Raw genomic sequence first — 56,030 nt, forward strand, 5'->3', positions numbered from 1 at the left:
GACGATACGGCCCTCGATGTCGCTCAGGATACGCTGATGCAAGGTGGGATCCCTGCTTTGGTTCATCGCCACGTTCCGATTGGTCTCCCGCTATCTCTTTGTTTTTACGCAATCCCGGACGCAAAACCGCTACACACTTTTGCTGGAATTGCTCTAATTCGAATGCCTGGACAGGAAAAGCTCTTTTTCAGGCGGCCAGCAACTCGCCCATCGCCGCGAGGAAACGCCGGTCGATGGCGTCGCGCCTGAGATGGCGTCCGCCCTCCACCTGCTTGCGGCCGCGCGCCCAGGCACAATCGACGGAAACGCCGCCTGCAAACAGCCAGTGATCGAGGATCTGGTCACCCGTGAGATAAGGAACGGCCGTCGTATCGAGCGAAACGATATCGGCATGATGCCCCTCAGCGAGACCTGTTGGTGCTTTCAGTGCGGCACCGCCGCCGGCAAGCGCTTGGCTGAATAGCGAAAGCGCCGTCGAACCGCCGGGTGCTGCGACGACGTTGCGGGCGCGAAGCGCCAGGCGCTGCGAATATTCGAGCTGACGCAGTTCCTCCGGCACGGAGATCAGCACGTTGGAATCCGAACCGATGCCATAACGCCCGCCCTCTTCGAGGAAAAGCGGCGCGGCAAAGGCGCCGTCGCCGAGATTGGCTTCGGTGATCGGGCAGAGGCCGGCCACCGCGCCGCTTTTCGCCATCCGCCGCGTTTCGTCCTCGGTCATGTGCGTCGCATGGATCAGGCACCAGCGCTCATCCACAGGCGCGTGATCGAGCAGCCATTGCACAGGCCGCGCCCCGGACCAGGCGATGCAGTCCTCGACCTCCTTCACCTGCTCGGCGACATGGATATGGATGGGACCGTCGCCCGCCATCGACACGAGCCTTGTGAGCTCGTCCGGTGTCGCGGCCCGCAGACTGTGCGGCGCCAGCCCGAGCTCGGCGCCATCGAGCCGGCCGGTCACCGCCCGACATCCCTCCATCAGCCTTTCGAAGCTTTCGAGCGAATTGATGAAGCGCCGCTGGCCGTCGATGGGCGCGCCACCGCCGAAGCCGGAATGAGCGTAGAAGACCGGCAGCAGCGTCAGGCCGATGCCGGTCTCTTCGCTTGCCGCGCCGATGCGTTCGGCAAGCTCGGCGATATTGGCGTAAGCGCTGCCATCCCTGTCGTGGTGGAGATAGTGAAACTCGCCGACGCGGGAAAAACCGGCCTCCAGCATCTCCGTATAAAGCTTGGCGGCGACCGCTTCGACGTGATCCGGCGTCATCGCCAGGGCAAACTTGTACATGACAGTGCGCCAGCTCCAGAAGCTGTCATTTGCCGGGCCGCGTACTTCGGCAAGGCCGGCCATCGCCCGCTGGAAGGCATGGCTGTGCACGTTCGCCATGGCGGGAACGAGGAGAGCGTGGCGTTCGTCGCCGGGCTCGGGAGCAGCGCCGATGTCGATCCGCGCAATACGTCCGGCCTCAAGTGTCAGCCGCACATCTTTCTGCCAGCCCTGCGGCGTCAGCGCCGTGCCTGCATGAAGTGTGGTCATGGCCTTCCTCTCCTCTTGCCGTGCCGCCGATCTTTCTTTTCCAGAAAAGCGCACAAAATTTCTCTTGTCACCTGTCGATTATGTATATACATGTTTTAGCATAAGGAAAGGCGCAAAGCTGATGACCGGGAACATTTTCTCAGAGGAAGTCTCGTCCGCAGAAGCCCGTCCAGTGCTTTGGCGCAATGCGCGGCTGGCCACGCTGGCGCCTGGTAAAGAAGGGCTCGGCATCGTCGAAAAGGGCGCCGTGCTCACCGAAAACGGCCGCATCGCCTTTGCCGGTGCCGAAAGCGACCTGCCGGCATCGGCCATCGAACATTCCGACATCGTCGATCTCGAAAGCCGGTGGGTAACGCCCGGTCTCGTCGATTGCCACACCCATATCGTTCACGGCGGCAACCGCGCCCGCGAGTTCGAAATGCGCCTGGCAGGCGCGACTTATGAGGAGGTCGCCCGCGCCGGCGGCGGCATCGTTTCCTCGGTGAAGGCGACCAATGCGCTGTCGGTCGAGGAGCTTGTCGCCCAGGCTCTGCCGCGGCTCGACACGCTGCTTGCCGAAGGTGTCACGACGATCGAGGTCAAGTCCGGTTACGGGCTGAACCGGACCGGCGAAGTGAAGATGCTGCAGAGCGCCCGCCTGCTCGGCCATATCCGTCCGGTCCGCGTCGCCACCAGCTATCTCGGCGCCCATGCGACGCCCGTGGAATATAAGGGTCGCAACGGCGACTATCTCGATAATGTCGTGCTGCCCGGTCTCGACGACATGCATGGCCTCGGTCTTGCCGATGCCGTCGACGGTTTCTGCGAGGGCATCGCTTTTTCGACCACCGAGATCGCCCGCGTTTTCGACAAGGCCAAAGCGCTCGGCCTGCCAGTCAAGCTGCATGCCGAGCAGCTCTCCAATCTTGGCGGCGCCAGGCTCGCCGCATCCTATGGCGCACTGTCGGCTGATCACCTCGAATATCTCGACGAAGATGGCGTTGCGGCGATGGCCGCAGCCGGCACCGTCGCCGTGCTGCTGCCCGGCGCCTTCTACGCCATCCATGAGAAGCAGAAGCCGCCGGTGGAGGCGTTGCGGCGGGCAGGCGTGCCGATCGCGATCGCCACCGATTGCAATCCCGGTACCTCGCCGCTCACCTCGATGTTGCTCACCATGAACATGTCGGCCACACTTTTTGGCCTCACCGTCGAGGAATGCATCGCCGGCGCCACCCGCGAAGGCGCCCGCGCGCTCGGCCTGCTCGACAAGACGGGAACGCTCGAACCTGGCAAATCTGCGGATCTCGCTATCTGGAATATCGAAAGCCTTGCCGAGCTCGTCTACCGCATCGGCTTCAATCCGCTTCACGCGCGCGTCTTCAAAGGCGAAAGGAACGGCCGATGACTATCACGCTCCACCCGGGCTCCGTCTCGCTCAAGGATCTCGAAACCATCTACTGGACCGGCGTGCCGGCAAGGCTCGATCCCGCCTTCGATGCCGGGATCGCCAAGGCCGCTGCCCGCATCGCCGAGATCGCCGCCGGCAATGCGCCGGTCTACGGCATCAATACCGGCTTCGGCAAACTCGCCTCGATCAAGATCGACAGCGCCGATGTGACCACCTTGCAGCGCAATCTTATCCTGTCGCATTGCTGCGGCGTCGGCGCGCCACTGCCCGACAACATCGTGCGGCTGATCATGGCGCTGAAGCTGGTCTCGCTCGGGCGCGGCGCCTCCGGCGTGCGGCTGGAGCTGGTGCGGCTGATCGAAGGCATGCTGGAAAAGGGCGTCATTCCGCTGATCCCGGAAAAGGGCTCGGTCGGCGCCTCCGGCGATCTGGCGCCGCTTGCCCATATGGCGGCGGTAATGATGGGCGAGGCAGAAGCCTTCTTCGCCGGCGAACGCCTCCCGGGCGCGCAAGCCCTCGAAAGGGCCGGCCTCAAACCAGTGGTGCTCGCCGCCAAGGAGGGCCTGGCGCTGATCAACGGCACCCAGACCTCGACGGCGCTGGCGCTTGCCGGCCTCTTTCGCGCCCATCGTGCCGCACAAGCGGCGCTGATCACCGGCGCCATGTCCACCGATGCCGCCATGGGGTCTTCGGCGCCCTTTCATCCGGATATTCACACATTGCGTGGCCATAAGGGCCAGATCGACACGGCAGCCGCGCTTCGCGCCCTGCTTGAAAACTCCATCATTCGCCAGAGCCACATCGAGGGGGACGAGCGTGTGCAGGATCCCTATTGCATTCGCTGCCAGCCGCAGGTCGACGGCGCCTGCCTCGATCTGCTGCGCTCGGTCGCCCGCACGCTTGAGATCGAAGCCAACGCGGTCACCGACAATCCGCTGGTGCTCTCGGACAATTCCGTCGTTTCCGGCGGCAATTTCCACGCCGAACCCGTCGCCTTCGCCGCCGACCAGATCGCGCTCGCCGTCTGCGAGATCGGCGCGATTTCGCAGCGCCGCATCGCGCTGTTGGTCGATCCGACCCTCTCTTACGGCCTGCCGGCCTTCCTCGCCAAGAAGCCGGGCCTGAACTCCGGCCTGATGATCGCCGAGGTCACTTCGGCGGCGCTGATGTCGGAGAACAAGCAGATGTCGCACCCCGCCTCGGTCGATTCGACGCCGACATCGGCCAACCAGGAAGACCATGTCTCCATGGCCTGCCACGGCGCCCGTCGCCTGCTCGGCATGACCGAAAACCTGTTCGGCATCATCGGCATCGAGGCGCTGACCGCCGCCCAAGGCGTCGAACTGCGCGCGCCGCTATCGACGAGCCCGGAACTCGCCAAGGCGATCGCCACGATCCGCACCAAAGTGCCGAGCCTCGACGTCGACCGCTATATGGCAAACGACCTCACCGCCGCCGCCGAACTGGTGGCGACCGGCACGCTGAACGCCTCGGTTTCGAATGGCATTCTGCCGATTTTGGAGGGTTGATTGTGATGGTTCTGCACGTGGTACCCCCCTCTGCCCTGCCGGGCATCTCCCCCACAGGTGGGGAGATCGACTCGCAGATGGAATCTCCCCAAACAATTGATGTTGGAACGAGTGGGTCCGCCCAGCTGATCTCCCCCCTTGTGGGGGAGATGTCCGGCAGGACAGAGGGGGGTAACCCCCGCAACGCCGGAGTATTCTGCCAATGAGCGCACCCGCCTTCGAAATTCGCCAAGGCACCTCCCCCGTCATCCTCGGTTTCCCCCATACCGGCACCGACGTGCCGGCTGAGATCGCCGATCGTCTCAACGACAATGGCCGCATCCTCGCCGACACCGACTGGCACATCCACCACCTCTATGACGGCCTACTCGACAACGTCACGACAGTGCGCGCCACCTTCCACCGCTACGTCATCGACGCCAACCGCGATCCCCAGGGCGTCAGCCTCTATCCCGGCCAGAACACCACCGGCCTCATTCCCCAGACGGACTTCGACGGCAAGGCGATCTGGAAGGATGGGCAAGGACCTGATGAAGCCGATATCGCGGCGCGGCTGCGCGACTTTCATGCCCCCTATCATGCTGCCCTTGCCGCCGAGATCGAGCGCGTGAGAGCAATCCATGGCGTCGCAATCCTCTACGACTGCCACTCGATCCGCTCCCACATTCCCTTCCTCTTCGAAGGCAAGCTGCCGGATTTCAATATCGGCACAGACATGGGCAAGACGTGCGACAGCGCGATCGAGCAGGCGACGCTCACCGTCGTCGAAGCCGCCGAAGGCTACGACGGCGTGCTCAACGGTCGCTTCAAGGGCGGCTGGACGACCCGCCACTATGGTCGGCCCGACACTGGTGTGCACGCGATCCAGATGGAGCTCGCGCAATCGACGCATCTCCAAACCGAGGCGGCCCCCTTCGCCTACGACGCCGCCAAGGCGGACAGACTTCGCGTTCATCTCAAAAACATTCTTGTGCGCATCGAACAGATCGCGCCAGGCCTGAAACGATAACGATCTCTCGACAGGGGAACCGCCATGAGCAATCCACGCCACAATATCCGCGAAATCCGCGCGCCCCGCGGCAACGATCTCAATGCCAAGAGCTGGATGACCGAAGCGCCGCTGCGCATGCTGATGAACAATCTCGACCCCGATGTCGCCGAAAACCCGAACGAGCTCGTGGTCTACGGCGGCATCGGCCGCGCCGCCCGCACCTGGGAGGATTTCGACCGCATCGTCGCGACGCTGAAGACGCTGACGGAAGAAGAAACCCTGGTCGTCCAATCCGGCAAGCCGGTCGGCGTGTTCCGCACCCACAAGGATGCGCCGCGGGTGCTGATCGCCAATTCCAATCTCGTGCCGCATTGGGCGACCTGGGACCATTTCAACGAGCTGGATAAGAAGGGCCTTGCCATGTACGGCCAGATGACGGCCGGTTCGTGGATCTATATCGGCACGCAGGGCATCGTGCAGGGCACCTACGAGACCTTCGTCGAGGCCGGCCGCCAGCATTACGGCGGCAATCTCAAGGGCAAATGGATCCTGACCGGCGGCCTCGGTGGCATGGGCGGCGCCCAGCCGCTCGCCGCCGTCATGGCCGGCGCCTGCTGCCTCGCCGTCGAATGCAATCCCGATTCGATCGATTTCCGCCTGCGCACCCGCTATGTCGACGCCAAGGCCGAGACACTGGACGAGGCACTCGAGATGATCGACCGCTGGACCAAGGCCGGCGAGGCAAAGTCCGTCGGCTTGCTCGGCAATGCTGCCGAAATCCTGCCGGAGATGGTCCGCCGCGGCATCCGCCCCGATATCGTCACCGACCAGACTTCGGCCCACGACCCGATCAACGGCTACCTGCCGAAGGGCTGGACGATGGGTGAGTGGAAGGCAAAGCGCGAAAGCGATCCGAAGGCTGTGGAAAAAGCAGCGCGCGCCTCGATGCGCGAACATGTTGAAGCGATGATCGCCTTCTGGAATGCCGGCGTGCCGACCCTCGATTACGGCAACAACATCCGCCAGGTCGCCAAGGATGAAGGCCTCGAAAACGCCTTCGCCTTTCCGGGCTTCGTGCCGGCCTATATCCGCCCGCTGTTTTGCCGCGGCATCGGCCCCTTCCGCTGGGCCGCCCTTTCCGGCGATCCGGAGGATATTTACAAGACCGATGCCAAGGTGAAGGAATTGCTGCCTGACAACAAGCATCTACATCATTGGCTCGATATGGCCAGGGAGCGCATCGCCTTTCAGGGCCTGCCGGCGCGCATCTGCTGGGTTGGCCTCGGCGACCGCCACAAGCTTGGCCTCGCCTTCAACGAGATGGTGAGAACAGGCGAACTCTCCGCCCCGATCGTCATCGGCCGCGACCATCTGGACTCAGGCTCCGTCGCTTCGCCGAACCGCGAGACAGAGGCAATGAAGGACGGCTCCGACGCCGTCTCCGACTGGCCGCTGCTCAATGCCCTGCTCAACACGGCATCGGGCGCCACCTGGGTGTCGCTGCATCACGGTGGCGGCGTCGGCATGGGCTTCTCGCAGCATTCCGGCATGGTCATCTGTGCCGATGGCACGGACGATGCCGCAAGACGCCTCGAGCGCGTGCTCTGGAACGACCCGGCGACCGGCGTCATGCGCCACGCCGATGCCGGCTACGAGATCGCCATCGACTGCGCCAAGGAAAAGGGCTTGCGCCTGCCCGGCATTCTCGGGAACTGAGCCCGGTGAGGATCCTGCGCGCCGGCGATCACAAACGCATGCCCTGGAAAAACGGCAAGGGAGAGACGGTGGAGATCGCCGTCTTTCCACCCGGCGCTTCGATCAACGACTTCGACTGGCGCATCAGCATGGCGACGGTCGCCGAGGATGGCCCGTTTTCGATCTTTCCCGGCATCGACCGGACGCTGGCGATCCTTGATGGCAACGGCATGGTGCTCGATGTCGCAGGCAGCATGCCCGTGCCGCTGACAACGGCAAGCGATCCCCTGCCCTTCCCGGCGGATATCCCCGTCGCAGCCAGGCTCTTGGACGGAGCGATCACCGATCTCAATGTGATGACGCGCCGTGACGGGCTCGCCCATACGCTGATCCGCATCGACGTCGATCACAGCAAGACCGTGCCGCTTTCGCCCTCGACATGCCTGTTGCTTTGCCATCGCGGCGCATTGTCATTCCGGCGGGACGGCGAGACCGGCGCGCTTGCGGCCGGCGATGCGCTGCTGATCGAGGACGCGACTGCTACCGCGCTGAAAATCGATGGCGAAGCCAGATGTTATCTCGCTTCGATCACCGCAGGCTGATCTTCGAACAACGAGTTGAAAACATTAAACAATCGTGGATTTGGCGAAGCATCTGCATAAACCATCGCCATCTCGGGCCATGGACGTCATTCCTCGTTTCGGTCTAAACTTCGCCCTTCTGATGAAGAAGAAGACCTAGACTGCCCGCAACGTGGCGGGGAGCAAGGGAGCAGGCGTGACGGATCCATACGATATTCTCGGCGTTGAACGCGATGCGGACGAGGCGCAGCTGAAGGCCGCCTATCGGCGCCTGGCGAAGGTTGCCCACCCCGATTCAGGTGGTGATTCGGACGCCTTCGCCAATCTGCAGAAAGCCTACGGGCTGCTTCTCGATCCGGTCCGGCGCAAGGTCTACGACGATACCGGCTATGACGTCGAATTCGCCGATGCGGCCGAATTGCAGGCGCTCGTGATGATCGAGAAGCTCGTCACCGACGCGGTGCTCGACGAGCGTGCACCCGGAAGTTTCGATCCCGTCGCCGTCATGCAGGACAGCCTTTCCGAAGAACTGCGAAAGGCGCGTTTCAGCAAGAGCGAGCTGGAGCGCCACGCCTCACGAATCGGCCTGCATCTGGAGCGGCTCGAAAAGCAGTCCGGCCGCGATGTGCTCGCCCACATGTTCCGCGCCCGCATCGAGGCGATCTCCAAGGCGGTCTCGGAAACCGAGGCGAAGATCAAGGCGACGGAACGCGCCGCCGACATGCTCTCCGGCTATGTCTACGACATCGATCCGCCGCCGCTGCCGGATGCCGCGGTCACCAGCATCGAATGGGTCGAGGCCTCCAGAAACCGCTCCACCGGCTGATGGCAGACGACGCCGGCTAGGAGCGGTTCAACTTTTTATGGAAGTCGCGGAACCGCTCGACTTTTTGCTTTAACGCAACTCCGGACGGAAAACCGCTTCGCACTTTTCCTGGAATTGCTTTTAATAGGACAGCTTTGGATACCAGTCCGCCGGCCGGCCTTCTGGCGTCGAATCGATAACGGTCCAGAGCGGCATCAGGTCTGGTGCGCCGCGCGGATCCTCGCCAGGGTCGGCCGTCACCTCGCCCATCTCCTGGCTCCAGAAATGGCGGATGGTGCCGTCGCGGCGCGTGAAGACGTTGAAGGCAGCGTCATCACCACCACCCCTGCCGATTGCATGATAGTCGCGGCTATAATCGCCCGTCATGTCGGAATAGAGCGGCAGGTGGTGCCAACCGCGTTCCTTCTTGAAGGCGAGCAGCCTGCCGATCGGCGAAAGTGCGACGACGGCAAGGGCTGCGCGCTGCTGGATGTCGGGCACCTCGCCGTCCCAGGCCGACAGCAGCGAGGTGCACATCGGGCATGGGCGCTCGCGTTCCGGGCCGAACATGTAGCTATAGACGATCAGCGTCTCCTTGTCGGCGAAGAGCTCGCTGAAGGATATCGGCCCATCGCTGCCTTCGAAGCGGTAGTCTTTCGTGACCTCGCCGCCCGGCGGCAGCGCCCGGCGCTGTACTGCCACGCGCTCGATGTGCCGGCGCAATTCGATCTCTTCGGCCAGCAGCGCGTCGCGGGCGCTGCGATATTCCTCACTCTCATTGGGGAACCGGACGCCATTCTTAGCCGCAAGCACGGCGGCGGGTACCAGATGCTGATTATCCATGACGATATCCTCCTTCTATTGCCGCGCGTCTCAGACGCGCAAAGGACGTGCTGAAGCCACGACCGGGTGGCAGCACATCATAGCAAGGACGATCGGCTGATGCGAAAGTCGACAGAGCCGACGGAAAATATTTGCCCCGCGCTTTGGCCGGCTCGGCGCCGGATCGCCAAAGCCAAGCAGATCAAGATCGCGCGTTCCGAAATGCGGATCATCGAACCAGCTGATGATCAGCATCGCGCCCTTCCTAAAGGACGCCGCCGACCATGCAGCCGCTTGTTGACCTTGCGCATGCAGCGGAACGAGAGTGGTGTATCATGTAGGAGCCCGTGAACTCAATTCACCGTCGGCTACGAACTCAGTGAACGGTGATCACCGGAATGCCAGCTTCGTCAGCGGCACGGATAAGCGCTGCCCGCGCGTCCTGAGCCGGAATTTCCCCATGAATTGCATGTCGGCACGCCCTAATCGCTAGAAGATATTCTTCTCCGTCGTCGATCGGCCAGCTAACCGTCAGCATCTCGGCGGCCTGGAAAAGAGTTGCGACAAGCTTGTATTTTTCCGGCCCACTCACAACCAGCATCAGAGGGGCAAACTCTTCGGATGTGCACCACTTCATGACATTAGGCCTTCCCACAGTAAACATATTAGTAACCGTGCAAGAACCGTTCCGTGATCTTCGCTGGCATGCTGAAGCTCGCTTCGGAGGCCGCAGAATGGAAAGGAGAACATTTCTTAAAGGGCGCTTTAGTCGCCTCAGCATCGCCAGCGTCAGCATGGGCACCTGTTGGCAGGGAAACGGTCGCCGGCCTCATGACACGCCATGCTGAAGCCACCAAAGCCGCCGACATGCTTCGCCTTGGCATCGCATCCAACGAGATGCAGCATTTTGTCGGCCTGCTATGTCAACGACGATCAGCGCGGGCCTAATCTGCGTATGGCCGTGGGGCCGAGTCGGAGCAGGACCGGTTAGTCCGAGTTGCCCCGCTGTCCAAAGCGCTGGAAAGCAAAAAGGGCGCTCGACCCTTGCGGGGAGCGCCCTTATCCTGTCGGACAACGAACCGTTCGACGACGTCGATACCGCGCGCATCCATTTTTCAGGCAGGACGGGTATATGGACCCTTTCCGCCGGGGTTTCAAGAGGCGGTTCTGCGGTTCTACACGATAATTGACCCTAGAACAGGAATCAGATTTTAGGCCGGGTCGGCCTAAAATCTGATCCTGATCTAAATCAAAGAATTAGAGCATGATGTCGTCCGAAAACCGCTCACACTTTTCGGCATCATGCTCTAGTCGATCAGGAGGCGACACCAGTGATCGGATTGACCACGGGTCGTTCGCTTTTGTCCCTGACCCCAGCCGGCTGGACCACCGGCGGCGCCATCGATTCTGCGTCGGCGGGCTCCGGCTTTTCAGGAACGGCGCCGACATCCTTCGGTCGCCTCTGCTCGGGCTTTACGTTTTGATCATTCGTCGACATTGTCGGTCTCCTTTCCAGGAAGAAGTCACGGCCGTCGACATGGTTCCGGCGATGGGATGGAGGACTACCGATGCTTGACAGGTTTCTGCTGCAGGGCCCTCAGGATGCGCGCTTCACGATCCTTCTTGCGCATGGCGCCGGCGCGCCGATGGATTCGGCATCGATGACATCAGCGGCAAATGCGCTCGCCGGCGTCGGCTTCCGCGTCGCTCGTTTCGAATTCGCCTACATGGCCGCCCGCCGCACCTCCGACGGTCGTAAACCGCCGCCGCGCGCCGAAACGCTCAATCCCGAATACGAGGCGGCCATTGAAGATCTCGGCGCCAGCGGCCCTCTGATTATCGGCGGCAAGTCGATGGGCGGCCGGGTCGCCAGCATGGTCGCCGACGATCTCCATCGCCGCGGGAAAATCGCCGGCCTGCTCTGCCTCGGCTATCCCTTCCATCCGCCCGGCCAGCCTGGGAAGCTGCGCACCGGCCACCTCACAGGGCTGACGACGCCTACCCTGATCTGCCAGGGAACACGCGACGAATTCGGCACGCGGGACGAGGTGCCGGGCTATGATCTGTCCGACAGGATCGAGATCCTCTGGCTCGAGGATGGTGACCACGACCTCAAGCCGCGCAAGACGATCTCCGGCTTCTCCAGTGCCGACCACCTTTCCACGATGGCGAAGGCGGCAAAGGCATGGGCCGAACGATTGCCGGTTTGAGCGTCACCAATTCCTCGGCGCCGGCCCGCGGCTGCAGCCGTCAGGCTGCAAGCTTCCTGACATCGATGCGTCGGTCGGTGGCCGAAACGGTGATTTCGAAGTGGTCGGCCTGCACCACGCCCTGAATGTTGCGCGGCCGGAGGGCGACGATGGCCACTCCACTTCTCAGCCGGACACTGTCATAGAGGATACCGGCGCCGCCGCTCGAGCGCACCTCTTCCCCCAGCACTTGCGACGCCGCATAGCTGGTGCCGTCATAGACATCGGGCCGCAGCATCTGCTCTCCGCGAATGTCGAGGTAATCACCCATCAGATTGGCCGAATAGCTTCGATAGGTGCGCGCCATCGTCACCACCCCACGTGCGACAGCCTCGCGCCGGAGATGATGGCCAACTTCGGCGGCGGCTGTGCGGAGATCGTCGGCTGCATACCAGGCGCCGAGATCGGGGCCGTTGAAGCGCATTCCTCCCGGCGCAACATGCAGGAATGCTGCCATGACAATGCTGGCATTGGCAACGCCGTAAACCCATTGATCCTTGGGAAGCCGTTGGATGCGGTCGACGACGAGACGATCATTGGTCCAGCCGACGAGTTCCATCACGGCTTCGAGATCGGCCGCCCTCGTCACCGTCTCGAAAAGTCCGATTGGCGGAAATTGCGACGGGATCAGCCGGTATGACGGACGCGGCGCCTCAGCAAAACGGTCGCTCACCGGAAGACGATGTCCGCATCTTCGTAAGGCGTGAAGGCTTCGTCCAGCATATTTGGCTGCATGTAGAGGCCGCCGCGGGCGCCGTCGAGAAACCGGCGGACGGTCATCAACCCGTCCTGGGTCCCGTTCGTCACGATATCAAGCGGCGGATGGCCGCCGAAAACCGGCGCCTGATGCGGTGTGCGCAGCCAGGCGACGCCAGCGCGTTCATCGGAAAACAGCACGCCGAGCGCCTGATGGATGCCGAGCACGGCCGAGATGCGGGTCAGCGTATCGACATCGAGCGTGAAAGCGCCGTGCTCGCGCGCTTGTTTGGCCCAATTGTGGTAGGTCGACCGAGAGGGATAGCCGAGCACGAGCAGACGCTGCTCCTCGCTCAGCCCCCAGAGATCGGAGATCGCCAGAAAGGTTCGCAGGGCCGGGGCGCTCAGCCTCTTGCGGTTGGCCGGAGCAAACCGCTCCATTTCCAGCCGCTGTGGCCCTTGGTCTTCCCGTTGCTCCCGTCGTGCATGCTGCATGAAAGCCTCCTGTCTTGAATTAGACATAGTCCAAATCTGGGCATTGATCAAGCGAATTTAAAGGACCGCCTCGCTTGCCGCCTCCCGGATCGTCTGCATCAGGATCGATTGCGGCAGAGACGGCACGGCATCGGCGCGCATCGTCAACCCGACAGGCCCCTTGGTCTCGCCGGTATCGACCGGCAGAAGCGCCAGCCGCCCGTCGGCGACATCGTTGGCCACGACGCCGTTGGAAATGATCCAGATCGCATCGCTTGCCCTGAGGAAAGCGCGGCCGAACGAATCCGACACCGTCTCGATCTGGTTCGGCAGGCTGGAGACGCCGTTGGCGATGAGGAAATTTTCGACAACCGGCCGGATGATCGAACCCCGCGTCGGCATCAGCACCGTATAGTTGCCGAAGCCGGCAAACAGCGATTGCCGGCCGTCGAGCAGCGGATGGCCGGCGCGCACGGCAAACACCACCTGCTCGGAATAAAGATGCTCGAAGGAAAAGCCCGCCATCTTCTCGGCGCCGGCCAGACGTCCGACGACGAGGTCGAGATCACCGACGTGAAGCTGTTCCAGCAGCACCGCGTTCTCGCCGGTGACGATCTTCACCCGGCTCCAGGTCTTTTCCTTGAGGAAGAGTTCCATCGCCCGCGGCATGATGCGCGATGACACCGTCGGCAGCGCGCCGATCCGGATCGGCGGCGCATCGGCGAACTGCTCCTGCGAGACGGAATCGAGGCCCTGGCGCAGCGCCGTCAGCGCGGCGCCGGCGTGCCGCAGGAAGACCTCGCCGTAGCGGGTGATCTTGATGCCGCGGCCGTCGCGCTCGAAAACATCGACACCCAGCACCTGTTCCAGTTCGCGGATCGTCTTGGTGACCGCCGGCTGGCTGACATGCAGCAATTCGGCGGCCTTCATGACGCTCTTCTGCCGCGCCACCTCGACAAAGGTTTGCAGATGGCGGAACTTGACGCGGCTGTCGATCATCGCTCGCATAACTCCAGGGTTATCGAAACGCCAATAAATATCATTTTACTTAACCGGATCAACCAGTCAATTTCACCATTCAGGAGGAGAGTGACGTGCAATTCGCCCGCATAAACGACGTGACGATCCATTATCAGATCATTGGTGCCCCTGCCGACAGGCCGGTGATCGTCTTTACCAATTCGCTGGGCACGGATTTCCGCATCTGGCGCGACGTCGTGGTGCGGCTTGCCGGTGAATTTGCCATCGTGCTTTACGACAAGCGCGGCCACGGCCTTTCCGATGTCGGCCAGCTTCCCTCATCGATCGAGGACCATGCGACGGATCTCGCCGGCCTGCTCGATCTGCTGTCGGTCAAGGATGCCGTCATCTGCGGCCTCTCCGTCGGCGGCCTCATCGCCCAGTCGCTCTATCATCGCCGGCCGGATCTGATCCGCGCGCTCATCCTCTGTGACACCGCCCACAAGATCGGCACGGCGGAGAGCTGGAACGCCCGCATCGCCGCCGTCGAGCAAAACGGCATCGGCAGCATCGTCGACGCGGTCATGGAGCGCTGGTTCACGCCTGCCTTCCGCCGGCCCGAGAGCACCGCCTATGCCGGCTATTGCAACATGCTGACGCGCCAGCCCGTCGAGGGCTATGTCGCCGCCTGCGCCGCGATCCGCGATGCCGATTTCACCGAGGTCGCAAAGACGATCAATGTCCCGACGATCTGCATCGTCGGCGACCAGGATGGCTCAACGCCGCCCGATCTCGTGCTTTCGACCGCGAAGCTGATATCAGGCGCTCGCTACGAGGTCATCCCTAGTTGCGCGCACATTCCCTGCGTCGAGCAGCCGGAGGCGCTGACGGCGATCATCCGCGCCTTCCTCACATCCATTCCGCCTGGAGAAGTCAGCCCATGAACGAAACCGCGTCCCCTTCCGAGCGCTATCGCCAGGGCATGGCGACCCGCCGCGCCGTGCTCGGTGACGCCCATGTCGACCGCGCCGCCGCCACATCGACGGAGTTCGACCGCCCCTTCCAGGAGCTGATCACCGAAGCCGCCTGGGGCCATGTCTGGTCGCGCCCGGCGCTGACGAAGCGCGAGCGTTCGATCATCACGATCGCTCTGCTTGCCGCGCTTGGCCAGGACGACGAGGTCGCCATGCATGTGCGCGCCACAGCCAATACGGGCGCGACCCGCGAGGATATCCGCGAGGCGCTGCTGCATGTTGCGATCTATGCCGGTGTTCCCGCGGCCAATCACGCGATCAAGATCGCAAAGCAGGCTTTTGAACAGATGGACGCCGAAAAGGCGGCCTGAGGGAGGAACATGTCCGAACGACCGAACCGCAAGCCCGAGACCGGCGGCTTCTTCGCCCGCGACCGCGCCTGGCATGCGCCGGCGCTGACGCCTGGCTACAAGACCTCCGTCCTGCGCGCGCCGCAGCGCGCGCTGCTCTCGCTCGACGGCACGATTTCCGAGACCACCGGCCCAGTCTTCGGCCATTCGATGATCGGCGAACTCGACAACGACCTGATCCTGAACTACGCGCAGCCCGGCGAAAGCGCGATTGGCGAGCGCATCATCGTCCATGGCCGCGTGCTCGACGAGCGCGCCAGGCCGGTTGCCGGCGCCTTGGTCGAGTTCTGGCAGGCCAATGCCGGCGGTCGCTATCGCCACAAGAAGGAAACCTATCTCGCCGCGATCGACCCGAATTTCGGCGGCTGCGGCCGCGCCATCACCGACGAGGATGGCCGCTACCATTTCCGCACCGTCCGCCCCGGCGCCTATCCCTGGCCGAACGGCATCAACGACTGGCGTCCCGCCCATATTCATTTCTCGATCTTCGGCCATGGCTTTGCCCAGCGCCTGATCACCCAGATGTATTTCGAAGGCGATCCGATGATCTGGAAATGTCCGATCGTCGGCACCATTCCCGACAGAGCGGCGATCGAGCAACTGATCGCGCCGCTCGACTGGGGCAACACCATCCCGATGGATTCGCGCGCCTATAAATTCGATATCGTGCTGCGCGGCCGCCGCTCGACGATGTTCGAAAACAAATTGGAGGGCAACTGACCATGCAGCAGCTCGGCTACCTCAAGGAAACCCCGTCGCAGACGGCGGGGCCCTATGTCCATATCGGCCTGACGCCGAATTTCTGCGACATCTCGGGTGTCTACGACAGCGATCTCGGCATCGCGATGGTCAACGACAAAACGCTCGGCGAGCGTATCACCATCACCGGCCGGATCTTCGACGGTGCCGGCGCATTGGTGCGCGATGCGGTCATCGAGATCTGGCAGGCCGACAGCGCCGGGCTCTACAACAGCCCGTCGGAAATGCGCGGTGCTGCCGATCCCAATTTCACCGGCTGGGGCCGCTGCCCGACCCGTGCCGAGGACGGCGTCTACAGCTTCGAGACGGTCAAGCCCGGCCGCGTCCCCTTCAAGGACGGCCGCAGACAAGCCCCGCACATCACCTTCTGGATCGTCGCTCGCGGCATCAATATCGGCCTGCATACGCGCATGTATTTTCCGGAGGAGACGGAGGCCAACGCCGCCGACCCGCTGCTTTCCCGCATCGAACATCGCGAGCGCGTCGCAACGATGGTCGCCACCCGCGACGGCGCGACCTGTCATTTCGACATCCATCTGCAGGGTCCTAAGGAAACGGTGTTTCTCGATATCTGAAGGCCGGCGTCGCGATCGGCTTGCTGGGGCGGTGATGTGCGGGTAGCGTCCGAGGGGATGTGCCGTACGAGATCACCCGCCCATGAAGCGCGGACGCCGCCTCGAGCCCCTTCAGCGGGGAGAAGGCGGCGGCAGCCGGATGAGGGCCACCACCACAAACCGAGACGATCATGACCGCTTCGCCCTTCGACCATCCTTTCCTCTCCGGCCTGCTCGGCGACGACGAAATCGCGCCCTATTTCTCCGGCGAGGCGGATATCCGGGCCATGCTCTCCTTCGAGGCCGCGCTCGCCAAGGCTGAAGCCGCTCATGGCCTCATTCCCGCCGAAGCCGCAAGGCGCATCGCTGACACCTGCGCCGCCTTCTCACCCGAGGTCTCCAGTCTTCGATCGGCAACGGCAAGGGACGGCGTCGTCGTTCCCGACCTCATCAAGCAGCTGCGTACCGATGTCGGCGAGGAAGCGGCAAAAAGCCTGCATCTCGGCGCGACCAGCCAGGATGTCATCGATACCAGCCTGATGATCCGCCTGAAGGCCGTCGTCTTCCTGTTTGCCGGCCGGCTTTCCACCATCTCCGCAGGGCTCGATGCGCTCGACGGCCAGTTCGGCCGGAACCAGCTGATGGGCCACACCCGCATGCAGGCGGCGATCCCGATCACCGTCTCCGACCGCCTCCGTGCGTGGCGGGAGCCGCTGGCGACCTATCGCGACCGCCTGACCGAGCAGGGTTTTCCCGTTCAGTTCGGGGGCGCGGCCGGCACGCTGGACAAGCTCGGTTCGCAGGCCGCGGCCATCCGGGCCTCGCTCGCGCAGGAACTCGGCCTCACCGATGCACCGCAATGGCAGAGCGGGCGTCTGCCGATCGCCGATATCGCCGGCCTGTTCGCGTCGATATCGGGCAGTCTCGGCAAGATGGGGCAGGATATCGCGCTGCTTGCCCAGGCCGGCGACGAGATCGAAATCTCAGGCGGCGGCACTTCATCGGCGATGGCGCACAAGCAGAACCCCGTTTCCGCCGAGGTCTTGGTCTCGCTCGCCCGCTTCAACGCCAGTCTCCTATCGGGCATCCATCAGTCTCTCGTGCACGAACAGGAGCGTTCTGGCGCAGCCTGGACCCTCGAATGGCTGCTGCTGCCGCAAATGACGATGGCAACCGCCGCCAGCCTGCGACTGGCGAAGGAGCTGACGGGGAATATCAAGAGGCTTGGAACGACCTGATTCAGCGCCTTTGCATCTCATGCCGGAAACCGGCTATGCAAAGTGCAATGAAATCAGGAGCAATCTCGTGACCTTTCCCCTTTTTGACCTCTCCGGCCGCCGCGCTCTCGTCACCGGCTCCAGCCAGGGCATCGGCCGCGCATTGGCGGTCGGGCTTGCCGAGCATGGCGCCTCGATCATCATCAACGGCCGCAACGCGCAGAAGGCGGAGGCCGCCGCCGAGGATATCCGTCGCAGCCATCGCCATGCCGTCAGCGCCGCGTTCGACGTCACCGATGCGGAGGCGAGCCGCACCGCCATCGCCTATATCGAGGCGGAAATCGGCCCGATCGATATCCTTGTCAACAATGCCGGCATGCAGTTCCGCACACCGCTGGAGAACTTCCCGGTCGACAAATGGGACGAGATCTTCAAGACCAACGTCTCCAGCCTGTTCTATGTCAGCCAGCCGGTCGCCCAGGCGATGATTGCTCGCGGCCGCGGCAAGATCATCAACATTGCCTCCGTCCAGGCCGAACTCGCCCGTCCCGGCATCGCGCCCTACACCGCGACCAAGGGCGCGGTGAAGAACCTCACGCGCGGCATGGCGACCGACTGGGCGAAATATGGCCTGCAGGTCAATGCGATCGCGCCCGGCTATTTCCGCACGCCGCTCAACCAGGCGCTTGTCGACGATCCGAAGTTTTCCGGCTGGCTGGAAACCCGCACGCCGGCCGGCCGCTGGGGCGAGGTCAAGGAGCTCGTCGGCGCCGCCGTCTTCCTGGCTTCGGACGCATCATCCTTCGTCAACGGCCACATGCTGACGGTCGACGGCGGCATCACCGCTTCGCTCTAGTACAGGATGTCGTCCGAAAACCACTCACGCTTTTCGGCATCATGCTTTGAAGTCGCATCATCCGAGTTTGGCGATCGCCCGCAGATTGTCGGCCGTCGTTGTCGGGAATTCGAAGAATTCGAGATAGGCGGGGATCTGTTCGAACAACATGTCGGTGCCAACCTGAAATGCACAGCCGCGCGCCCGCACAGCATCGAGAAAAGGGGTTATCTCCTTCGTCATCACGACTTCGCCGACGAAGGTCGATGGGGAGATGCGGTCGATATCGATCGGCAGCGGGTCACCCCGTCGCATTCCGAGAGGTGTCGCATTGACGACGATGTCGAAGCCTTCCGGATCGGTGGAGCCGACCGTCACTTCAAGCTGCGGATAATATTTCTTCAGCCTGTCCAGCAGCGCGGTCGCGGTCGTCTCGTTGGCGTCGAAGATCGCGAGATGCTCCACGCCCGCCTGTGCCAACGACGCGGCGATCGCCGAGCCGACGCCGCCGGCGCCCGCAATGAGCGCATGGGCGCCTTCAACCTTTTTACCCTTGCGCAATACGCCGCGAACGAAGCCCTCGCCATCGAACATGTCACCGATCAGCCTGCCGTCCGAACCGAGACGCACCGCATTGCACGAGCCGGCGACTTTCGCATTGGTCGACGTTTCGTCGAGCAGCGCCATCGTCGAAATCTTGTGCGGCATCGTGATCAGAGCACCGTGGATATTGGATAGCCGGAACAGAAGCTTCATAAACGCCGGATAGTCCTCCGGCCTGCAGCCCATCGGCACGACGACGGCATCAATTCCGTTCTCCTCGAAGTACGGATTGTAGATCAGCGGCGCCTTGAAGGACTCCGTCGGATAGCCGAGGTGCGCGATGAGTTTGGTCGTCCCGGTGATCATGTGGTCAGACTTTCTGGGGATCGGAAGAGGCGCTGGCGTTGGAGAGGTGGATCATCTGCCCCCAGCGCGCCGATCTCTTGATCGCTTCGACGACCCTGAGAGTAGCAAGGCCCTCCCGGCCACTCACCAGAGGCGTGGCATCGCCACGAATGACGTCGCAAAAATGTCTGAGCTGAACGCAAAGGGGATCGGCGGCTGCGTAGGGCACCCGCTCCTGGGCAAGCTGCTCCAGCCAGTCGGGCCTCGAAGGGCTCGTCCAAAGCGTCAAATCGGGAATTCCGAGCGAACCCTTGGTGCCGCCGATCTGGTAGCAGAATTGATCGTAACGGGGAAAAGCGGGATTCTCCCCGGTGGTCATCTCCCAGCTCCAGGGCGCGGCCACGGCGTCACTGCCGTTGAGGGTGGCAAACACCCCGCTTGCAAACCGCAGCGTGACGACGGCTGTATCCTCGACGGCATGGTTCCGTACGGCGTGCGATTCCATCGCATGGACGGCGTCGACCTCGCCGAAGAGATATCGGAAGAGGTCGACATCGTGGATCAGGTTGACGAAGACCGGGCCGGCGCCCGCTTCGCGCCGCCAGGGGATATCGAAATAGTCGTCGGGCTTGGCGACCCAGAACGTGCCGTGCACCGTGACGATCCGGCCAAGCCTTCCGCCGTCGACGATCTGTTTGACCGCCTGGATCATCGGATTGTGGCGTCTGTGATGACCGACCAGCAGCGGTATGCCTGCCTTCTCGCCGGCGACAACGAGTGCTGCTGCAGCATCGACATCGTCGGCGATCGGCTTCTCGATCAGGACAGGGATATCAGCAGCGACGATCTCCATTCCGTTCTCGACGTGAAGCTGGTTCGGCGTTGCCACGATGACGCCGTCAGGCCTGTCCTCGACGCGAATGTCCGAAAAGCTCCGGTACCATCGGGCGCCGACAGTCTCGGCAAAGTCGCGACCGGCGGCGGAAGGATCGATCACCGCCGAGAGAACGGTTCCGGGCTCGGACATGACACGCTCGACGTGGCGCCTGCCGATGAGGCCGGCTCCCATGACTGCAATCTCTAGCGGCTTCATTGCCGGCTCCCATAATTTCCCAGACGCATCGACCTTGAGACGCCTTACTTCCGCAGGATTTCTCCGAGGAATTTCCTGGTTCGCTCATGCTGCGGGTTTGTGAAGAACTCGGCGGGCGGGGCTTCCTCGACGATCGCGCCGCTGGCCATGAAGATCACGCGATCGGCGACCTGGCGGGCAAAGCCCATTTCATGCGTGACGCAGATCATCGTCATGCCCTCGTCGGCCAGCGCGATCATCGTATCCAGCACCTCCTTGACCATCTCCGGATCGAGCGCCGACGTCGGTTCATCGAACAGCATCACTTTCGGCCGCATGCAAAGCGCGCGCGCGATTGCCACGCGCTGCTGCTGGCCACCAGAAAGTTGCACCGGATATTTGTCGGCCTGCTCCAGGATCTTGACCCGCTCAAGCAGCCCGCGTGCCCGTTCCTCGGCCTCCGCCTTGCCGACGCCGACGGCCTTCATCGGCGCCAGCATGCAATTCTGCAGCACGGTCAGATGCGGAAACAGATTGAACTGCTGGAAGACCATACCGACCTCACGACGGATCGCATCGATGGTCTTGGCCTGATTGCCGAGAAGAATCCCGCCGACGCGGATTTCACCCTTCTCGTAGGTCTCGAGATGGTTAATGCAGCGAATGAGCGTCGACTTGCCGCTGCCGGAGGGCCCGCACAAGACGATCCTCTCGCCGCTGCGAACCGATATGTTGATGTCGTGCAGGGCTTGAAAAGCGCCATACCACTTCTCCACCCGCTCCATGGTGATCATGGTTTCCGCGCCTTGAGCGGGACTGGGACTGGTCATCGGTAGAAACTCCATATGGCGGACTGGACCGCGTCGAGGACGAGGGATGCGGATCAGCGCGCAGAGGCGGCAAACTTTCGTTCGAGGCGGGCGCCAAGAATCGTCAGTGGGCAGCACATCAGGAAATAGAGAATGCCGACGATGCCGAAGACCGTCAGCGGTTGGAAGATCTGGTTGGAGATGATGTTGCCGGCCCGCGTCAGCTCGGTGAAGCCGACGATCGATGCAAGCGAGGTGCCTTTGATCAACTGCACGAGGAAACCTATCGTGGCGGGCAGCGAAATGCGCAGCGCCTGCGGCAGGATGACATCCTTCATGCGCGAGATGTATCTGAGGCTGAGAGCCTTTGCCGCTTCCGTCTGGCCGCGCGGAACCGCTTCGATCGATCCGCGCCAGATCTCGCCGAGATAGGCACTGGCGTGCAGCGTCAGTCCGATGGCGACGGCCACCCAGGCATCGAGCATCAGCCCCACCAGTGCCAGGCCGTAATAGACGACGAAAAGCTGCATCAGTAGCGGGGTTCCCTGGAAGACGGCGATATAACCGGCCGTGACGCGTTCCAGCAGCGGCATGCCCGAGGCACGGGCAAGGGCGACGCCGAGCCCTGCGATGCCACCGCAGACAAAGCCTACAGCGGACAGGACAACGGTCCATTTCAGGCCGATCAGGAGGAAGACGAATTCTTCGTGACCCATGGAATTCCTCCTACTTGACCGGATATTTGAAGTAGCGCGCCGAAAACAGCGCGAAGATGCGCATCATCAGCCAGGAGATCACGAAATAGAAAACCGTGACGGTGAAGTAGACCTCGAAGCTCCGGAAGCTCTCCGACTCGATACGCTGCGAAACGGACGTCAGCTCGTAGGCCGAAATCGCCGATGCAATGCTGGTGGTCAGCGTCAACAGGACGAACTGGCTGGTCAAAGACGGATAGATCGCCCGCAATGCCGGCTTGAGGATGATCAGCCGGAAGACCTGAGCCTTGTGCAGACCAAGCGCCAGACCCGCTTCCATCTGTCCCTTCGGGATCGACTGGACGCCGCCGCGAATGATCTCGATCGCGTAGGCGCCGCCATTGATGCCGAGTGCGATAATCGCCGTCGGCGTCGGATCCAGCCTGATGCCTGTCAGCGGAAGCGCGAAGTAGATGAAGAAGATCTGGACCAGAAACGGCGTGTTGCGGATCAATTCGACGAAGGCGATGACCAGCCATCGCGCCGGCTTCAGCGCGGAGTCGCGGAGCGCAACCCCGCCAATTCCGATGATGATTGCCAGCAGCATCCCACAAATGGCAAGCAAGAACGTCCCGAGGCAGCCGAGCAGAAGGCTCGGCAGGCCATCTATGACCGGGGTGAAATCCAACTTATAATTCATGGCGATCCTTCTGGTCCGTCTTCCCGAGAATTCAGTCCCGCTTGACCATTCCAGCCATCGCCTGGACGGCGAGTTCGTAGCCGTCGGCTCCAAAACCGATCATGATGGCCGTGGCAACGCGCGAGATCAGCGAATTATGGTAGATGTTTTCGCGCGCATGGACATTGGAGATGTGCAGTTCGATCTTCGGCGGGTCGAACATTTTCAGCGCATCGAGAAGAGCGATCGATGTGAACGTGTAGCCGGCAGGATTGATGATGATGCCACAGGCGTCGGTCCGGGCCTGGTGCACGCTCTCGACCAGTTCGCCCTCGAAATTGGTCTGCCGAAACTCGACGTCGAATCCCAGGGCTTTTGCCTTGGTCACGCACCGTTTCCTGATGTCGGCCAGCGTCGTGGTTCCATAGATCGCCGGCTCGCGCTGACCGAGAAGATTGAGGTTCGGCCCGTTGAGCACAAAGATTGGTTTGGTCATATCGCGCTCCTGGATGCGGGCAGAGCCTTAAGCATGGCGGTTGCGTTGCCGGGCATGGCTGCCCGCCTTCATTGGTAAAGGCTTCGTCTGGACGTCAAAATCCCCGCCCCAAGGCGATCGCCGCCTGCCCCTCATCCGGCTGCCGCCACCTTCTCCCCGCAGGCGGGGAGAAGGGACAAGCTGCAACCTCTCCGTCCCTCACGCACCCCTCGCGGGGCACGTCCCCTCTCCCCGTTTTTACGGGGAGAGGGTTAGGGTGAGGGGCAGCTATCCTTGGCCGTTCGCTCAGTTCGCCGCGAACGGAATGCCTTCCAGCGTTTCCGGGAATTGCGGGACCGGAACCTTCATCCACTTGTCGTAGACTGCCTTGAGTTCGCCGTTGGCCTTGATCTTGTCGATGAAGGTGTTGAGCGCCGCATTGATTTCCTTTTCGCCGAGACGGGTGCAGGCACCGTTGTAGAGCTTCTGGAATTCAAGCTTGTTTTCGAATTCGCCCGGACGGGCCTTCTCCACCCGGTCCATGTAGAAAATGTTGCCGCCAAGTGTCTCGACCTGGCCGGACACCAGGGCCTGGACGCTCGCGGCGTCTCCATCATAGCGCCGGATGGTCGTGCTCGGCGGTGCGTTCTTGGTGACCTGCGTGTCCTGGGCTGCACCCTTGGCGACGCCGACCGTGAACTTGGCCATGTCGTCATTCTTCTTGATCTCAGCCGATTTCGGACCAATCAGAACGATGGCATTGGCGACATAGGGCTTGCTGAACTGCACGGCCTTCGCGCGATCCGGCAGCATCGCCATCGTCGCGAACAGAACGTCGACGCGGCCGGCCGTCAGTGCGGGAATGCGGTTGTTGACTTCAAGCGGCACGAACTCGACCGAAACACCCAGTTCCTTGGCAAACAGCGTTGCGATGTCGGCGTCGAGGCCGTCCTGTTTGCCGCCGCTGGTCACGAAGCCCCAGGGCGGGTTGTCACCCTGAATTCCGACGATGATCTTGCCGCGAGCCTTGATTTCATCAGGCGTGATGGCGGCGGCCGGTTGCGCCAGGGTGACGGCAGCCACAAGGGCCGCGGCTCCGAGCATCGCGTTTCGGCGCGTCAGCATAGATTTGAACATGTGATTCCTCCTCCTTTGGCGGTCACTCGACCGGACAGCCACCTCACCTTTGACTGTGAGAGGAATGATTGCCAGAGACGAGCACTCAAATCAACAGAGTTTTTCAAAATCATATGAGAATTTATAATAAGACACGCTATTTGAATTCCTCACGACATTTGCCATAATAGTATCGAGCGATTTCCAGGACGCATCGTGGCGTTCGGCGCTCGTTTAAATCTCGCAGGGATATCGGAAGGGCTTTGACATGAGGACCTCGATTGCGACTGTAACGATCAGCGGCGAACTGCCGGAGAAGCTCGAGGCGATCGCCCGAGCGGGCTTCGACGGCGTCGAGATCTTCGAAAATGATTTCCTCGCCTTCGACGGAAGCCCGGCCGATGTCGGAAAACTCGTCCGCGACTATGGCCTGGAGATCACCCTGTTTCAGCCATTTCGTGATTTCGAAGGCATGCCGGAGCCGCTGCGAAGCCGCACGTTTGACCGCGCGGAACGGAAGTTCGACGTGATGCAGCAGCTTGGAACGGATCTTGTGCTCGTCTGCTCCAACGTCTCGCCGGCCGCTATCGGCGGCATCGACCGGGCGGCGGCGGACTTTCATGAACTCGGCGAGCGTGCCGCCAGGCGTGGACTGAGGGTGGGCTACGAGGCGCTTGCCTGGGGTCGCCATATCAGCGACCACCGCGACGCCTGGGAGATCGTCCGTCGCGCCGATCATCCGAATGTCGGTCTTATCCTCGACAGCTTTCACACTTTGTCGCGCAAGATCGACGTCAATTCGATCCGCTCGATTCCGAAGGAGAAGATCTTCATCGTCCAGCTCGCCGATGCCCCTGATATCGACATGGACCTGCTCTACTGGAGCCGTCACTTCCGAAACATGCCGGGTGAAGGCGACCTTCCCGTGACGGCGTTCACCGAACGCCGTCGCAGCGACAGGTTATGACGGGTATTTCTCCCTGGAGATCTTCAACGACCAGTTTCGAGGCGGTTTGTCGCGTGCGATCGCGGCCGATGGCCACCGCTCGCTGCTCTATCTTGGCGACCAGGTACGGCGCCATCTCGGCATCGGAAGCATGACCGGAGCGGCGATGCCGGAAAGGCCTTCCGTCAAGGGTGTCGGCTTCGTCGAGTTCGCCACGGACGAACAGGATGAAGTCGAGCTGGTTGCATTGCTGCGCACCCTCGGATTCAAAAGGACGGCAATCCACCGCACGAAGAAGGTCTCGCTTTTCGAGCAAGGCGAGATCCGCATCCTCGTCAATGTCGATCAGGCAGGATTCGCGAACGCGGCCTACGCCGTTCACGGTACTTTTGCCTATGCCATGGCCCTGATCGTCGACGATGCGGCCAAGGCCTATGAGCGGGCGCTCGCCTTGGATGCCGAGCCATTCACCCAGCCTGTCGCAGACGGTGAGCTGGAGCTGCCTGCCGTCCGCGGTGTCGGAGGCGGGATCGTCTACCTCATCGACGACAAGAGCGCATTGGGTCGCTTCTCCGAAATCGACTTTCAGCCGGTCACCGACGACAGCGACGCGCCGTCCGCGGGCCTTTTGCGCATTGATCACGTCGCCCAGACGGTCGGCTACGATGAAATGCTCACTTGGCTGCTGTTCTACACGTCCATTTTCGAGACGCGGAAGACCCCGATGGTCGATATCATCGATCCGGCCGGGGTGGTGCGCAGTCAAGTCGTCGAGAACGACACCGGGGCGCTGCGCATTACCATGAACGGCGCCGAGAATCGCCGCACTCTGGCGGGACATTTCATTGCCGAGAAATTCGGGGCCGGCATACAGCATCTGGCGTTTTTGACCGACGACATCTTTGCAACCGCCGAAAGCCTTCGTGTTTGCGGTTTCAGATCACTGCACATTTCGCCGAACTACTATGACGACGTCGAAGCACGCTTCGGCCTCGATCCCGCATTGACCGAGCGGCTGAAGGCGGAGAACATCCTCTATGACCGCGACGAGCATGGTGAATATTTCCAGCTCTATAGCGGAACCTATGGAGAGGGTTTCTTTTTCGAGATCGTCGAGCGCCGCGGCTACCGCGGCTACGGCGCGCCGAACGCAATTTTCCGCATCGCCGCCCTGAAGAAACAGATGCGACCGGAGGGAATTCCGAAAGACGCATTTTGAGACCCTGCTCAGAGAATGCGGCCGCTCTTCAGCACATGTTCGACGCCGCTTTGAACGTGCCGTCTGACGACGTCGGTCGCACCAGCGACGTCGCGCTGAATGGAAAGCTCAAACAGAAGCCTATGGTCATCCACCACAGGCTTGCCGCGAAAACTCTCGGCCAGCATATGGTAGCGAAGAAAGCGGTCGAAGACAGACGACAATGTTGCCATCAGCGTCGCTGAATTGCAGGCCGAGACGATCGCCTGATGAAACTCCCAGTCGTATCGGACCCAATCGACGGTCCGCGAGACATCGCCCGCGAGAAGCTTGCGTTCCGCGGCAGCCAGCCTGTGATGGGCGGCGACGATGCGCCCCTCCCATTCAAGATTTCCGGCAGCGAAGGCAAGGCCGATCGCATGTGTCTCAAGAACGATCCTGAGGTCGGCGAGCTCGAGGAGCTCGCGGCGCGAAGCGGGGCTGACTTCGAAACCACGCTGCCCCTCGGCGACAACGAGGTTTTCCGTGGTCAGGCGGCTCAGGATTTCGCGGAGCGATGAGATGCCGATGGAGTAACGTTCTTTTGCCTGCTCCAGCTTGATCTTGGCCCCCGGCGGCAATGTCCCGGATATAATATCCTCGCGAATCTGCCGGAAGACGACATCGCTTACTGTTTCAGCCGGGTCATGGACTTGCTTGAGCATGGCTTTTCCTGGTTTCGCCGAAATGTCTGAGTTGGTGAACCTAAAGCTCGAAGAGAAACATCCGGATCATTTCTATTTCAGCGTTCCTCTTGCCAGCGCATGTTCGACCCCGCCTTGGATATGCAGGACAAGCACCCGCTTGGCCGTCTCTGCGTCACGTCGCAATGCCGCATCCAAAAGCTGCTGATGTTCATTGGCCGCGACATCGCCTCGATAGGACAAGGCAACCATCTGATATCTGAGATATCTGTCGAAGATCACCGAATGCGTCTCCATCAGCAGTTTCGACCCGCAAGCAGATATCAGCGCCTGATGGAACTCCCAGTCGTAACGCTTCCAGTCCTCGGCCCTGCTGGTATCGCCGGATGCCATCACCTGTTCCATCCGCGCCAATTTGTAATGCGCCGATACCAGCGGGGCCTCCCACTCCACGTCGCCATGCACGAACGACTGCTCCAGCGCATGCGTTTCCAGGAGAAGCCTCAGCGCCGCCGTCTCCTTGAGGTCGGAAACCGACACCGGAGACACTTCGAAGCCTTTTTGCCCCTCGGCGACGACGAGCCCCTCGGAGGAGAGCCGGTTCAAGACTTCACGAAGTGTGCTGATGCTGGTCTCGTAGGTCTCCTTCAGGCTTTCCAGCTTCAATTTTTGTCCGGGAGCCAGCCGGCCAAAAATGATGTCGGCCCGAATGCGCCTGTAGCTGCTCTCGGCAATGGTCTCGTTGATAACCGGCTGCAACATGGCGAGTCTCTTATATTTTCTATATCATCGGATATATCTCTTTCTGGCATTCGCAAGCAAGGAAACATTCGCAGAATACGGGTCACAATTTTCTCATATGATGCTGGTTTTCCCGGAGAACCGGCTAGCAGGGCTCGACGACAATACAAGCGCCAATGTCGTTTCGGGCAGGCGCTACGCCGCGGCTGTCGTGCTGCTTTTAAAACCGGATTTTCGGCTCAACAGGGCGGCAATTGTTTTTTCAATCGCGCGCAACCATCTAATAGGCATGACTTACGGGAAAATGTCCCCACCTTCAGCAGCGCGTTTACCGAAAAGCAATCATACTGGCTTGCTTTCCGAGCCGAAAGCCGATTGCTTAGGAAAATCTACTTCTTCTTCCGCTAGCGGTTAGGAGAATACAAAGGGGAACAGACAAACCCGTGGAATTCTGCTGCTTCGCATAGAGACGAACTATGACTACGATGGCGATGCGGGAAGGCCGGTTTGAAGAACGATGACGACAGAACTGTTTCAGGTAAAATTTTGGGGCGTCCGCGGCAGTATTCCCGTGTCAGGCCCCGAGTTCGATCGCTACGGCGGTAACACTTCCTGCATCGAGATTCGCTGCGGAGAGCATCGGATGATCTTCGACGCAGGCTCCGGCCTACGCGAGGCCGGGCTGTCGATGCTCGCCGACAGCGTCAGCGACGTCGACCTGTTTTTCAGCCACTGCCATTACGATCACATCATCGGTCTGCCGTTCTTCAAGGCAATCTATTATCCCTCGATCAACGTCAACATCTGGTCCGGCCATCTCGATGGCAAGATGAGCACCCGGGAAATGGTCGAGCAGTTCATCAGCCCGCCCTGGTTTCCCGTCAAAACTGATATCTGTCAGGCGACGATGAATTTCAGCGATTTTCATGCCGGTCAGGTGCTGAACCCGCGCCCAGGCATTGAGATCAAAACCTTCATGCTGAACCATCCAGGTGGGGCGATTGGTTACCGCATTGAATGGCAGGGCCGTTCGATCGCTCTTATCTACGATATAGAACACACCCCCGGTTCCTACGATCCGGTCGCGCTCGAGATGATGCAGGACGCTGATCTCGTCGTCTACGATTGCACCTACAATGAAGACGAGATGCAGCGTTTCAAGGGCTTCGGCCATTCGACCTGGCAGCATGGCACCGAGCTTGCGAAGATGGCAGGCGCCAAGCGCTTCGCGCTCTTCCATCACGCCCCTTCCCGGACGGACGAACAGCTGGCGCAGATGGAAGCGCAGGCCCAGGCCGCCTTCCCTGAATCCTTCGCCGCGCGCGACAATCAGACCGTATTGATCTAGCAGGCGCCGAAGGCCGCCTTCGTCTTGTGCAGTCCGAAGCTCTTCGGCAGAGAGCCGCCTATCTATCGAACTGAGCAGGTTTGCGACGTCTCGACGGAACAGATACTGGGCCGGACCGTTTTCTCCGCAGCGCAAAATCAACGAAAACAGGATCAGTCATGACCGTGCTTTCCGGAAAGTGTCTCTGCGGGCAGGTGCGCATTTCCGTCCGGGGCGAACCCTTACGCGTTGGGATCTGTCATTGCACGGACTGTCGGCAGGAAAGCGGTTCGGCCTTTACCTTCTATGGCATCTGGCCCGCCGACCAATTCGAACATTCAGGGGGAACCGCCGCGTTCCAAGGCCGGCATTTCTGTCCCGGTTGTGGCTCGCGGCTGTTTTCCGCCGATGACCGGGAGGCGGAAATCAAGCTTGGCATCCTCTCCGAGGCGCCGACGCCTCTGGTGCCGAGCTACGAACTCTGGACCAAACGCCGCGAACCGTGGCTGCGACCGGTGGAAGGCGCAAAGCAGTATGACGAAGACCGAAAGTGAAGAACAGTTCTGAGGAGGTTGCCGTGGCCATTCTTGTCCGACATCGCTGGATTACTGTTGCCGGCGTCGAAACCTTTTACCGCGAGGCCGGCCGGGAAGATGCGCCGGTCTTGTTGCTGCCGCACGGATATCCCTGCTCATCCTATGAATTTCGCAATCTCATGCCGCGCCTTGCCGACCGCTGGCGCCTGATTGCGCCGGATTTCCCGGGTGCGGGCTATAGCGGTACGCCGGATGATTTCGACTATAGCTTCGATGGATATGCCGCCTGGCTGGAGGCCTTCGTCGATGCGATGCATGTCGACCGGTTTGTCCTCTACCTCCACGACTTCGGCTCGCCGATCGGTGCGCGGTTGGCAATCAAAGACCCTCACCGCGTCGCCGGGCTGATCATCCAGAATGGCGATATCCCCTATGAAGATGCCCTCGGACCGAAATATGCGGATATCGAGGCGACATGGACGCTTCCGAGATCGGAGATGAGGAAGGTGCTGGCGGAGGCGATCAGCGAGGCGGCCTTCAAGGAGGAGTTCCTCAACGATCTGCCGCCTCCCCTGGCCGATACGATCCCGCCCGATCTCTGGAAGCTGCATTGGTTGCTGATCACGCCGCGGCGCAAGGACATCGCCATAGACCTCATCGCCGGACTGAAGGAGAACCGGGCCTGGTTCCCGGAACACCGGAAATATCTCAGCGAATACCGGCCGCCGACCTTGATCGTCTGGGGTCCGAACGACCACTACATGCCGGAAAAGTCGGCTCGGGCCTATCTGCGCGATCTGCCGGATGCCGAACTCCATCTGCTCGGCGGCGGCCACTGGCTGCTCGAGACGCATCTCGATGACGTCGTGGCACTCATGCGCGAATTCCTTGAACGGGTTCACGCGCCTGAGCCTTGAGAAGTGCCGACGCCGGCGACCAGCGGACGGCGGGATGCCGGGCTGTCGTCGCAAACAAGGCTGACAGAAAATCCCATGCGGCCGCGTCATGCACCAGATGGTGCGTGAGCACGCCGATGGGCTCGTCGCTGCCGGCAAACCGGTCGTCAAGCTCGGCCACCAGCTCTTCCACCAATTCCCCCGCGCTCCGTCCGCCGCGCGTGCCGTGCCAGTCGATGATGTCGACATGGGTGTTGAGGAGCGGCATCGGCCCATCCTGCTTTGCCCGCCCATAGACTGAAAGGGCTGCAAATCCGAGGCTGGGCAGCGCCGGGATGAGAGCCGCGTCGATCCGGTTCCACGGCGGCACCAGCACTGGCAGGAAGCGGGCCGGATACAGCCGCTCCAGCAACCGGAACCCTTCGCCCAACTCGCCGAGCACGGCCTCAGCCGCCCGCTCGCCGCCGAGTTCCTGCTTCTTCCCGTGCGGCCCCGCGTAATTCGTATGAGACCAACCATGCACCGCGACCGCGACGCCCGCCTCCTCCGCCAGCCGCAGGGCCAGGGCCTCGCCGGTCAGGCCGGGAATGACGGCAAGCGCCAGCGGCACCCGGCTTTCGCCAGTCAGCGCCAGCAGCGTCTCCAGATCAGACGTCGGCTCGACCGCATCGTCGTCTCGCAGCCACAAGCGCGCCACGCGGCCGGCGGCCTGCCAGCGGTCAAGCTCTCGGTGCAAGGGGTCCCAGGCTATCCCGTCGGTCATCGCGTCACTCCTGTTGCTGCGCTGTCCCGCAAAATTCCGTTCAATACCCGCGCCGCCATCGCAAGCGAGCGATCGTCGAGCACGAAGCGCCGCGCCGCCTGCCCCATGGCGTCACGCCTATGCCTGTCGTCAAGCAGGGCAGCCACGGCCTCTGCATAGGCGGCGACATCGCCATCAGGTGTCAGCAACCCGGTCACACCAGCCTCGACCACATCAGGCACGCCTGCCGTTTCCTGCGCGACGACAGGGAGGCCGGCGGCCTGGGCCTCCAGATAGGCAAGGCCGTAAGCCTCGCCGCAGCCAGGCCAGACATAGATGCCGCCGCGTCCGAGCAATTCGGCGATCTCGACGGCATTCCGCTCGCCCAGCCATTCGATGCGGCCGGCAAGACCGGCAAACAGCGCCTGCACCTCCTGGCGCATCGGCCCATCGCCGATGACGGCAAGCGTCCACGCGCGGTCTTCGATGAGCCGCAATGCTGTTGCGAGCATCGCATAACTGTCCATCTTGTCACCGGCCCGCATCATCGCGACCGTCATCAGCCGGCGCGGATCGGCCGCCGACGACACCTTCTCGAACAACGCCGTGTCGATGAAGGGTTTCAGCCCGGCAAGGCGCGCCTGCGGAAAGGCGTCGGCAAGCCCGGCCTTGTCACGCTCGGTGAAGCTGATATTGACCGCCGCGCGCTTGATCGCCTCGCCCACGCGCTTCTGTGATGTTGCCCAGCCGGTTCGGTCGCGTTTTGCCGCATAGGAGGCTTCCGCGGTGACATAGGGAATGGCGAATTCGGCAGAGATAACAGGCCCGAAGGGATCAGGCGATTTGTAATAGGGGTGGTAGCAGAACCAGAGTTCCGGTCGCGGCCCAGATTTCCATCTCAGCCGCAGCCGCTCCAGTTCGGCGCCGATGGCGGGTTCGAGCGCGGCTGCCGCCTCCGGTGTCGAGGCATAGGTGCGGAATTCGGAGGCGATGTCGACCTGATGCCCACCAAGCTCCAGCGCCCGGATCAACAGCCGCGCCATCAGCCGGTCGCCTGAGGGCACCGGATGGTTCGGCGATTTCATCGGCGCGTAAAAAGCCACCCGCATTGGGACACCTCAGGTAAGACACACTGTTTACAACTTTCGCGCCGGTCGGGAAAATTCCGCTATTGTCCCTTTGCCGAAAACTTGCGCATAAGCATATGGAATGTGATCGCGATCGAAGCAATTCCGCCTCTTTCCCAATCTCTATGGGCCTGCGGTTACATCGACAAGAACGGGAATGAATGACGACGGTCTCGGCCACAGGGATTTTTTCGGAGCGTACGATCAGAAGGGCGAGGCTCGGTTCCGGCCTCGTCATTTTTGTCTTCGTCCTGCTGCATTTGTCGAACCATGCGATCGGCCTGATTTCCGTCTCCGCCGCCGATAAAGCCGCCCATCTCTTTCTGGCGATCTGGCGCAATCCTGTCGGTACCGCCATCTTCTATTTCTCGGTCATCATCCATATCGCGCTGGTGCTACGCGCCATCTATATGCGCCGCAGCCTCGTCATGCCGAAGGGGGAAATGGCGCAGATCGTGCTCGGCCTGATGATCCCGCTGCTTCTCTTCGATCATGTCATCGGCACGCGCATCGCCCACGAGTACTACGGCTACATCGACGACTACGAGACGGTCGTCGGTTCGCTGTGGATCAGATCTCCGGCGAACGGCGCGCGGCAGGCGCTCGCCGTCGTCGCCGTCTGGATCCACGGTTGCATCGGCATCCATTTCTGGCTGCGCTACCGCTCCTGGTACCCAGATTTTGCTCCGCTCATGCTGGCTCTCGCCATCCTCGTGCCGGTGCTCGCGCTGCTGGGCTTCGTCGAAATGGGCCGGACGCTCGCCGACCCTTCCTACCAGCAGTCAATGACGGTCAGCACTTACAAGGAGGGCGTCAACACCCGTTACGCCTCGAACCCGGAAGTTCACCGGCAGGTCGCCATGATCCGCGCCGGGCTCTACGGCGCCTTCTCCGCCTCGCTGCTCATCGTCGTCGCCGCCCGCGCCAGGCGCAAGCTCAAGGAGCGGCTCGACCAGGTCGCCGTGCATTATCCGGGCGGCGAGGTCATCCGCGTGCCGCGCGGCTTCTCGGTGCTGGAAGCGAGCCGGCTCGGCGGCCTGCCGCATTATGCCGTCTGCGGCGGCAAGGGCCAGTGCTCCACCTGCCGCGTGCAGATCCTTGGCGATTACGAAAGCCTGCCTGCCCCCGATAAGATGGAACAGACGACACTGAAGCGCATCAATGCCGGCCCCGACGTCCGGCTCGCCTGCCAGCTTCGCCCGAACCGCGACGTTGCCGTCGCGCCGCTTCTCGTGCCGGCGATCGAGGCAGCACTTCCCGCCAACAGCCAGGAGACCAGCCCCGGACGCGAGCGCGAGATCGCCGTGCTCTTCGTCGATATCCGCCATTTTACCACGCTGACGGAAACTCGCCTGCCCTTCGACGTCGTCTTCCTGCTGAACCGCTATTTCGCCATCATCGGCAAGGCGGTGGAGCAGGCGGGCGGTCGGCTCGACAAGTTCATCGGCGACGGCGCCATGGCGCTCTTCGGGCTCAACACGGCGCCGGAGGAAGCCTGCCGCCAGGCGCTCAACGCGGCAGCAGTGATCGTCGCCGAGATAGAGAAACTCGCCACCGAGCTGGCCGACGAACTGGCGCTGCCGCTGCGCATCGCGATCGGCATTCACACCGGCCCGGCCGTCGTCGGCACGATGGGATACGGCCGGGTGCGCAGCATGACAGCGATCGGCGACACCGTGAATGTTGCGAGCCGGTTGGAAAGTGCCGCCAAGGAATTCGAGGCAGCGATCGTCATCTCCGAACCGGTGGCGAGCCTTTCCGGTGCTGATCTTTCCGGCGTCGAAAGCCGTGAAATCAGCGTGCGCGGCCGGGCCCTGCCCTTGAAAGTCTACGTCATTCCGAGACAGAAAGCGGCAGAACCGCTCGAAGGAAAAACCTGATGCCCGGCAAGCCCTGGTTGACCGCCAAATACTGGAGCCGCCGGCTGCGCAAGGCGCGCAATGCGGCGGCTTCGCGCTTCTTCGACACCCGCTTCGGGCGCCGCCTGCTGATCGAGAATATCGGCCCACGCGTGGTCTCGATGACGGTCGATGCGGGCGACCATCTCATGACCTTCTCGCCCGCCGACTATATCGGCCGCAAGGTCTTCCGGAAGGGTCATTTCGAGCGCGAGGCCGTCGACCGGCTGATCGTCATCCTGCGCGAGCGCGGCCTCTTGCGAAAGGATGCGACGCTGCTCGAGATCGGCGGCAATATCGGGACCCAGACCGTCTATTTCGCCCTCAGCGACACCTACATCAAGATCGTCAGCATCGAGCCCGATCCACGCAATTTCCCGCTGCTTCAACTTAACATCCGCCAGAACCGGCTGGAGGAGAAGGTCCGCCTCGTCAACTGCGCTGCCGGCGAGCACGAAGGCGAGATCGACTTTTTCCTCAACCTCAACAATCACGGCAAGAGCAGCGCCATCCGCCAGAGCCCGAGCGACAGGAAGATCAGCGTGCCGGTGAAGCCGGTCTCCGAGATCCTTGCTGGACTTTCGGTCGACCCGGCCTCAATCGGCCTCGTCTGGATGGATATTGAGGGCTACGAGCCGGTCGCCTGCCAGTCGATGCAGCCGCTGCTTGCCCGCCGCGTGCCGCTCTATATGGAGTTCACGCCGCTCTTCTACGGGCGTGAGGGAACGAAAGCCTTCATATCCATGCTGTCCGGCTTCTACGAGGATTGCCTCGTCCTCTTCGAGGACCGCGAGGTGGAGATGAAGGTCAGCGAACTGCCGGGAGAGTTCGACCAGTACAACGTGCTGTTTTTGCCTTAGGCTTACTTCCGGAAAATTGATCGTTGGCGCCTGCCGTGCGCGCGCCCTTGCATGTTCAAACTGCATCCATTGATGATGGGTGCGATCCCAGACTCGGCGAGCGTTCTCAGCGTGTCGCTGACCCCGATTCCAGAATCAGGCGCGACGCGTTCTTCGCCGCCTTCAATGCCGATGCTGAATTCCGCATCATGTTTGCCACCACTTGGCCTTTTCAAGGACCCGTCGCAGCAAGAACAAGCGCGAAAGCGCCTGAAATGCGTAGCTTCATTATCCTACCCCTCAAATACGATCCTTCGGCGCCTTAAATCTCGGGAAATCTCCCAAGTCAATTCACCGCTCAGAACCACCATTTTTTCCGAGTTACATCGATAGGGGATCGGATCCCACCCTCCCATCATCGTTTAAGGCGAGCAACACAGCCACCAGCAGCCCGGTGTTGCGAATGGTCATGCTCTAAGCAAATACCTCTGCGCTTCGTTCCGGACGCAGCGGATCCGCCCCGAACTTGTTCGGACCTTCTGTGCCCGGAAGCATGGAAATAACAATAGTCACTGGGACTGTGACAAGAACGACATAGGGAATAAAGCTCGGGATAAACAGCGCGAGAAACCACCAAACGGAAATGTTGCGATCATGGAAGCGGCGAACCTGCAGAGATATCAGCGGCAAAAGAATTGCGAGTGTGAACAACATCCAGATGACCACTGTATAGTGAATCGGCGACGGGGCTCCACCGCCACTGGTTGCGAAGGCGAGCACAAAGGCCACAATCATAAGTGGGAACAGCGCCAGCAGACAGAATAGCATGAACCACCAATATTCCGAGCGGGATGCCCTGCCGGAAAAGGTCGCATATTTCTGCTTCAGAACAGTCCGAACAGCTTCGGTGAACCCCATTGAAATGCCCCCATTTCTGCTTGCTGCAAGCGCGGTGATCCACGGTCTCCATCGTCTTGCTTGATAGTCATCCAGATGAAAACAGCTACAATTCAAACGTGGAAATTGCAATAAGTCGGTTGCATCGGCCCATTATTTTAAGAGCAATGATTAACGCGTTGAGATTTTCACGGGGCTGCGAGGTGGACGTGAAGGTCCCCGACCTGCTGGGGAAGAATTCAACCCGCTTAACTTGCTTTTAGCCTTATGCGGCCGACTGCATGACAAGCGATTGATGGCAGTGCACGCCGGCGAGAACGCCTGAGGCGGAGGCGAGCGTGGCATTGTGCATGGCGCTTGCCGCATCGCCGGCGGCGAAGACACCCTTGACGGTGGTTTCCTTGTTATCGGCGATCCGAATGATTGGCCCGAACGGGCCGTCGTCGAAGGAGCAGCCGAGCTGTTCGGCAACCGGGCTCGCCATCGCAGTTTTCGGCGCGACGAAGACGGCATCGAGCGGCACGACGCGGCCATCGGCGAGGCGAACGGCCTCAAGCTTCGGATTGTCGCCCAACAATTCCACGATAGGGCTGCGTTCGATCCGGACATCACGAGCCGTCAACTTCACCAATTGCTCTTCATCGGGCTCGAACAGCGCCTGGGTGAAAAAGGTCGTCGCGCCCCAGTCCGGGATCATCATGGCCGAATGGGCCGAATGGGGATGGTTCGCGAGAACGCCGAGCCTGCCGCCGCCGACCTCAAAACCGTGACAATAGGGGCAGTGCAGCGCGGAGCGGCCCCATCGCTCCCGCAGGCCGGGGATTTCGGGCAGCGTGTCGCTGACGCCGGTTGCGAGCACGATGCGCGCGGCTCGTTCTTCGCCGCCGTCTTCGGTGCCGACAATGAACCCGTCACCATCGCTTTGCGCCCGGACGACTTTCCCCTCGCGGATGGTGATGGTCGGATAAAGCGAAAGCTGCAGTTTTCCTTCCCGCATGATCGCCGCCGGCGTCTGGCCGTCCTGGCCGAGAAAACCGTGTGACGCTTCAGAAAAGCGATTGCGCGGCGCGCCGGCGTCGACGAGCAGAACCCGCCGCCGTGCCCGGACCAGCTGCATGGCAGCCGAAAGGCCGGCAAAGTTTCCGCCGATGATGATGGCTTCGAACGACATGGAACTCTCCCTTGATACTGAACTCATGACTCAACATAAGTTACATGACATGACGCCGTCAAGCATCATGTTACTTGTCTTGTTACGATCTACTTGCGATAATGACCCCATCGACAGGAAGAAAACGATGCGCAATGACAGCCGCCTTTCACGCATGCTGCACGTGCTGATCCACATGGATAAGCACCAGCATTCGGCGACCTCCGACATGATTGCGAAAATGCTGAATACCAATCCGGTGGTCGTGCGCCGCACCATGGCCGGCCTTCGCGAACAGGGCTATGTCCGCTCCGAAAAGGGCCATGGCGGCGGCTGGACGCTGGTGCGTCCGTTATCTGAGATCAGCCTGCTCGACGTCTACCGCGCCATCGGCGAGCCGCATCTCTTCGCCATCGGCCCAGCCGACGATCAGCCGCAGTGTCTTGTGGAACAGGCGGTGAATGTCGCCCTCGGCGACGCGATGAAGGAAGCCCAGGCCCTGCTCCTGCAACGGCTGGACAGCGTGACACTGGACAAAATCGCGGCCGACTTCGAGGCAAAACTTACCACGCTCCCGGCCACATCCTATTCCTGCGCTTCCTGAGCGGGATTACGTCCGGCGGTAGAGGAATAACGGCCCTCCTTGATGCCGTCTGGCAGCGGCGGAGGCAGAAGCTCTGTGTGCTCCAGCGGCAGACCACAGACGGCGATACCGTATGGGCGAGCGGGCTGCCGAACCGTCCACTTGCAAAGCGCACAAGGTGTGTCGTTTCCGCATCACTTTCTGTAAGGTTGCAAATATCCGCTTGGCAACGGCGCATTGCTTCGGTACAAAACGCTCACCGCTTTAGTTCGAACATAAGGGAGGCGTTGCATGCCAGCAATCATCGAAACCTTCCCGTGCGGAATGTCCCGACGCTAGGTCATTTCTATTCGCGGCCCGCCTCGAGCGCGCCCGACATGCGGTTTTCCCTTAATTCATAGCCCGATTGATCTGACGGGATTATTTCGTCTCCCGCTTGGGCTGTGCCATCCAACTCTCTATTTTGAGGACCGGTTGCCGAACACGGCGCCGAGCGATTAAAATGACTCGCAAGAAGCTCGATTTCCGCGCCGATGCCTATCGCCATGTGCTCGGCTTTGTTTTCCGTCATTGGACCCATCGGCCTCTATTGGTGGGCATTATTATTGTGCTTGTGGTCGTCAGCACGCTGGCCGAAGTCATGGTGCCGGTGTTTTCCGGCCGGATCGTCGATGCCATTGCCGGCAGCAACGCGGCTGATGGTGCTCTGCGCGCCTTCGTCATCGTCGTGGCTCTTGGCCTCACCAGCGTGGTGCTGCGCTGGTTCATCTTCAACGGCATCATCCGGCTGACGCTGCGTACCATGGCGGATGTGGTCAATAACGGTTTCCACAAGGTGCAGCGGTTCTCGACCGACTGGCACGCCAACAGCTTTGCCGGTTCGACGGTGCGCAAGATCACCCGCGGCATGTGGGCGCTCGACTCGCTTAACGACTTGCTGCTGGTCGCCCTGCTTCCGTCCATCGTCATGCTGGTGGGCGCCAGTATCGTGCTCGGCAGCTATTGGCCGATCATGGGCCTGCTCGTGGCTGCGGGGTCGCTGATCTATATCGGCGTGACGGTGGCACTATCCATGGGCTTCGTGTCGCCGGCGGCACGGCTTGCCAATGCGTGGGACACCAAGCTTGGTGGTGCGCTGGCGGATGCCATCAGCTGCAATTCGGTGGTCAAGGCCTTCGGTGCTGAAAACCGCGAAGAGGGACGCTTGCGCCACGTGCTGACCAAATGGGACAGCCGCACGCGACGGACATGGAGGCGCGGCACATTGAGCGGCACGATCCAGGGCTTCATGATGGTTTCCATGCAGGCAGGTATTCTGGGAACGGGCCTGGTCATGTGGCAGCAGGGGCTGGCGACGCCTGGCGACATCACCTTCGTGCTGGCCATGTTCTTCGTTCTGCAAGGCTATCTGCGCAATGTCGGCCAGGACATCCGCAATCTGCAGCGTGCCGTCAACGACATGGAAGAACTGGTGCTGCTCGACAAGATGCCGCTCGGCATCGAGGACAAGCCGAACGCCAAGCCGATCAAGATTGGCGAGGGTGAGATCGTCTTCGATCGCGTCACCTTCCAATATGGCGCGCATCCCACCCCGCTTTATGAGGATTTCTCGGTCACCATCAAGCCGGGTGAGCGCGTAGGCCTGGTGGGACATTCGGGCTCCGGCAAGACGACCTTCGTCAAGCTCATCCAGCGCCTCTATGACGTGAACGCGGGCGAAATCCGCATTGACGGCCAGAATATTGCAGAGGCCAAGCAATCAAGCCTGCGCGGCCAGATTGCCATCGTGCAGCAGGAGCCCATCCTGTTCCACCGCACGTTGGCGGAAAACATCGCCTATTCAAGGCCGAACGCCTCGCGGCGCGAGATCGAGCAGGCGGCGAAACAGGCCAGTGCCCACGACTTCATCATGGAGCTTCCCAAGGGCTATGAGACGATGGTCGGGGAACGCGGCGTCAAACTGTCGGGCGGCGAGCGGCAGCGTGTCGCCATTGCCCGTGCCTTTCTGGCTGATGCGCCGGTGCTGATCCTGGACGAGGCGACGTCGAGTCTCGACAGTGAGAGCGAAGTGCAGATCCAGCAGGCCATGGAACGCCTGATGAATGGCCGCACGACGCTGGTGATCGCTCATCGGCTGTCCACGGTTAGAGCGCTGGACCGGCTGCTGGTCTTCGACAAGGGAAAGATTGCCGAAGAAGGCGACCATCCGGCGCTGATCAGGCTCAATAACGGTATCTATCGCCGGCTGTTCGAACGGCAGGCGCTCGAACTGACCAAGGGTCTGGTGGCGTAACCGAAACACTACAACGCCGCGGGTCTTATCAGACGCGCGGCGTTGTAGTACTTTCAATTGCTGATGCTACGTCCTGCGATACAGGAAATACCGGCCTTCCTTGATGCCATCTGGGAGCGGCAGCGCCATCAGCTCGGGATGCTCCAGCGGCAGCCCGCTGACGGCGATGCCGTTAGGGGCCAGCACGCCGGCAATCAGCCGCGGCAGCCAGGTCAGCGTTACCGCGTCGATCTCGTCATGGCCGGTGCCGATATCGGCATGGGCAAGGGCTGCGCCGATGCCGACGAAGGCCTGGCCGGATTCGCGGATATTGCCGGTCACCATGTCTTCTGCCTCTGGTGTCGAGGCCGAATAGGAACGGATTTCCCAGTCGAAAGCGACGATGCGCCGGCCGGGAAAGTTCTCGCGCAGGTGATCATAGGTGCGGCCGTTGCCGAGGCCGAACTCCAGCACCGGGCCTGGCGTTTCCCCCACCAAATCGATGATCGAGTTCAAAATGTCGCGTTGAGCCGTCAACCGGCGAATGAAGCTGTCGAGGCGGCTCATCTAATCTATATCCGTCATGAAATCGTCAGCGGTCCTGGAGGAATTCCAGCAAAAGTGCGAGAGCTGTTTTGCGTCCGGAATTGCGTAAAAACAAAAAGATAGAGCATTTCCGTGCGTCCGAAAAAGCACGAAATGCTCTAACACATGAAACCTTGCCAAGTCGATTGCCGTAAATGGGAATTGGCGTTGCAGTGGCAACATGGGTCTGTGCTAAGCTGGACGATATGAAAACCGTGACCGACGAAGATTTCTTTGCCGCCGTGCCGCTCTTCAGCGAATTCGAGGGCGTGACCGACGCCGCCAATTACCGGCCGCTGCCGGACGGATGGGTGCTGGCGCTGGCCGACATCGTCGGCTCGACGCCGGCAATCGCTGCCGGCCGTTACAAGGACGTCAACATGGCGGGCGCCAGCGTCATATCGGCGGTCTTGAATTCCGTCGGCAAGGGCGACTACCCCTTCGTCTTCGGCGGCGACGGCGCGCTGATTGCGCTTCCGGGTTCGCTGGAAAAGCAGGCGCGCGACGCCCTTGCCGCCGTGCAGGTCTGGGTCGAGGAGGATTTGGGCCTGACGCTGCGCATCGCCATCGTGCCGGTCGCCGACACCCGCGCCGAGGGCCTCGACGTCCGCGTCGCGCGTTACTCCGCAAGCCCTTATGTCACCTATGCGATGTTCTGGGGCGGCGGCACCAGCTGGGCTGAAAAACAGATGAAGCTCGGCCGGTACGGCGTTGCCCGCGCGGCCCCGGGAACGCGCCCCGATCTCACCGGCCTTTCCTGCCGCTGGAGCCCGATCGACGCCAGGCACGGCGAGATCGTCTCGATCATCGCGGTTCCCGGCGAGGGCCGGCCGGGGCAGGAATTCCGGGACCTCGTCAACGGCATCGTCGCCATCACCACCGAGCAGAACCGGGATAGCCACCCGGTACCGGCGGATGGTCCAAACCTTGCCTTCTCCCTGCACGGCATCAACCGCGAAGCCAAGGCCACCGCGCCGGCTGGCCGGCGGTTGCGGCAGAAGCTCATCATCTTCCTGCAGCTTGCCATCACCGTCGTGTGCTACAAGCTCGGCATTCCACTCGGTCGCTTCGACGCCCGCCGCTACAAGCGCGACGTCGCCGGCAATTCCGATTTTCGCAAGTTCGATGACGGGCTGAAGATGACGATCGACGTCGACGCCGAACACCTGAAACGGATCGAAACGCTACTGGAAGCGGCGCGGGCCAAGGGCATTGCCCGCTACGGCCTGCATCGGCAGGCCTCGGCGCTGATGACCTGCTTCGTGCCGACGCCGATCTCGCGCGACCACATGCATTTCATCGACGGTGCGGCCGGCGGTTATGCGGTGGCCGCGAGCCGGATGACCGGCAAATCGCTTTCTACAGCGCCGAGCATGATTTAACACTATGACCGCGCAAGCTTTCGCACGTCGCGATCAATTGCACTGCGCAAGAACCTATTTTTCGTAATGAAATCGGCACTGGATGATTTTCAGCTGCTGGTTGGAACCCTTGCCAGTGACGCAGTAGACGAGCCGATGCTCCCCGAGGATGCGCCTTGACCAAAATCCGGATAGATCGCCCTTCAGTGGCTCTGGCTTGCCAAGACCTTTAAAGGGTGACCTTTTTGTATCCTTCAGCAGTTCGTTGATTTTCTCGACCATCTTCTGGTCGTTTTTCTGCCAGTATTCGTACTCTTCCCAGGAATTAGGAGTCCATAGCAATTTCATATCAGAGAGTGGGATCGCTCTCTACCACCTGCCCCTTTCGAAGCTGTCCTATACTTTCGCGTAGCCGGGCAGAATTAGCAGGCGTCGAGAGCAGGTGTAGCGTCTCTTGCATACTCTCGTACTCGCCTTCGGCAACCAGCACCATTGCTTCCGAGCCTTGACGGGTCACAAGCAGAGGAGCCCGAGAAGAGAGGACTTGATCAAAATAGGTTGCAATGTTTTGCCGGAACTCCGTCAAGCGAACATGGGCCATTCGACATCCTCTCCTAGTTACCAAGTGTACGGATATATGTACAGATTGCTGGAATGTCAAGGACGGGCCATCAGCCCGCCCGCCATCTCGGTGAGGGTCGCTGCCGAATAGCAGACTTATGCAGTGACGTTTCCGTCACGCCTTTATGACGTGATCGGCCGAGAGGCCGAGCCGGTTGAAGACGTTGCGGGTGTCGATAATGAGCGAGGCGCTTTTTGCGAGCGCCGCATAATCGACCCGATCGTGGTCGGTCGCGACCAGCACCGCATCGTAGCCGGCAATGGTATCTGGCGTCAGCGTCACCGACTTGCGGCCTTTCAGCGCCTGGTATTCGCGCGTCGGCGGAATCTCGGCGACGAAGGGATCATGGTAATCTGCGTGTCCGCCACGCTCCTCGATGATCTCGATCAGCCGCAGCGACGGGCTCTCGCGGATATCGGCGACGTTCTTCTTGTAGGCGAGCCCGAGCACCAGCACCCTGCTGCGGCTCAATGCCTTGCCGGCGCGAATGTCGAGGGCTTCGGCGAGCTTGCCGACGACATAACGCGGCATTGCCGAATTGATCTCGCCGGCGAGCTCGATGAAGCGGGTCGGCAGCTCGTACTCGCGCGATTTCCAGGTGAGGTAGAAGGGATCGATCGGGATGCAATGGCCGCCGAGGCCGGGGCCGGGATAGAAGGGCATGTAGCCGAAGGGCTTGGTCTTGGCCGCGTCGATCACTTCCCAGACGTCGATGCCCATGGCCGCATAGACGGTCTTCAGCTCGTTGACGAGGGCGATGTTGACCGAGCGGAAGATGTTTTCGGTGAGCTTCACCGCCTCGGCCGTCGCATTCGAAGAAACAGGAACGACGGATGATACCGCCGCACCGTAGAAGGTCTTCATCAACGCCAGCGCCTCGGGCCCGTCGCCGGCGACGACCTTCGGGATGGTGGCGGTATGATAATGCTGGTTGCCGGGATCCTCGCGCTCCGGCGAAAAGCCGACGAAGAAGTCCGAGCCGGACTTCAGCCCGGTGCCTTCGAGAATGACCTTCACCACGTCATCGGTCGTGCCGGGATAAGTGGTCGATTCCAGCACGACGAGCTGACCGGGGCGCAAATGCGCGGCGATCGAGCGCGACGTCGCCTCGACGAAGGAAAGATCGGGATCGCGATGCTTGGTGAGCGGCGTCGGCACGCAGATGATGACGACGTCGCACTCGGCAAGGCCGGCGAAATCGGTCGTCGCCTTGAAGCGGCCCGCATCGATCTCGGCCGAAAGCGCCTCGTCGCTCACCGCGTCGATATAGGAGCGGCGGGCATCGAGCGCCACCATCTTGCCCGGATCGATGTCGAAGCCGGTGACCGCAAAGCCGCTGCGCGCCACCGCCATCGCCAGCGGCAGGCCGACATAGCCGAGGCCGATGATGCCGGCACGGGCCGCGCGGGTTTCGATCTTCTGCAAAAGCGTATCGAAGGGGGAGATGGTCAAGGCGGGATCTTTCAAACAGGGAAGAGAAGGCTGATCTAATGCATGCTCCAGGCAAATTAAACCCGGGCTCCGTCTCTCCGCTGACGAGAGGAGCAGAAAACAGGGCCGCGACCCCTTGCGATGCTTATCCGGGTGTGGCCGAAATGACTCGGCGACGGCCTTCGCTGCAACTTCAGCGCACAAAAAAATGCTAATCCCATTGTTTCGCATTTGCAGCATCCCTATTTTGACTTTTGATAATGAACCACTGGAAAGGACTACCCGTCCGATCCCCCGATATGGGGAACTGAGGGGCGCCGCTGCCGGGCTTTCGGCAGATCGTTGACACAATAATACCGCTCGTACATCCTGATTTCCTTGTGACCTGCGCATGTAAATGTGCCGGCCGAGGGACTTTTGGCTCTTGGGGATGGCGTGCCTTATGAGGATCATACCGAGAATGAGCACGATCGAATCCAGCGTGTCCTCCATCCTGTTGGACCGGGTCGCTGAATGGCTGACGAACTCTTCGTTGGCCGGAGACGAGCTTGAAAACATCGTCCGCGGTTTCTGCGAAAGGCTAACGGCTGCAGGCCTGCCGCTTGCGCGCGTGCATCTTTCTTTCTCGATGCTGCATCCGCTCTACGATGCCCTCAGCTTCACATGGCGGCGCGCCAGCGGCGTCACCATCGAGGGCTTCCGCATGCCCGCCGGGCAAAAGCCGGACCGCTTCCTGCAGAGCCCCTATTATTACCTGCTCGACAACAATCTGCAGCACATCCGTCGCCGGCTGATGCAGGATGGGCCGAACGAATTTCCGATTTTCGAGGATCTGCGCAAGGACAGCATCACCGATTACCTGGCCTTCGTGCAGCCCTTCGGCGACGGCTCGGTGCAGGGCATGATGGGTTCCTGGTCGACGGACCACAACACCGGCTTTTCCGACGACATGATCGATGCGCTGCTCAGGATGCAGAACCATCTGGCGGTCGCCGCCAAGATGGCGGTACTCGGCAAGCTCGCCAACAACATGCTGACCACCTATCTCGGCGGCGACGCCGGCAAGCGGGTGCTGAACGGCCAAATCCGCCGCGGCGACGGTGAGACGATCCGCGCGGCGCTGGTCATGGGCGACATGCGCGAATCCACCATGTATGCCGAAAAGGAAGGCCGGCAGGCCTATATCGACACGCTGAACCAGTTCTTCGACGCGATCGCCGCCCCCTTCAACCGCAACGGCGGCGAGATCCTGAGTTTCCTCGGCGACGGCTTCCTCGCAGTCTATCCTTGCGGACGCCACAAGGATCCATCGAAAATTGCCTGCGAGGCGGCGCTTTCGGCCGTGCACCAAGCGCAGGCGCGGGTCGCCGAGCTCAACAGGGACCGCGAGCAGAAGGGCCTGACCAGGGTCGGCTACGGCATCGGCCTGCACGTCGGCAACGTCATGTTCGGCAATGTCGGTCTCAAGGACCGCCTGACCTTCTCCGCCTTCGGCTCGGCGGTCAACGAGGTCCAACGTCTGCAGATCCTGACCAAGAAATACGGCCGCGAGGTCGTCGCCAGCCAGGCCTTCGCCGGCTATTGCGGCGGCGAATGGACGACGCTCGGCGAGGAGAAGCTGCGCGGCATCCGCCAGAAGGTGACCGTGCTGCAGCCGCGCGCGCCGGCGCCGGCGATCAATGTCGACGAGAGCTTCCGCGAGGCCGTGCAGAACGGACTTTCAGAAGCCGAGCAGGTCATTCTCCTGCATCGCGATGCAAAGAAACATGTCGAGCGCACCAGCATGGAGAAGTTCATCCAGTAAGCGCGTGCAACCCCTGTCATAATCTGCGCGTCTCGCCCGGGGAACTTCGGCGGGACATGCTGGTTTATCTATGATTGTCATCAGCTAGACACCCCGTTTGCGGTACGATAGTGTGCCTTAACGGGAACATAGAAGACTGGGGAATTTCATTGGTATGGCGTCTGCAGCGGATCTGTTGCGTATTGAAAATCTCGACGTCTCCTTCTCGGTTTTCGGTGACCGGCTACGCGTCGTAAAACAAGCCAATCTTCGCATTCTTCCGGGCAAGGTCACCGCTCTCGTCGGTGAATCCGGCTCCGGAAAATCGGTGATCAGCCAGTCGATCATGGGCATCCTGCCCAATCCTGCCAAGGCCTCCGGCAGCATCCTTTTCACCGATCCGCTCGACGGCAGCACAACCGATATCCTCTCCTTTCCGCGCGACAGCGAGGAAATGCGCGACCTGCGCGGCCGGCGCATGGCGACGATCTTCCAGGAGCCGATGACCTCGCTCTCGCCGCTGCACACGATCGGCAATCAGATCAGCGAAGTGCTGCTGATCCATACCGACGCCGACAAGCAGGAAGCCCGTGAAAAGACCGAGGAGATGCTCGGCCTGGTCGGCTTCTCCAATCCACATCGCACCTACGACATGTATCCGTTCGAACTGTCCGGCGGCATGCGGCAGCGCGCGATGATCGCCATGGCGCTGATCTGCAAGCCGGCGCTGTTGATCGCCGATGAGCCGACGACGGCGCTCGACGTGACGATCCAGGCGCAGATCCTGGAACTGCTTCGCGAGTTGCAGGCGAAGCTCGGCATGGCGATGCTGCTTATCACCCACGATCTCGGCATCGTCGCCAACATGGCCGACGAGGTGGTCGTCATCTATCACGGCGAGATCATGGAGGCCGGGCCGGTCGAGGATATCTTCCGCAATCCGCAGCATCCCTATCTCAAGGGCCTGATGGCCGCCGTTCCGCATTTCGACATGAAACCCGGCGAGCGGCTGAAAGCGTTGCGCGAGGTAACGGTCAATCTCGAGTCCCTGGTCGGCAAGAAGAAGCCGCTCCAGGCAGAGGCGCCGGGCGTCCTGCTTTCCGTCGCCAATCTCTCGAAGACCTACAAGACGCGCAAGCGCAGTTTCTTCGGCAAGCACGAAGCCACCGTCCTGCGCGCCGTCGACGACGTCAGCTTCGACATCCGCCGCGGCGAATGTCTCGGCCTGGTGGGCGAGTCCGGCTGCGGCAAGACGACGCTCAGCAAGATCCTGATGCGCGCCATCACGCCGGACAGCGGCGCGGTGGTGTTCAATGACGGCAAGGAGGTCGTCGACGTCCTCTCCGTCAAAGGCTCAGAACTGCAGGACATGCGGACCAAGATCCAGATGGTGTTCCAGGACCCGGTCTCCTCGCTCTCGCCACGCATGACGGTGCGCAACATCCTGAGTGAACCACTCGAGATCCATGACCGCGGCGACAGTGACGAGCGCAAGCGCAAGGTCGAAGGGCTGATGGCGGCAATCGGTCTCGACAAGCGTTATCTCAGCCGTTACCCGCACAGTTTTTCGGGCGGCCAGCGCCAGCGCATCGGTATCGCGCGGGCTCTCGCGCTCGGCCCGAAGCTCGTCATCCTCGACGAGCCGGTCTCGGCGCTTGACGTCTCCGTGCAGGCGCAGATCCTCAACCTGTTGAAGGACCTGCAGAAGGAACTGGGGCTTACCTATCTCTTCATTTCGCACAATCTCGCCGTCGTCGATTACATGGCCGACCGCATCGCAGTGATGTGCAAGGGCCGGATCGTCGAGATTGCGCCGCGCGAGATCATCCTGCGCGATCCGGTGCACCCCTATACGAAATCGCTGCTCGCCGCCGTCCCCTTCCCCGATCTCGACCGGCCGCTCGATTTCAAGGCGCTCAGGGAAAACGGCGCCGCCGACAAGCAGAACTGGGGCGCGACCTTCACCGCCGAGCATGACGACGCTTCCGAACTTGCCTATGCCGACCTCGGCGACGGCCATCTGGTGCGCGCCCGCAAAGGCGCCGATGCCAGGGAGTTGCGCTGATGGTGACGCGTCGCATTTTTCTGGGCGGCCTCGTCGGCGCGGCGATCGCGCCCGCGATGCTTCGTGCCGAACAGGACGGCGAACCGGAATTCCTCAAGGAGCGGTTGGCATCAGGCAGCCTGCCGCCGATGGCCGAGCGCATTCCCGCTCGCCCACGCATCGTCAACCTGAAGGAGATGGGGCTGCAGCCCGGCACCTATGGCGGCACGGTGCGCACCATCATCGGCGGCCAGCGCGACATCCGGTTCATGACGATTTACGGCTATGCCCGCCTGGTCGGGTATGACAAGCACCTGCAGTTCCAGCCGGATATTCTGGCCGATTTCCACGCCGAGGACGAGAGGGTCTTCACTTTCACGCTACGCGAAGGTCATAAATGGTCAGACGGCCAGCCGTTCACGGCCGACGATTTCCGCTATTGGTGGGAAGACGTCATCCTGAACGAGAAGCTGACGCCGGGCGGCGGCGCGCTGGAGCTTCGTCCGCATGGCAGCCTGCCGCGCTTCGAGATGCTCGATCCGCTGACGGTGCGCTACACCTGGGAAAAGCCCAACCCGATGTTCCTGCCGACCCTGGCGGGGCCCTTGCCCCTCGTCATCGTCGGGCCGGCGCATTACCTGAAGCAGTTCCACAAGAAATTTCAGTCCGACGAAGCGAAGATGGAACAGATGATGAAGGCCAGCCGCGTCAAGAAGTGGCAGGACCTGCACATCAAGATGGCGCGCTCGTACCGTCCTGAGAATCCGAACCTGCCGACCCTCGATCCCTGGCGCAACACGACGCCACTGCCGGCCGAGCAATTCGTCTTCGAGCGCAACCCGTTCTTCCACCGCGTCGACGAGACCGGCAGGCAGCTTCCCTATCTCGACCGTTTCGTCCTCAACGTCTCCTCCTCGTCGATCATCGCCGCCAAGGCCGGGGCCGGCGAAGCCGACCTGCAGGCGACCGGCATCGATTTCAACGACTACACTTTCCTGAAGGAGGCCGAGAAGCGCTTCCCGGTGAAGGTCAATCTCTGGAAGCTGGCGCGCGGCTCGCGCATCACGCTGCTGCCGAACCTCAACTGTGCCGACGAGGTGTGGCGCGGCCTGTTCCGCGACGTGCGCCTGCGCCGGGCGCTGTCGTTGGCGATAAACCGGCACGAAATCAACATGGTCGCTTTTTACGGACTGGGAACGCCGAGCGCCGATACCGTCCTGCCCGATAGCCCGCTCTTCAAGCAGGAATATGCCGATGCCTTCGTGAAGTTCGATCCCGACGAGGCCAACCGCCTCCTCGACGAACTCGGCTTGACCAAACGCGGCGACGACGGCATTCGGCTGCTGCCGGACGGGCGTCGCGCCGAGATCACCGTCGAGACCGCCGGCGAGAGCAATCTGGACACCGACGTGCTGGAACTGGTGCGAGATCACTGGGCCAATATCGGCCTGGCGCTCTATACCCGGACCTCGCAGCGCGATGTCTTCCGCAATCGCGCTATGAGCGGTTCGATCATGATGTCGATCTGGTACGGCCTCGACAATGGCGTGCCGACGGCCGACATGTCGCCGGCCGGCCTTGCGCCCACACTCGACGATCAGCTGCAATGGCCGCTCTGGGGCATGCATTACCTGTCCGCCGGCCAGGAAGGTGCGGCGCCCGACCTGCCGGAGGCAGCCGAGCTGGTCAACCTGCTCAGCCAATGGGGCTCGACGGCGAAGTTCGAGGAACGCCAGGTCATCTGGCACAGGATGCTGTCGATCTATACGCAGCAGGTCTTCTCGATCGGCCTCATCAACAGCACGCCGCAGCCGATCCTTCGCGCCGCCAAGCTGCAGAACCTGCCGGACAGAGCGCTCTACGGCTTCGACCCCACCTCCTATCTCGGCGTCTATATGCCGGATGCATTCTGGTACAAGGAGGCCTGAGGCGTGCTCAGATACATTCTCTGGCGCATCGCCGCCATGGTGCCGACGCTCTTCGTCATTTCGGCGCTGGTCTTCACCATCATCGAGCTGCCGCCGGGCGACTTCTTCGAGAGCCAGATTGCCGAGCTGCGCGCCTCCGGCGAGACCGCCAACCTTCAGGAAATCGAGGAGATGCGCCAGCAATACGGCTTCGACAAGCCGGAGATCGTGCGCTATTTCTACTGGGTCGGCGGCATGCTGCACGGCGATTTCGGCTATTCCTTCGAATACCAGCTGCCGGTTTCGGACGTGGTCGGCGATCGCCTGTGGCTGACGATGCTCGTCTCCTTCACGACGATCCTGCTCACCTGGCTGATCGCCTTTCCGATCGGCATCTATTCGGCGACGCACCAGTACAGCTGGAGTGATTACGGGCTGACCTTCCTCGGCCTGCTCGGCATCGCCATTCCGAACTTCATGCTGGCGCTGATCCTGATGTATTTCGCCAATGTCTGGTTCGGTCTGTCGATCGGCCATCTGATGGACCAGCAATATCTCAACGCGCCGATGAGCTGGGAAAAGGCGAAGTCGATCCTCGGCCATCTTTGGATCCCCGTCATCATCGTCGGCACGGCCGGGACGGCCGGCATGATCCGGCGGCTGCGCGCCAATCTTCTCGACGAGATGCAGAAGCAATATGTGACGACCGCGCGGGCCAAGGGCCTGCATCCGATGCGGGCCTTGGTCAAATATCCGCTGCGCATGGCGCTCAATTTCTTCGTCGCCGATATCGGCTCGATCCTGCCGTCGATCATTTCGGGCGCCGAAATCGTGGCGATCGTCCTGTCGCTGGAAACGACCGGGCCGATGCTGATCAAGGCGCTGCAGAGCCAGGACATGTATCTCGCCGGCTCCTTCCTGATGTTCCTGGCCTTCCTCAACGTCATCGGCGTACTGATCTCCGACATCGCCCTCGGCTTCCTCGATCCCCGTATCCGTCTGCAAGGCAGGAGCACCAAATAATGTCGCCCCTTCCCGCACCCGGCGCGCCGCTGCCGCACTACGTCTCGACCGCTCCCTTCGATCCCCAGGCGACCGAAAACTTGACGGCGGCGCAATCGCGCATCCATCTCGCCTCGCAGAAGCAGCTGATGTGGTGGAAGTTCAAGCAGCACAGGCTGGCCTTGATCTCCGGCATCTTTCTCGCCGTCGTCTACCTGATGATCCTGATCATCGAGTTCCTGGCGCCCTACGGCCTGCACACGCGCAATGTCGATTTCATCCATGCGCCGCCGCAGCGCGTCCACTTCTTCGACAAGGGCAGTTTCGTCGGTCCCTTCGTCTACGGCCGCAGCATGGCGCTCGATATCGACACGCTGCGCCGCGTCTATACCGACAGGCCGAACGACGTGCAGCCGATCCGTTTCTTCTGCCGCGGCGATGCCTACAAATTCTGGGGCCTTGTCACGTCGAACTATCATCTCGTCTGCCCTGCGATCGGCGGCCAGATGTTCCTGCTCGGCACCGACCGGCTCGGCCGCGACGTGCTTTCGCGCATCCTCTACGGCGCGCGGATATCGCTGACGATCGGTTTGATCGGCATTTCGATCAGCTTCGTGCTCGGCATCGTCATCGGCGGCCTTGCCGGTTATCGCGGCGGCATTTTCGATCTCATCGTCCAGCGCCTGATCGAAGTGCTGCAATCGCTGCCGAGCCTGCCGCTGTGGATGGCGCTGGCCGCCATCATGCCGGTGACGTGGAGCCCGATCGTCATCTATTTCGGCATCACCGTCATCCTCGGCATCATCGACTGGACGGGGCTCGCGCGTGCCGTGCGCTCCAAACTCCTGGCGCTGCGCGAGGAGGATTATGTCCAGGCCGCACAGCTGATGGGCGCCAGTACGCCGCGCATCATCGGCCGGCATCTGGTGCCGGGCTTCATGTCGCATCTCATTGCTTCGGCGACGATTTCAATTCCCGGCATGATCCTTGGCGAGACCGCGCTCTCCTTCCTCGGCCTCGGGCTTCGTCCGCCGATCACCAGCTGGGGCATTCTGCTGACCGAGGCAAAAAGCGTCAGCGTCATCGCCTTCTATCCATGGCTACTCTATCCGATCATTCCTGTTGTTCTCGTCATTTTGGCGTTCAACTTTCTGGGAGACGGCTTGCGTGATGCGGCAGATCCCTACAAATAGCAGGACACGCGGCGGCCCATCACGGCACCGCCCCCACCTCTTGGCCTCCGGACGGTGGGGGTACTAACTATGTTGCTGAGCCCAGAAGGGATGCCCATGTCCAGACGTCTCGAAGATGCGCGCATCCTCATGTACAGCCACGATACTTTCGGTCTCGGCCATCTGCGCCGCTGCCGCGCCATCGCCCATGCGCTGGTCGAGGATTATCGCGGCCTCAATATTCTGATCATTTCGGGTGCCACGATCGCCGGCGCCTTCGACTACCGCGCCCGTGTCGACTTCGTGAAGATCCCGAGCGTCATCAAGCTCCGCAACGGCGAATATACCTCGCTCGCCAGCCATATCGACCTGCACGAGACGCTGAAGATGCGCGAATCGAGCATTCGCCACACGGCCGAGACCTTCCAGCCCGATATCTTCATCGTCGACAAGGAACCGATGGGACTGAAGGGCGAGGTCGAGGATACGCTCGCCTATCTCAAGGCCCGCGGCACCGTTCTGGTGCTCGGCCTGCGCGAGATCATGGACGCGCCGCATCTGCTCGAGGCCGAGTGGAAGAAGAACAGCATCATGCAGAAGATCGACCAATATTACGACAGTGTCTGGGTCTATGGTCCGCCGGATTTCTACGATCCGCTGATCGGCCTCGACGTGCCGGCCAGCCTGCGCCGGAAGATGGATTTCGTCGGCTTCCTGCAGCGCAGCGTCTCCAGGGGCAAGACCTCGATCAACGCCCGCAAGGACAATTACATCCTCGTCACCACAGGCGGCGGCGGTGACGGCTCCGATCTCGTCCACGACGTCATGAATGCCTACGAGGCCGATCCGACGCTGACGCAGAAGGCGCTCGTCGTGCTCGGGCCCTATATGCCGGCCGCCGAGCGCGCCAAGCTGGTGCAGAAGGGGGAAGCCATCCCCTATATCGAGGTGATCGAGTTCGACAACCACATGGAAGAGCTGATCGACAGCGCCACCGGCGTCGTCGCCATGGGTGGCTACAACACCTATTGCGAGATCCTCTCCTTCGACAAACCGGCCCTCATCGTGCCGCGTGTCAAGCCGCGCGAGGAACAGCTGCTGCGCGCCCAGCGGGCAAGCGAACTCGGCCTCGTCGACATGCTGCTGCCCGAACAGTCGGTCGACCCCACAGTCATGGCCGAGGCGCTGAAGCGCCTGCCCTCCCGCCAGCCACCGTCGAAGAGCGGCGGCAATATGCGTCTCGAAGGACTGGACCATATCTCGCAGACCGTCGGCCGGTGGATCGACGGCCGCGGCAGCCACCTTTCCCTCGTCGGCGCGGAATAGGGCACAGCCTTGCCGCCACGCCGCAAGATCCTCGTCGTGCTGAAAGGCTATCCCCGCCTTTCGGAAACCTTCATCGCCCAGGAGCTGCTCGGCCTCGAAAAGGCCGGCTTCGACCTGACGCTGATTTCGATGCGCCGGCCGACCGACAAGAAGCGCCATCCCGTGCATGACGAGATCCGGGCGCGCGTCGTCTATCTGCCGGAATATCTGCACGAGGAGCCGATCCGCGTGCTGAAGGGCCTCATGGCCGGTTTCTCCAAACCCGGCTTCAAGGCGCTGATGAAACGCTTCCTCGCCGACCTCAAGCGCGACATCTCCCGCAACCGCTTCCGGCGTCTCGGCCAGGCACTGGTGCTGGGGCGCGAATGGCCGGACGAGGGCGAATGGCTGCATGCCCATTTCATCCACACGCCGGCCTCGGTGACGGAATATGCGAGCATCCTCACGGGCACGCCCTGGACCTGTTCGGCGCATGCCAAGGACATATGGACGTCGCCAGACTGGGACCTGAACGAAAAGCTCGGCAGCGCCCGCTGGACCGTCACCTGCACGAGGACGGGCTACGACCATATGCGGACGCTGACATCACGCAGGGAGGCCGTGCACCTGAGTTACCACGGTCTCGATCTCGCCCGTTTCGGTCACTTTGCCGGCGAGCGTTCGAACCGGACCGGCAGCGACCCCGACGATCCGGCCTTCATCCTCAGCGTCGGCCGCGCCGTCGAGAAGAAGGGCTACGACGTGCTGCTGCGCGCGCTGGCGCTGTTGCCCGCCGACCTTCACTGGCGCATGGACCATATCGGCGGCGGCGAGGAGCTTGCGAAACTGAAGGCGCTGGCGACCGAACTCGGCATTTCCGGCCGCATCGTCTGGAAGGGCGCCATGGCGCAGGAAGATGTGCTCGATCATTACCGCCGCGCCGACCTCTTCGCGCTTGCCTGCCGCATCGCCGCCAACGGCGACCGCGACGGCTTGCCGAACGTCCTGGTCGAAGCCTCCAGCCAGCGGCTCGTCTGTCTTTCGACCGACGTATCCGGCGTGCCGGAGCTCCTGAAGAACGGTCAAAACGGCCTCGTCGTGCCGCCGGAGGACCCGGCACTGCTGGCCGGAGCGCTGGAAGCGGCGATCCGCGACCCGGCGCTGCGCAAGCGCCTCGGCGATGCCGCCGAAAACCAGGTGCGCGAATATTTCGACTATCACTCCAGCATCAGACAGCTCACCGGCCTGTTCGAGGCCGAATGGCAGAAGGCGTCATGACGACACCGCGTATTTTCTTCTATGTCCAGCATCTGCTCGGCATCGGCCACATAGCCCGCGCCAGCCGCATCGCCAATGCCTTGGTGACGGACGGTTTTGACGTCACTGTCGTAACCGGCGGCCTGCCGGTGCCGGGCTTTCCGGGCGAGGGCGTGAAGACCGTGGCCCTGCCGGCGGTCGTCGCCAGCAATGCCGGTTTCTCCGGCCTCGCCAATGCCGATGGCCGGCCAGCCGGCGAGGATTTCCTCCATGCCCGCCGCCTGCTGCTGCTCGACGCCTTCCATGCCGCAAGGCCGGATGTCGTCATCATCGAAGCCTTCCCCTTCGGCCGGCGACAGATGCGCTTCGAACTGCTGCCGCTGCTCGAGGCGATCGAAAAGGCCGAACCGCGGCCGAAACTTTTGAGCTCGGTGCGCGACATCCTGCAGGAAAACCGCAAGGCCGGCCGCGACGCGGAGACCGTCACGCTGGTCAAGGACCATTTCGATGCCGTGCTCGTCCACGGCGATCCCGGTTTCGTGAGGCTCGAGGACACCTTCCCGCTGACACCCGAGATCGCCGACAGGCTGCGCTATACCGGCCTCGTCGCAGCCCCGCCGGCGCCGGAACCGACCGAGACATTCGACATCATCGCATCGGCGGGCGGCGGCGCGGTCGGCGCCGCGCTGATCGGCGCGGCGAAAGAGGCGGCAACGTTGCTGCCGGACAATCTTCGCTGGCTGCTGGTCGCCGGCCCGAACCTGCCGGAGGCTGATTTCGCCGCGCTGGCTGAGGACGCGGCCCCGAATGTGACGCTGGTGCGCTTCCGCAAGGATTTTCCCTCGCTGCTGCGCGGTGCGAAAGTCTCGATCTCGCAGGCAGGCTACAATACGGTCGGCGACCTGCTGCGCACCGAATGCCGGGCGATCCTCATCCCCTTCGTCGCCGGCGGCGAGACCGAGCAGACTGTGCGCGCCGAACGGCTGCAGGCGCTCGGCCTCGCCGATATCCTGCCGGAAAACGGACTGACGTCGGGCCATGTGAAAGAGGCGGTCGAAAAGGCGCTCGCCGCGCCGCGCCGGGGGCCGGTCTTGCTCGACCTCGACGGGGCGGAGAAAACCGCCGGCATCATTCGCTCCATGATTGCCGAATCCCTCGCCTAATCCAAAATTCCTGTGATATAAGCAATGTTCCGGCGAGAATCGGCATTTTTGCAGCCGGTCGCTTCGCCTTGTTTTCATTGCGATATCGGCGGTCCGGCTGCATGATCCTGTTCTCAAAATTCCTTCCCGTCCCGGCGCCCGGATCGCGCCCCCGGAATTTCCCAGCAAGCTGACGGTTAGCCATGGAAAAAAGCCTCGCCCGCTACATCTGGAAGAACACGCGGCTGCAGCAGCTGTGGATTCTGGCTGTCGTCGCCGCATCGATGGTGCCCTACTTCCTGTCCTTCGACCTGCCGAAGCAGATCGTCAACGGACCGATCCAAGGTGACGGCTTTGAAGGTCCGGGCGCAACGCAGA

At 61.8% G+C, this 56,030-nt stretch carries 57 protein-coding genes and 2 pseudogenes (2 of these 59 running past the window's edge); 33 read left to right on the plus strand and 26 right to left on the minus strand.

Annotation, left to right across the window (positions count from 1 at the left end; all coding sequences use genetic code 11):
- Both hutC and BA011_RS32355 read right to left on the minus strand, forming a co-directional pair.
- Positions 1-66: the 5' portion of a histidine utilization repressor gene (gene hutC / locus BA011_RS32350; RefSeq protein WP_065283874.1), read on the minus strand. Its footprint begins 657 nt before the window's first position; the window shows 66 of its 723 coding nt (coding positions 1-66); its start codon is at positions 64-66; the stop codon falls past the left edge of the window.
- Between the two features lie 121 nt (positions 67-187).
- The gene (locus BA011_RS32355; RefSeq protein ID WP_065283875.1) at positions 188-1,534 is read right to left on the minus strand and encodes a formimidoylglutamate deiminase; all 1,347 of its coding nucleotides are present in this window, start codon (positions 1,532-1,534) and stop codon (positions 188-190) included.
- A gap of 121 nt (positions 1,535-1,655) precedes the next feature.
- Here BA011_RS32355 and hutI point away from each other — a divergent pair, with 121 nt between their 5' ends.
- The 6 genes from hutI to BA011_RS32390 all read left to right on the plus strand — a co-directional run bounded on the left by hutI (position 1,656) and on the right by BA011_RS32390 (position 8,543).
- Positions 1,656-2,918, plus strand: coding sequence for an imidazolonepropionase (gene hutI / locus BA011_RS32360; protein ID WP_065283876.1), 1,263 nt, complete (start codon positions 1,656-1,658; stop codon positions 2,916-2,918).
- Entirely contained in the window at positions 2,915-4,450 is a 1,536-nt protein-coding gene (gene hutH, locus BA011_RS32365) for a histidine ammonia-lyase (RefSeq protein ID WP_065283877.1), read from the plus strand. Before hutI ends, hutH begins: the two co-directional genes overlap by 4 nt.
- Before the next feature lie 202 nt (positions 4,451-4,652).
- Entirely contained in the window at positions 4,653-5,459 is an 807-nt protein-coding gene (gene hutG, locus BA011_RS32375; RefSeq protein ID WP_065283879.1) for an N-formylglutamate deformylase, read from the plus strand.
- Positions 5,460-5,483: 24 nt separating this feature from the next.
- Positions 5,484-7,157 carry a urocanate hydratase gene (gene hutU, locus BA011_RS32380; RefSeq protein ID WP_065283880.1) on the plus strand — a complete coding sequence of 558 codons (1,674 nt, stop codon included), beginning with the start codon at positions 5,484-5,486 and terminating at the stop codon, positions 7,155-7,157.
- A 5-nt stretch (positions 7,158-7,162) separates the two neighbouring features.
- Positions 7,163-7,738: a HutD family protein gene (locus BA011_RS32385; protein ID WP_065283881.1), complete on the plus strand. Its 576-nt coding sequence runs from the start codon at positions 7,163-7,165 to the stop codon at positions 7,736-7,738.
- Positions 7,739-7,913: 175 nt separating this feature from the next.
- Complete coding sequence (locus BA011_RS32390; RefSeq protein ID WP_065283882.1) at positions 7,914-8,543, plus strand: J domain-containing protein; 630 nt, start codon at positions 7,914-7,916, stop codon at positions 8,541-8,543.
- Positions 8,544-8,663: 120 nt separating this feature from the next.
- Here the strand turns inward: BA011_RS32390 and BA011_RS32395 are convergent, their stop codons facing one another.
- The 4 genes and pseudogenes from BA011_RS32395 to BA011_RS32410 all read right to left on the minus strand — a co-directional run bounded on the left by BA011_RS32395 (position 8,664) and on the right by BA011_RS32410 (position 10,842).
- Positions 8,664-9,365, minus strand: coding sequence for a DUF899 family protein (locus BA011_RS32395; protein ID WP_065283883.1), 702 nt, complete (start codon positions 9,363-9,365; stop codon positions 8,664-8,666).
- Between the two features lie 153 nt (positions 9,366-9,518).
- Positions 9,519-9,608, minus strand: a pseudogene (locus BA011_RS42915) (nucleotidyl transferase AbiEii/AbiGii toxin family protein); the annotation flags it as partial.
- A 112-nt stretch (positions 9,609-9,720) separates the two neighbouring features.
- Positions 9,721-9,981, minus strand: a complete 261-nt coding sequence (locus BA011_RS32405; protein ID WP_065283885.1) for a DUF982 domain-containing protein — start codon at positions 9,979-9,981, stop codon at positions 9,721-9,723.
- A gap of 678 nt (positions 9,982-10,659) precedes the next feature.
- Positions 10,660-10,842, minus strand: a complete 183-nt coding sequence (locus tag BA011_RS32410) for a hypothetical protein (RefSeq protein ID WP_003548476.1) — start codon at positions 10,840-10,842, stop codon at positions 10,660-10,662.
- 70 nt (positions 10,843-10,912) lie between these two features.
- Between BA011_RS32410 and BA011_RS32415 the strand changes: the two genes are divergently transcribed.
- Positions 10,913-11,554, plus strand: a complete 642-nt coding sequence (locus tag BA011_RS32415) for an alpha/beta family hydrolase (RefSeq protein WP_065283886.1) — start codon at positions 10,913-10,915, stop codon at positions 11,552-11,554.
- 40 nt (positions 11,555-11,594) lie between these two features.
- Here BA011_RS32415 and BA011_RS32420 read toward each other — a convergent pair whose 3' ends face one another.
- Genes BA011_RS32420 through pcaQ form a run of 3 tightly spaced genes read right to left on the minus strand, consistent with a single transcriptional unit; the run spans position 11,595 to position 13,762 of the window.
- Positions 11,595-12,266: an RES family NAD+ phosphorylase gene (locus BA011_RS32420; RefSeq protein ID WP_065283887.1), complete on the minus strand. Its 672-nt coding sequence runs from the start codon at positions 12,264-12,266 to the stop codon at positions 11,595-11,597.
- Positions 12,263-12,784 carry an MbcA/ParS/Xre antitoxin family protein gene (locus BA011_RS32425; RefSeq protein WP_065283888.1) on the minus strand — a complete coding sequence of 174 codons (522 nt, stop codon included), beginning with the start codon at positions 12,782-12,784 and terminating at the stop codon, positions 12,263-12,265. The genes BA011_RS32420 and BA011_RS32425 overlap by 4 nt, the downstream gene beginning before the upstream one ends.
- A 57-nt stretch (positions 12,785-12,841) precedes the next feature.
- Positions 12,842-13,762 (minus strand): pca operon transcription factor PcaQ, encoded by a 921-nt coding sequence (gene pcaQ / locus BA011_RS32430; protein WP_065283889.1) that lies wholly within the window; start codon positions 13,760-13,762, stop codon positions 12,842-12,844.
- Positions 13,763-13,857: 95 nt separating this feature from the next.
- On the opposite strand from pcaQ, the gene pcaD reads away from it, so the two are divergent.
- From pcaD to BA011_RS32460, 6 genes are all read left to right on the plus strand, one after another.
- Positions 13,858-14,667 carry a 3-oxoadipate enol-lactonase gene (gene pcaD / locus BA011_RS32435; protein ID WP_065283890.1) on the plus strand — a complete coding sequence of 270 codons (810 nt, stop codon included), beginning with the start codon at positions 13,858-13,860 and terminating at the stop codon, positions 14,665-14,667.
- Positions 14,664-15,068, plus strand: coding sequence for a 4-carboxymuconolactone decarboxylase (pcaC, locus tag BA011_RS32440; protein WP_065283891.1), 405 nt, complete (start codon positions 14,664-14,666; stop codon positions 15,066-15,068). The genes pcaD and pcaC overlap by 4 nt, the downstream gene beginning before the upstream one ends.
- Positions 15,069-15,077: 9 nt before the next feature.
- Positions 15,078-15,827, plus strand: coding sequence for a protocatechuate 3,4-dioxygenase subunit beta (pcaH, locus tag BA011_RS32445; RefSeq protein WP_020052959.1), 750 nt, complete (start codon positions 15,078-15,080; stop codon positions 15,825-15,827).
- 2 nt (positions 15,828-15,829) lie between these two features.
- Complete coding sequence (gene pcaG / locus BA011_RS32450) at positions 15,830-16,441, plus strand: protocatechuate 3,4-dioxygenase subunit alpha (RefSeq protein ID WP_065283892.1); 612 nt, start codon at positions 15,830-15,832, stop codon at positions 16,439-16,441.
- A 170-nt stretch (positions 16,442-16,611) separates the two neighbouring features.
- On the plus strand, positions 16,612-17,658 hold the full coding sequence (locus BA011_RS32455; RefSeq protein WP_065283893.1) for a 3-carboxy-cis,cis-muconate cycloisomerase: 1,047 nt from the start codon (positions 16,612-16,614) through the stop codon (positions 17,656-17,658).
- A gap of 67 nt (positions 17,659-17,725) precedes the next feature.
- Positions 17,726-18,493, plus strand: a complete 768-nt coding sequence (locus BA011_RS32460; protein ID WP_065284165.1) for an SDR family oxidoreductase — start codon at positions 17,726-17,728, stop codon at positions 18,491-18,493.
- Positions 18,494-18,550: 57 nt separating this feature from the next.
- Here BA011_RS32460 and BA011_RS32465 read toward each other — a convergent pair whose 3' ends face one another.
- The 7 genes from BA011_RS32465 to BA011_RS32495 all read right to left on the minus strand — a co-directional run bounded on the left by BA011_RS32465 (position 18,551) and on the right by BA011_RS32495 (position 24,227).
- Complete coding sequence (locus BA011_RS32465; RefSeq protein ID WP_065283894.1) at positions 18,551-19,381, minus strand: shikimate dehydrogenase family protein; 831 nt, start codon at positions 19,379-19,381, stop codon at positions 18,551-18,553.
- Positions 19,382-19,385: 4 nt separating this feature from the next.
- Positions 19,386-20,453 carry a Gfo/Idh/MocA family protein gene (locus BA011_RS32470; RefSeq protein ID WP_065283895.1) on the minus strand — a complete coding sequence of 356 codons (1,068 nt, stop codon included), beginning with the start codon at positions 20,451-20,453 and terminating at the stop codon, positions 19,386-19,388.
- Positions 20,454-20,497: 44 nt separating this feature from the next.
- Positions 20,498-21,262 carry an amino acid ABC transporter ATP-binding protein gene (locus tag BA011_RS32475; RefSeq protein ID WP_025397739.1) on the minus strand — a complete coding sequence of 255 codons (765 nt, stop codon included), beginning with the start codon at positions 21,260-21,262 and terminating at the stop codon, positions 20,498-20,500.
- A 53-nt stretch (positions 21,263-21,315) separates the two neighbouring features.
- The gene (locus BA011_RS32480) at positions 21,316-21,957 is read right to left on the minus strand and encodes an amino acid ABC transporter permease (RefSeq protein WP_065283896.1); all 642 of its coding nucleotides are present in this window, start codon (positions 21,955-21,957) and stop codon (positions 21,316-21,318) included.
- 10 nt (positions 21,958-21,967) lie between these two features.
- Complete coding sequence (locus BA011_RS32485; RefSeq protein WP_017991876.1) at positions 21,968-22,636, minus strand: amino acid ABC transporter permease; 669 nt, start codon at positions 22,634-22,636, stop codon at positions 21,968-21,970.
- A 31-nt stretch (positions 22,637-22,667) separates the two neighbouring features.
- Positions 22,668-23,111 carry a type II 3-dehydroquinate dehydratase gene (locus BA011_RS32490; RefSeq protein ID WP_065283897.1) on the minus strand — a complete coding sequence of 148 codons (444 nt, stop codon included), beginning with the start codon at positions 23,109-23,111 and terminating at the stop codon, positions 22,668-22,670.
- A 285-nt stretch (positions 23,112-23,396) separates the two neighbouring features.
- Positions 23,397-24,227 carry a transporter substrate-binding domain-containing protein gene (locus BA011_RS32495; protein WP_065283898.1) on the minus strand — a complete coding sequence of 277 codons (831 nt, stop codon included), beginning with the start codon at positions 24,225-24,227 and terminating at the stop codon, positions 23,397-23,399.
- 247 nt (positions 24,228-24,474) lie between these two features.
- On the opposite strand from BA011_RS32495, the pseudogene BA011_RS32500 reads away from it, so the two are divergent.
- Positions 24,475-26,371 (plus strand): annotated as a pseudogene (locus BA011_RS32500) (bifunctional sugar phosphate isomerase/epimerase/4-hydroxyphenylpyruvate dioxygenase family protein).
- Between the two features lie 8 nt (positions 26,372-26,379).
- On the opposite strand, the gene BA011_RS32505 reads toward BA011_RS32500, so the two are convergent.
- Both BA011_RS32505 and BA011_RS32510 read right to left on the minus strand, forming a co-directional pair.
- Complete coding sequence (locus tag BA011_RS32505) at positions 26,380-27,054, minus strand: GntR family transcriptional regulator (RefSeq protein ID WP_064246803.1); 675 nt, start codon at positions 27,052-27,054, stop codon at positions 26,380-26,382.
- A gap of 72 nt (positions 27,055-27,126) precedes the next feature.
- Positions 27,127-27,795: a GntR family transcriptional regulator gene (locus BA011_RS32510; protein ID WP_065283899.1), complete on the minus strand. Its 669-nt coding sequence runs from the start codon at positions 27,793-27,795 to the stop codon at positions 27,127-27,129.
- Positions 27,796-27,892: 97 nt separating this feature from the next.
- Between BA011_RS32510 and BA011_RS44585 the strand changes: the two genes are divergently transcribed.
- From BA011_RS44585 to BA011_RS32525, 4 genes are all read left to right on the plus strand, one after another.
- The gene (locus BA011_RS44585) at positions 27,893-28,189 is read left to right on the plus strand and encodes a hypothetical protein (protein ID WP_186806623.1); all 297 of its coding nucleotides are present in this window, start codon (positions 27,893-27,895) and stop codon (positions 28,187-28,189) included.
- Between the two features lie 102 nt (positions 28,190-28,291).
- A complete protein-coding gene (locus BA011_RS32515) occupies positions 28,292-29,122 on the plus strand; it encodes an MBL fold metallo-hydrolase (protein WP_065283900.1) in 831 nt (276 codons plus the stop codon).
- Positions 29,123-29,280: 158 nt separating this feature from the next.
- Complete coding sequence (locus tag BA011_RS32520; RefSeq protein WP_065283901.1) at positions 29,281-29,655, plus strand: GFA family protein; 375 nt, start codon at positions 29,281-29,283, stop codon at positions 29,653-29,655.
- A 23-nt stretch (positions 29,656-29,678) separates the two neighbouring features.
- Entirely contained in the window at positions 29,679-30,554 is an 876-nt protein-coding gene (locus BA011_RS32525; protein ID WP_151343696.1) for an alpha/beta fold hydrolase, read from the plus strand.
- On the opposite strand, the gene BA011_RS32530 is transcribed toward BA011_RS32525, so the two are convergent.
- Both BA011_RS32530 and BA011_RS32535 read right to left on the minus strand, forming a co-directional pair.
- Positions 30,511-31,296, minus strand: coding sequence for a polysaccharide deacetylase family protein (locus tag BA011_RS32530; RefSeq protein ID WP_065283903.1), 786 nt, complete (start codon positions 31,294-31,296; stop codon positions 30,511-30,513). The genes BA011_RS32525 and BA011_RS32530 overlap by 44 nt on opposite strands.
- Positions 31,293-32,384 carry a glycosyltransferase family 4 protein gene (locus BA011_RS32535; RefSeq protein ID WP_065283904.1) on the minus strand — a complete coding sequence of 364 codons (1,092 nt, stop codon included), beginning with the start codon at positions 32,382-32,384 and terminating at the stop codon, positions 31,293-31,295. Before BA011_RS32535 ends, BA011_RS32530 begins: the two co-directional genes overlap by 4 nt.
- A 179-nt stretch (positions 32,385-32,563) precedes the next feature.
- Between BA011_RS32535 and BA011_RS32540 the strand changes: the two genes are divergently transcribed.
- Genes BA011_RS32540 through BA011_RS42920 form a run of 3 tightly spaced genes read left to right on the plus strand, consistent with a single transcriptional unit; the run spans position 32,564 to position 35,465 of the window.
- Positions 32,564-34,282 carry an adenylate/guanylate cyclase domain-containing protein gene (locus tag BA011_RS32540; protein ID WP_065283905.1) on the plus strand — a complete coding sequence of 573 codons (1,719 nt, stop codon included), beginning with the start codon at positions 32,564-32,566 and terminating at the stop codon, positions 34,280-34,282.
- A complete protein-coding gene (locus tag BA011_RS32545) occupies positions 34,282-35,160 on the plus strand; it encodes an FkbM family methyltransferase (protein ID WP_065283906.1) in 879 nt (292 codons plus the stop codon). Before BA011_RS32540 ends, BA011_RS32545 begins: the two co-directional genes overlap by 1 nt.
- Positions 35,161-35,183: 23 nt before the next feature.
- A complete protein-coding gene (locus BA011_RS42920) occupies positions 35,184-35,465 on the plus strand; it encodes a hypothetical protein (protein WP_151343697.1) in 282 nt (93 codons plus the stop codon).
- Positions 35,466-35,613: 148 nt separating this feature from the next.
- On the opposite strand, the gene BA011_RS32555 is transcribed toward BA011_RS42920, so the two are convergent.
- Both BA011_RS32555 and BA011_RS32560 read right to left on the minus strand, forming a co-directional pair.
- Positions 35,614-36,057 carry a DUF805 domain-containing protein gene (locus BA011_RS32555; protein WP_065283908.1) on the minus strand — a complete coding sequence of 148 codons (444 nt, stop codon included), beginning with the start codon at positions 36,055-36,057 and terminating at the stop codon, positions 35,614-35,616.
- A gap of 244 nt (positions 36,058-36,301) precedes the next feature.
- A complete protein-coding gene (locus tag BA011_RS32560) occupies positions 36,302-37,207 on the minus strand; it encodes an NAD(P)/FAD-dependent oxidoreductase (RefSeq protein ID WP_065283909.1) in 906 nt (301 codons plus the stop codon).
- Positions 37,208-37,334: 127 nt separating this feature from the next.
- On the opposite strand from BA011_RS32560, the gene BA011_RS32565 reads away from it, so the two are divergent.
- Positions 37,335-37,790 (plus strand): Rrf2 family transcriptional regulator, encoded by a 456-nt coding sequence (locus BA011_RS32565; protein ID WP_065283910.1) that lies wholly within the window; start codon positions 37,335-37,337, stop codon positions 37,788-37,790.
- A gap of 481 nt (positions 37,791-38,271) precedes the next feature.
- The gene (locus BA011_RS32570; RefSeq protein ID WP_065283911.1) at positions 38,272-40,062 is read left to right on the plus strand and encodes an ABC transporter ATP-binding protein; all 1,791 of its coding nucleotides are present in this window, start codon (positions 38,272-38,274) and stop codon (positions 40,060-40,062) included.
- A gap of 66 nt (positions 40,063-40,128) precedes the next feature.
- On the opposite strand, the gene BA011_RS32575 is transcribed toward BA011_RS32570, so the two are convergent.
- Positions 40,129-40,608 carry a class I SAM-dependent methyltransferase gene (locus BA011_RS32575; protein WP_065283912.1) on the minus strand — a complete coding sequence of 160 codons (480 nt, stop codon included), beginning with the start codon at positions 40,606-40,608 and terminating at the stop codon, positions 40,129-40,131.
- Between the two features lie 173 nt (positions 40,609-40,781).
- On the opposite strand from BA011_RS32575, the gene BA011_RS32580 reads away from it, so the two are divergent.
- Positions 40,782-42,008: a DUF3095 domain-containing protein gene (locus BA011_RS32580; RefSeq protein WP_151343698.1), complete on the plus strand. Its 1,227-nt coding sequence runs from the start codon at positions 40,782-40,784 to the stop codon at positions 42,006-42,008.
- A gap of 54 nt (positions 42,009-42,062) precedes the next feature.
- Here the strand turns inward: BA011_RS32580 and BA011_RS32585 are convergent, their stop codons facing one another.
- From BA011_RS32585 to BA011_RS32595, 3 genes are all read right to left on the minus strand, one after another.
- Positions 42,063-42,335, minus strand: coding sequence for a Txe/YoeB family addiction module toxin (locus BA011_RS32585; RefSeq protein WP_065283914.1), 273 nt, complete (start codon positions 42,333-42,335; stop codon positions 42,063-42,065).
- A 1-nt stretch (position 42,336) separates the two neighbouring features.
- On the minus strand, positions 42,337-42,588 hold the full coding sequence (locus tag BA011_RS32590; RefSeq protein WP_017968209.1) for a type II toxin-antitoxin system Phd/YefM family antitoxin: 252 nt from the start codon (positions 42,586-42,588) through the stop codon (positions 42,337-42,339).
- A gap of 135 nt (positions 42,589-42,723) precedes the next feature.
- A complete protein-coding gene (locus BA011_RS32595) occupies positions 42,724-44,061 on the minus strand; it encodes a nucleotide sugar dehydrogenase (protein WP_065284166.1) in 1,338 nt (445 codons plus the stop codon).
- A 439-nt stretch (positions 44,062-44,500) separates the two neighbouring features.
- Between BA011_RS32595 and BA011_RS32600 the strand changes: the two genes are divergently transcribed.
- From BA011_RS32600 to BA011_RS32640, 9 genes are all read left to right on the plus strand, one after another.
- Positions 44,501-45,844, plus strand: a complete 1,344-nt coding sequence (locus tag BA011_RS32600; RefSeq protein ID WP_065283915.1) for an adenylate/guanylate cyclase domain-containing protein — start codon at positions 44,501-44,503, stop codon at positions 45,842-45,844.
- Positions 45,845-45,998: 154 nt separating this feature from the next.
- Positions 45,999-47,888 carry an ABC transporter ATP-binding protein gene (locus BA011_RS32605; protein WP_065283916.1) on the plus strand — a complete coding sequence of 630 codons (1,890 nt, stop codon included), beginning with the start codon at positions 45,999-46,001 and terminating at the stop codon, positions 47,886-47,888.
- Positions 47,888-49,795, plus strand: coding sequence for an ABC transporter substrate-binding protein (locus BA011_RS32610; RefSeq protein WP_065283917.1), 1,908 nt, complete (start codon positions 47,888-47,890; stop codon positions 49,793-49,795). The genes BA011_RS32605 and BA011_RS32610 overlap by 1 nt, the downstream gene beginning before the upstream one ends.
- A 3-nt stretch (positions 49,796-49,798) precedes the next feature.
- Positions 49,799-50,797: an ABC transporter permease gene (locus BA011_RS32615; protein WP_065283918.1), complete on the plus strand. Its 999-nt coding sequence runs from the start codon at positions 49,799-49,801 to the stop codon at positions 50,795-50,797.
- Positions 50,797-51,969: an ABC transporter permease gene (locus BA011_RS32620; protein ID WP_065283919.1), complete on the plus strand. Its 1,173-nt coding sequence runs from the start codon at positions 50,797-50,799 to the stop codon at positions 51,967-51,969. Before BA011_RS32615 ends, BA011_RS32620 begins: the two co-directional genes overlap by 1 nt.
- A gap of 96 nt (positions 51,970-52,065) precedes the next feature.
- On the plus strand, positions 52,066-53,274 hold the full coding sequence (locus tag BA011_RS32625; RefSeq protein WP_065283920.1) for a glycosyltransferase family protein: 1,209 nt from the start codon (positions 52,066-52,068) through the stop codon (positions 53,272-53,274).
- A gap of 9 nt (positions 53,275-53,283) precedes the next feature.
- On the plus strand, positions 53,284-54,531 hold the full coding sequence (locus tag BA011_RS32630) for a glycosyltransferase (protein ID WP_065283921.1): 1,248 nt from the start codon (positions 53,284-53,286) through the stop codon (positions 54,529-54,531).
- Positions 54,528-55,673, plus strand: a complete 1,146-nt coding sequence (locus BA011_RS32635; protein ID WP_065284167.1) for a glycosyltransferase family protein — start codon at positions 54,528-54,530, stop codon at positions 55,671-55,673. Before BA011_RS32630 ends, BA011_RS32635 begins: the two co-directional genes overlap by 4 nt.
- Before the next feature lie 182 nt (positions 55,674-55,855).
- On the plus strand, positions 55,856-56,030 hold the beginning of the coding sequence (locus tag BA011_RS32640) for an ABC transporter transmembrane domain-containing protein (protein WP_065283922.1). 2,540 nt of this gene lie beyond the right edge of the window; 175 of the gene's 2,715 nt are visible here — the first part of the coding sequence; it begins with the start codon at positions 55,856-55,858; its stop codon lies off the right edge, out of view.

Source organism: Rhizobium leguminosarum, assembly GCF_001679785.1.
Taxonomy (GTDB): domain Bacteria; phylum Pseudomonadota; class Alphaproteobacteria; order Rhizobiales; family Rhizobiaceae; genus Rhizobium; species Rhizobium leguminosarum_R.

Excerpts from the sequence above, each read along its gene's own strand:
- BA011_RS32355 (WP_065283875.1), bottom strand. The coding sequence starts at position 1,534 with ATGACCACACTTCATGCAGGCACGGCGCTGACGCCGCAGGGCTGGCAG.
- hutI (WP_065283876.1), top strand. The coding sequence starts at position 1,656 with ATGACCGGGAACATTTTCTCAGAGGAAGTCTCGTCCGCAGAAGCCCGT.
- hutH (WP_065283877.1), top strand. The coding sequence starts at position 2,915 with ATGACTATCACGCTCCACCCGGGCTCCGTCTCGCTCAAGGATCTCGAA.
- hutG (WP_065283879.1), top strand. The coding sequence starts at position 4,653 with ATGAGCGCACCCGCCTTCGAAATTCGCCAAGGCACCTCCCCCGTCATC.
- hutU (WP_065283880.1), top strand. The coding sequence starts at position 5,484 with ATGAGCAATCCACGCCACAATATCCGCGAAATCCGCGCGCCCCGCGGC.
- BA011_RS32395 (WP_065283883.1), bottom strand. The coding sequence starts at position 9,365 with ATGGATAATCAGCATCTGGTACCCGCCGCCGTGCTTGCGGCTAAGAAT.
- BA011_RS32405 (WP_065283885.1), bottom strand. The coding sequence starts at position 9,981 with ATGAAGTGGTGCACATCCGAAGAGTTTGCCCCTCTGATGCTGGTTGTG.
- BA011_RS32410 (WP_003548476.1), bottom strand. The coding sequence starts at position 10,842 with ATGTCGACGAATGATCAAAACGTAAAGCCCGAGCAGAGGCGACCGAAG.
- BA011_RS32415 (WP_065283886.1), top strand. The coding sequence starts at position 10,913 with ATGCTTGACAGGTTTCTGCTGCAGGGCCCTCAGGATGCGCGCTTCACG.
- BA011_RS32425 (WP_065283888.1), bottom strand. The coding sequence starts at position 12,784 with ATGCAGCATGCACGACGGGAGCAACGGGAAGACCAAGGGCCACAGCGG.
- pcaQ (WP_065283889.1), bottom strand. The coding sequence starts at position 13,762 with ATGATCGACAGCCGCGTCAAGTTCCGCCATCTGCAAACCTTTGTCGAG.
- pcaC (WP_065283891.1), top strand. The coding sequence starts at position 14,664 with ATGAACGAAACCGCGTCCCCTTCCGAGCGCTATCGCCAGGGCATGGCG.
- pcaH (WP_020052959.1), top strand. The coding sequence starts at position 15,078 with ATGTCCGAACGACCGAACCGCAAGCCCGAGACCGGCGGCTTCTTCGCC.
- pcaG (WP_065283892.1), top strand. The coding sequence starts at position 15,830 with ATGCAGCAGCTCGGCTACCTCAAGGAAACCCCGTCGCAGACGGCGGGG.
- BA011_RS32455 (WP_065283893.1), top strand. The coding sequence starts at position 16,612 with ATGACCGCTTCGCCCTTCGACCATCCTTTCCTCTCCGGCCTGCTCGGC.
- BA011_RS32465 (WP_065283894.1), bottom strand. The coding sequence starts at position 19,381 with ATGATCACCGGGACGACCAAACTCATCGCGCACCTCGGCTATCCGACG.
- BA011_RS32470 (WP_065283895.1), bottom strand. The coding sequence starts at position 20,453 with ATGAAGCCGCTAGAGATTGCAGTCATGGGAGCCGGCCTCATCGGCAGG.
- BA011_RS32475 (WP_025397739.1), bottom strand. The coding sequence starts at position 21,262 with ATGACCAGTCCCAGTCCCGCTCAAGGCGCGGAAACCATGATCACCATG.
- BA011_RS32480 (WP_065283896.1), bottom strand. The coding sequence starts at position 21,957 with ATGGGTCACGAAGAATTCGTCTTCCTCCTGATCGGCCTGAAATGGACC.
- BA011_RS32485 (WP_017991876.1), bottom strand. The coding sequence starts at position 22,636 with ATGAATTATAAGTTGGATTTCACCCCGGTCATAGATGGCCTGCCGAGC.
- BA011_RS32490 (WP_065283897.1), bottom strand. The coding sequence starts at position 23,111 with ATGACCAAACCAATCTTTGTGCTCAACGGGCCGAACCTCAATCTTCTC.
- BA011_RS32495 (WP_065283898.1), bottom strand. The coding sequence starts at position 24,227 with ATGTTCAAATCTATGCTGACGCGCCGAAACGCGATGCTCGGAGCCGCG.
- BA011_RS32505 (WP_064246803.1), bottom strand. The coding sequence starts at position 27,054 with ATGCTCAAGCAAGTCCATGACCCGGCTGAAACAGTAAGCGATGTCGTC.
- BA011_RS32510 (WP_065283899.1), bottom strand. The coding sequence starts at position 27,795 with ATGTTGCAGCCGGTTATCAACGAGACCATTGCCGAGAGCAGCTACAGG.
- BA011_RS44585 (WP_186806623.1), top strand. The coding sequence starts at position 27,893 with ATGATGCTGGTTTTCCCGGAGAACCGGCTAGCAGGGCTCGACGACAAT.
- BA011_RS32515 (WP_065283900.1), top strand. The coding sequence starts at position 28,292 with ATGACGACAGAACTGTTTCAGGTAAAATTTTGGGGCGTCCGCGGCAGT.
- BA011_RS32520 (WP_065283901.1), top strand. The coding sequence starts at position 29,281 with ATGACCGTGCTTTCCGGAAAGTGTCTCTGCGGGCAGGTGCGCATTTCC.
- BA011_RS32530 (WP_065283903.1), bottom strand. The coding sequence starts at position 31,296 with ATGACCGACGGGATAGCCTGGGACCCCTTGCACCGAGAGCTTGACCGC.
- BA011_RS32535 (WP_065283904.1), bottom strand. The coding sequence starts at position 32,384 with ATGCGGGTGGCTTTTTACGCGCCGATGAAATCGCCGAACCATCCGGTG.
- BA011_RS32540 (WP_065283905.1), top strand. The coding sequence starts at position 32,564 with ATGACGACGGTCTCGGCCACAGGGATTTTTTCGGAGCGTACGATCAGA.
- BA011_RS32545 (WP_065283906.1), top strand. The coding sequence starts at position 34,282 with ATGCCCGGCAAGCCCTGGTTGACCGCCAAATACTGGAGCCGCCGGCTG.
- BA011_RS32555 (WP_065283908.1), bottom strand. The coding sequence starts at position 36,057 with ATGGGGTTCACCGAAGCTGTTCGGACTGTTCTGAAGCAGAAATATGCG.
- BA011_RS32560 (WP_065283909.1), bottom strand. The coding sequence starts at position 37,207 with ATGTCGTTCGAAGCCATCATCATCGGCGGAAACTTTGCCGGCCTTTCG.
- BA011_RS32565 (WP_065283910.1), top strand. The coding sequence starts at position 37,335 with ATGCGCAATGACAGCCGCCTTTCACGCATGCTGCACGTGCTGATCCAC.
- BA011_RS32570 (WP_065283911.1), top strand. The coding sequence starts at position 38,272 with ATGACTCGCAAGAAGCTCGATTTCCGCGCCGATGCCTATCGCCATGTG.
- BA011_RS32575 (WP_065283912.1), bottom strand. The coding sequence starts at position 40,608 with ATGAGCCGCCTCGACAGCTTCATTCGCCGGTTGACGGCTCAACGCGAC.
- BA011_RS32580 (WP_151343698.1), top strand. The coding sequence starts at position 40,782 with ATGGGAATTGGCGTTGCAGTGGCAACATGGGTCTGTGCTAAGCTGGAC.
- BA011_RS32585 (WP_065283914.1), bottom strand. The coding sequence starts at position 42,335 with ATGAAATTGCTATGGACTCCTAATTCCTGGGAAGAGTACGAATACTGG.
- BA011_RS32590 (WP_017968209.1), bottom strand. The coding sequence starts at position 42,588 with ATGGCCCATGTTCGCTTGACGGAGTTCCGGCAAAACATTGCAACCTAT.
- BA011_RS32600 (WP_065283915.1), top strand. The coding sequence starts at position 44,501 with ATGAGCACGATCGAATCCAGCGTGTCCTCCATCCTGTTGGACCGGGTC.
- BA011_RS32605 (WP_065283916.1), top strand. The coding sequence starts at position 45,999 with ATGGCGTCTGCAGCGGATCTGTTGCGTATTGAAAATCTCGACGTCTCC.
- BA011_RS32610 (WP_065283917.1), top strand. The coding sequence starts at position 47,888 with ATGGTGACGCGTCGCATTTTTCTGGGCGGCCTCGTCGGCGCGGCGATC.
- BA011_RS32620 (WP_065283919.1), top strand. The coding sequence starts at position 50,797 with ATGTCGCCCCTTCCCGCACCCGGCGCGCCGCTGCCGCACTACGTCTCG.
- BA011_RS32625 (WP_065283920.1), top strand. The coding sequence starts at position 52,066 with ATGTCCAGACGTCTCGAAGATGCGCGCATCCTCATGTACAGCCACGAT.
- BA011_RS32635 (WP_065284167.1), top strand. The coding sequence starts at position 54,528 with ATGACGACACCGCGTATTTTCTTCTATGTCCAGCATCTGCTCGGCATC.